Below are 56,857 nucleotides of genomic sequence, written 5' to 3'. Positions count from 1 at the left end.
CACCTGACGGGCCGGCACCCGCAGATCGGGGCGTGAGCCCGCGACATACGCCTTGTGCCAGCCGATGGACCTCGCGCTCTCGGACTTCCCGCCTTCGGATGTCCCGGCTTCGGCGCTTTCGGGCGAAGCAGCTGCCCCGCCGTCCTCGGCCACTGCGGACACCTCGATGCCGTCGACCGGGGCGAGCGCCCCGCCCGTCTGGCTGGAGGCAGGCGTGCGTACGTCCTTGTTGGTCATGAGACCTACTCCCTACGCCGGCATTACCCGGTAACAGGTTCGGCGGTCGACGCAGCGTTTCCCGTCCGGCGATGTTCCACGTGAAACATCGCGGATACGGAGGTCAGCGCCCTCTCAGCCCGGTGCTCCGAGCTCCCGCGTGTGCAAAGGTGCTTCCACGCTAGCGTCACAATGGGCGCGGTGAACAGTGGGCCCCTCTCGTTCTTGCGATGATCGGTCGGTGACCACGACGCAGCAGCCCCCACTTCCGCCGTCCGAACCGCCCCACGGACACGGCCACGACGGCCACGGTCACGGCGGCGGACCTGGACAGGGCCCTCAGGGCCCCGGCAGCGGAGGCGGCGGCGACCGGCCCGGCGGTGGCGGCGACGGACCTGTCGGCGGTGGGCACGGCCACTCGCACAGTCATGGCCCCGCGGCTCCTGTCTCCATGCATCTGCGCAAGATCATCGCGGCAGTGCTGATTCCTTTCGCCGCGGCGGTCGTTGTCGGTCTCGCGGTGCTGTGGCCGGGCGGCGCCCCCGGACACGAGCGCACGGGGGTCGGCTTCGACCGGCAGACCCAGCAGGCCACCGTGACCAAGGTCGACAAGGTCGACTGCAAGTCCGTGAACGCCTCGGGCGGGACTCCGACCGGCGACACCTCGACGGCCGAGGGCTCATCGGCTCAGCAGCAGGACTCGGGCACCTGCAAGAAGGCGACGATCCGGGTCGACTCCGGCAAGGACAAGGGCCGTACCTTCACGGAGATCGTCCAGCCGGACTCCTCACGCCAGTTGGAGCAGGGCCAGGAGGTAATCGTGGCGTACGCGCCCGACGCCCCCAAGGAGCTCCAGTACTCGGTCACCGATGTGAACCGCAAGTTCCCCATGGCGCTGCTCGCCGGTATCTTCGCCCTCGCCGTGGTCGTGGTGGGCAGGATGCGTGGTGTCATGGCGCTGATCGCGCTGGCCGTCAGCTTCCTCATCCTGACCTTCTTCATCCTGCCCGCGATTTTGCAGGGGTCGAATCCGCTGATCGTGGCCGTGGTCGGGGCCAGCGCCATCATGCTGATCGCGCTCTACATGTGCCACGGCCTCTCGGCCAGGACGTCGGTCGCCGTACTGGGCACGCTGCTGTCGCTGGTGCTGATCGGGCTGCTCGGCTCACTGTTCATCGACTGGGCCGCACTGACCGGCAACACCGATGACAACACCGGTCTGATCCACGGTCTCTACCCGTCCATCGACATGAGCGGTCTGCTGCTCGCGGGTGTCATCATCGGGTCGCTCGGAGTGCTCGACGACGTCACGGTGACGCAGACATCGGCGGTCTGGGAGCTGCACGAGGCCAACCCGACGATGGGCTGGCGAGGCCTGTACCGCGCGGGCATCCGTATCGGCCGCGACCACATCGCGTCCGTCGTCAACACGCTCGTCCTCGCCTACGCCGGCGCGGCGCTGCCTCTGCTGCTGCTCTTCTCCATCGCGCAGAGCAGCGTGGGGACGGTCGCCAACAGCGAACTGGTGGCCGCGGAGATCGTCCGCACCCTCGTCGGCTCGATCGGACTGGTCGCCTCGGTTCCGGTCACCACAGCCCTCGCGGCGCTGGTGGTCTCGGCCGACCGGCAGGGCGGCGCCACCCCGGCCCAGCAGCCGCAGCCACAGCCACAACAGCCCCAACCGCAGGCCCAGTCCGGCTCGAAGGCACCGCTCCGGGGCGGAAGCGGCCGCCGCCGCAAGCACTGACGCGCAGCGGACAGCGGACAGCAGGCAGCAGGCAGCAGGCAGCAGGCAGCAGGCAGCAGGCAGCAGGGAACGACGCCCCGGGGGACGGGGAACGGGGAAGCGTCACCTCACGTCGGCTGCCGCCGCGTCACCCCGTGCTCTGTTCCTCCGCCAGGATGCGGTCCAGGGCCTCGTCCAGATGCGTGTCGAAATCGGCGAGGGAGCGCTCCTGACCCAGCGGGACCAGCCGGTCCGTACGGTCGAGGAACGCCAGCAGCGGCGCCGTACCGCAGCGGAACAGGGCCTGGTCGACGCCCACCTGAAGACGGATCAGCACATCGCCGAAACTCTCGGAGGAGTCCGAGGGAGTGATGTGCACGTCTCCGTCCCCGCACGGCCGGCCCACCCCGTCGATCAGCAGCTCCCGGCCGAAGGCCCAGGTCACCGGAGCGTCGCCGGGCAGGTGGAAGGTCAGACGCACGGCATAGGGATCACAGGTCTCGTAACGCAGCTCCACCGGAATGCGGAAGGAGAGCTCCTCCGAGACGACGAAGCTCATCATGACCTCTGCCTGTACTACCGACTCGCGCATCGCCTACCCCGTCGTTTGCCGTCCATGGCCGGGAATCGTCCACCTAAACACTTCTGGCATCTTGCTGAACGTGTACACCAGATCACAAGGAGTGAGTTTTCAGATGCTGATAGAGACCGCAAGTGTCCCCATCAGCGTGTCGATCTCGCTCTGCAGCCGCCGCGCCGCCGGCAGCAGCCGTTCGGCCTGGTGGGACGGCATGGAGAGGGCCACCGTGGCGGCCGTACTGCCCAGGGTGAGAGGGATCGCGGCGCAGACCGTGCCCAGCGCGTACTCCTGACGTTCGATCACCGGCTGCATGCGTCCGGTCGATTCGAGACGGCGAATCAAGGTCTGATCGTCACGCACCGTGTACGGCGTCACCGATCGCACGGGGTAGCGGTCGAGGTGGTCCTTGCGCCCCTCCGCGTCGAGCTGGGACAGCAGACACTGGCCGATCGCGTGCGCGTGCCCCGTCTCCCGGAAGTCCGCCCACTCCTCGACCGCGGGATTGCCCGGGGTGTCGGCGACGCACTCGACCTCGATCTCCCCGCCGCGGTAGACCGCGTAGTAGACGGGGGCACCGATCGAATCACGCCAGCTTCCCAGGGCATCGGCGATCGTGCTGCGACGTTTCTGCTGGGCTCCGCTGCGGCTCAGCCGCTCGGCCGCCTCGCCGAGGAAGAACAGCCCCTTCTCACGGTGCAGATATCCCTCGTGCACCAGGGTGCGCAGCAGGTGGTACGCCGTGGGGAGAGCGAGCCCGGCCTCACGGGCCAGTTGTTTCGCGGGCGCTCCGTGCTCGTGACGCGCGACGGACTCCAGAAGACGCATCGCACGCTGCACCGAACCGATGAGGGTCGTGGGATGCGGCTCGGAGGCCGGAACCTTCGGTCCTGCGGGTGCGGTGCCAGCCGTGGCCAAAGGTCACTCCCGAAACGCGAGGGGGCCGCCCGTGCGAGGGTGACACGGGAGGGTTCGGAACGCCGCTCCCGAGGATCAACCCCGCGGCGAGTTCCGGACTTTAACCGTCTGCCACCGATCGCTGACGACATGCCTCGAAAACTTCCCCCGCCCGAGGGAACCGTCGGTTTCCCTCGGCGGTGCGGGCCTGCCGGACGGTGAGGTCCGGCGGATCACCTGTCCCCCGGGCCGCCCGCCTACCAGTCGCTCCTCGACGTGGAGCCCGACATGAACTTCCGTACGACGTAGATGAGTCCGCCGACCAGTGCCACGAAGAGCAGCAGCTTGAAGAGCAGGCCGATCACGAAACCGACGACGCTCGCTATCAGGCCGCCGAACACGACCAGAGCGATGACCGGCACCGCGATCCACTTAACCCACCACGGCATCCCCGCGAAGATCTCTCGCATCGCCCTTGTTCCTTGTCTCTCTGCCCGTTTCCGAGTGCTGTCCCTGATCGCTCCCGCCCTGTCGGCGGGCCACGAATGTCCTGTCTCGATGCTAGGCGCGGCAGGGGTGCCGGCGGGGGCCTGGCACCCCTTGTCTGCCCCTGACCGTTCCCCTAGGGAACCCTGAGGCGGACGTCAGCTCTCCGGTGGAGAGAAGACCACGACGACCCGCAGATCCTCGCTGATGTGGTGGAACTTGTGGGCCACCCCCGCGGGTACGTACACGACGCTGCCGCGTGCCACCTGGGTCGTCTCCATGCCGACCGTGATCGCGGCACGGCCGCTGACGACGAGGTACACCTCGTCCTGGTGGTGGGGCTGCTGCGGGTCCTGCGCTCCCGCGTCCAGCGCGTACAGGCCGACCGACATGTTCTTCTCGCGCAGGAACTGGAGGTACGCGCCGTCGTTGGCGGCGCGCTCCGCCTCCAGTTCGTCCAGCCGGAATGCCTTCATCGCCTTGTCCGCCCCTGCCCCGCTGCTCGTGTCCGATCTCTTCTGTCACGATCAGACACATGAAGAATTTCGTAGTCAAGACGATCGCCAACGCGGGCGCCCTGGCGGTGGCGGTGTGGCTGCTCGACAAGATCACCCTGAGCGGTGACAGCAAGGGCAAGGAGATCGGCACGCTGCTGCTTGTCGCGCTGCTGTTCGGGCTGGTGAACTTCCTGGTCAAGCCGGTCGTGAAGGTCCTCACCTTCCCGCTGTTCATTCTCACGCTCGGTCTGATCACGCTGGTGGTCAACGCTCTGATGCTGCTGCTCACCTCGTGGCTGGCGGACAAGCTGGACCTGAGCTTCCACGTCGACGGTTTCTGGACCGCCGTCCTGGGCGGCCTGATCATCTCGATCGTCTCCTGGGCCCTGAACGTCGTCCTTCCCGACGAGGACTGAGCGACCCCGATGCCCTATCGCGTGTGCTTCGTATGCACCGGCAACATATGCCGCTCCCCGATGGCCGAATCCGTCTTCCGCGCGCGGGTGGCCGAGGCGGGGCTCGACGGTCTGGTCGAGGTGGACAGCGCGGGTACCGACGGCTGGCACGAGGGTGACGGCGCCGACCCGCGCACCGTCTCCGTGCTGGAGACGAACGGCTACGGCAGCGGCCATGCGGCCCGCCGGTTCCGGCCCGACTGGTTCTCCCGGCTCGACCTGGTGATAGCCCTCGACTCCGGCCACCTCAGAGCCCTGCGCCGCCTCGCACCGACCCCGGCCGACGCCGAGAAGGTCCGGCTGCTGCGCTCGTACGACGTCACCGCCGGCGCCGATCTCGACGTACCTGATCCCTATTACGGGGGGATGGACGGTTTCGAGGAGTGTCTTGAGATGGTGGAGGCGGCGAGCACCGGACTGCTCGCCGCTGTACGCGAGCAAGTGGAGGAACAGGCGGCATGACGAATTCTTTCGAGGAAGCGGGTTCCGAGGGAGTGGGTGACGGCACGCGTGCCGTGCGAGCGGGGCTGCCCGAGCCGGTCAAGCACGAGCCGACCCTCCCCGGCCCGGTCTTCGCCGCGCACTTCCATCTGCCGGGCGATCCCACGGGCCCCTACACCTACGGGCGCGACGAGAATCCGACCTGGACCCATCTGGAGCGCGCCATCGGCGAGCTGGAGGCTCCGGGGCAGGACGGCGTCGAGACGCTCGTCTTCGCCTCCGGCATGGCCGCCATCTCGGCCGTCCTCTTCTCCCAGCTGAGCGCCGGCGACACGGTCGTGCTGCCCGACGACGGCTACCAGGTCCTGCCGCTCGTACGCGGCCAGCTGGAGGCGTACGGCATCGAGGTGCGTACGGCGCCGACCGGCGGCGACGCCCAGCTCGACGTCCTCGACGGGGCGAAGCTGCTGTGGATCGAGACGCCGTCGAACCCGGGGCTCGACGTGTGCGACGTGCGGCGGCTCGTTGAGGCGGCCCATGCGCGCGGCGCTCTCGTCGCGGTCGACAACACCCTGGCGACGCCGCTCGGGCAGCGGCCGCTGGAGCTGGGCGCGGACTTCTCCGTGGCCAGCGGCACCAAGCAGCTCACCGGGCACGGAGACGTCCTCCTGGGGTACGTCGCGGGCGTCGACGCCTCGGCGATGACCTCCGTACGGCGCTGGCGCAAGATCGTCGGGGCCATCCCGGGGCCCATGGAGGCCTGGCTCGCGCACCGCTCGCTCGCCACGCTGCAGATGCGGGTGGACCGGCAGAACGCGAGTGCCCAGGTGATCGCCGAGACACTGCGGGACTGGCCCGAGGAACTCGGAGTCCGTTATCCCGGGCTGCCCGGCGACCCGTCGCACAAGATCGCCTCGCAGCAGATGAGGCGCTTCGGGTGCGTGGTGTCGTTCACCCTGCCCACGCGCGCGCGTGCCGACCGTTTTCTCGACGCGCTGCGGCTCGTGGACGACGCGACGAGCTTCGGCGGGGTGCGGTCGACCGCCGAGCGGCGCGGGCGCTGGGGCGGCGACGCGGTCCCGGAGGGCTTCATCCGTTTCTCGGTCGGCGCCGAGGATCCGGAGGATCTGGTGGCCGATGTCCGGCGGGCGCTCGACGAGTCCGCGGAGTGAGTGCTTGCTGAGTGACCGGCCAGTAGCCGCGCTACGCACAACGGACGGTCCGAGCCTCCCCCCTCGTGGCTCGGACCGCCCCGGTTCTCTGCGCTAAGAACCGCGCGAACAAGGCTAGTTGACTCTGTGTCAGTGTCCAATCACGGTAGCGACAGGGGGCTATCGACTTATTTATAGTTGGGGGCTTCCGGCACGCTGGAGATCGAAGGGAAGCCATGGATCTGGCCTTGCTGCGGACCTTTGTGACCGTGCACCGGGCCGGCTCCTTCACCCGTGCCGCCGCCCTGCTCGGCCTCTCTCAGCCGGCCGTCACCTCACAGATCCGCACACTCGAACGGCAGCTGGGACGCCCCCTGTTCCTGCGCCAGGCCCGCGGGGTGACCCCCACCACCATCGGGGACGAACTCGCCCACAAGGCCGCTCCTCATCTCGACGCCCTCGTGGAGATCACCGAGACCGGCCTCGACGCGGACTCCTCCCTGCGCACCCTCCATCTCGCCGGGCCACCGGAGTTCACCGCCGAGCGCGCGCTGCCCGCGCTCACCGAGCTGATCGGCGACGACGGCCACGGCTTCGCGCTGCGGGCCTCCTTCGGGAACGCGGAGGAAACGCTGGAAGGACTCGCCGCCGGGCATCACGATCTGGCCATCAGCGCGGCACGCCCCCGGGGCCCCCTGCTCACCGCGACTCCGCTCTGCGACGAGGAACACGTACTGGTCGCCGCCCCGCGCTGGGTCGCCCGTATCGACTCCGACAAGTTACGGGTTCAGGGCGCGCCCGCGCTGGAGAACCTGCCCGTGGTCGAGGTGCACGAGTCACTGCCGTTCATCGCCCGCTACTGGGCTTCCGTGTTCGACTCCCTGCCCGCCGCGTCGGGCACGGTCATCGTCCCCGACCTGCGGGCCGTACTCGCCTGCGCCACCACCGGCGCGGGACTCGCGGTCCTGCCGCGCTATCTGTGCGGACCGGCGCTGGAGCGGGGCGACGTGGTGGCGCTGAGCGAGCCGACGGTCGCACCCCTTCGTACATACTTCCTGGTGGTGCGGACCGGCACCCTGGCCATGCCGCATATCGCGCGGGCCCACGAGTGGCTGATGCGCGCCGCTTCCGGCTGGTCGTGACGCAGAAGACTCGCCTGGTCCGGACGGCGATGTTTCACGTGGAACCAACCGGGCCACATTCCTCCCATGACCGACCGACCCGTGGTCAAGCGCACCGCCCGGGCCGTCCTGCTGGACGGCAACGACTTGATCTTGATCAAGCGGACCAAACCCGGCGTCGATCCCTACTGGCTGACGCCCGGTGGCGGAGTAGAGCCCGAGGACACGACCGTCGTCGACGCCCTCCACCGTGAAGTGCACGAGGAACTCGGCGCCAAGATCACCGATGTCGTCCCGTGCTTCGTCGACACTGTCGAGCACATCGGCGAGGACAGCAGTTCGACCGGGGTGAAGGTTCAGCACTTCTTCGTCTGCCACCTGGAATCCATGGATCCCTCGCTCCGCCATGGCCCCGAGATCGAAGAACCCTGCGGCGACTACGAGATCGTGCGGATCCCCTTCACTCGCGTGGGCATCGCCTCCGTCCACCTCGTACCGCTGTCGCTGCGGCACTATCTCGACGGGAACATCGAGGGCGTACGGGCGATGCAGGCACCCGACCTGGGCTGACGCCCCGCTGGTTGCCCGGCTCGTTGCCTCGCTGACGCGAGCCGGGGGGCGGGACCTGGGTCGGGGCCGGTCGGTGTCAGTCGGTGTCAGTCGCGTGCCGCGACCAGGTCCTCCACCGCGTCGTGACGGATACGTGCCGACGGGATACCGATGTCCCGAAGCGCGTCCACGCCGTTGCGGATCATGCCGGGCGGACCCGAGAGGTAGGCGTCGTACTCGTCCCACGGACCGTATTCGCGGATCACGTCGGGCAGTTGGAGATGTGCCTGCTGATCGACTATGGGACGCACCGAGAGCCATGAGTGGCTCTGCTGGAGCCGGAGCATGGTGTCGATGTCGTAGAGGTCGTGATCGGTGCGGGCCCCGTAGAACACCTCGACCGGGCGCCTCTGCCCATGCTCGGCGACGTCCTCGACCAGCGCCTTGATCGGCGCGATGCCGGTGCCGCCGCCCAGGCAGAGCAGTCCGCTGTCGGTGGTGTGGTCGACGGTCATCGAGCCCGCGGGCGGACCGAGCCTGACGATGTCGCCGGGGCGGGCCCGGTGCACCAGCGCGCTGGAGACCCAGCCCGCCGGAACCGCCTTCACGTGGAACGACATCAGCCCGTCCGAGCGGGGCGCGGAGGCGAACGAGTAGTGCCGCCAGACGCGCGGCCACCACGGGGTCTCCAGGCTCGCGTACTGGCCCGCGAGGAAGGGGTACGGCTGATCGGGGCGGACCGTGACGACGGCGACGTCCGGGGTCCTCAGATCGTGCGAGATCACCTCGGCGTACCACCAGGCCGGCGCGCGCAGTTCGTCCGCCGCCGCGGCGTCGATCATGACCTGTGAGATCGTCGTGTACGCCCTGACCCAGGCCGCCTCGGTCTCCCCGTCCCAGACCGACCCGGCGAACCGGCTGAGCGCGCCGAGGAGACATTCCCCGACGGCCGGGTAGTGCTCGGGGCGTGTGCCGTACTTGCGGTGGCCGCGGCCGAGGTTCTGCAGGTACGAGACCAGGATCTCGGTGTTGTCGATGTGTTCGGCCGCTGTCAGCAGGGCCTTGAGCAGCCGGTCCCGCTGGGTGTCCATCGCGGCCGGGAACAGTGGGCGCAGGTCGGGATGGCGGACGAAGAGCAGCGCGTAGAAGTACGAGGTGACCTTGTCGGCGACGGGCGCGACCTCGGCCATGGTGCGGCGGATGAGGACGGCGTCGGGGGAGGCGGGCCTCGCGGGGGCGGGGGCGGCGGCGGGCACGGGCGCGGGGACCGAGTCCGGCGCGGGCGCGGAAGCCGCTGTGGGGGCCGAGACCGGCGTGGGGGCGGCTGCCGCGGGAGCTGCGAAGTGGGAGGGCCGTCGGCCGGGGACGGCGTGTTCGTGGGCCGGGCGCTCGTGCTCCGGGCGCTCGCGGACCGCGTGCTCGTGGCCAGGGTGCTCGTGGCCCGGCTTCGGTACGGGGGGAGGCCCGTTGTGCGTCACAGCGCGGGGTGTCGCCTCCCGGGACGCCGCCGGGGGCACGGACGAGACACCACGGGCGGGGCCTGCACTCCCGCCGGAGACACCTGCACGGCCAGAGCCAGAGCCTGGGCCGGGTCGGTCGGCGTCGGCCCGGCCGACGTCCGGTCGGTCGGCGTCGGCCCGGTCGGCGCGATCCGTGTCCGGGCCGGGATCCGCACTCGGGGGTATTCGCCGCGGTGCCGCGCCGCCCTCTCCCCCCGCGGACCTGCGGACGGGCCGCAACGCGGCCAGGCGCCGCCCCTCGGTCGCCCCCTGCTCGCCGCCCGCGGGCGGCTCCGGTGGCGTGTGCGGTGTGAACCAGCCGCCTCCGCCGCCACCCCCTGAAGTGCCGTTGTCGGCCGACGTGGTGGTCGGAGCGTCCATGCTGTGCCTCGCCTCGAACATCTTTCGGTCGGTCTGCGCACCTCCTCCATCGGAAGATGCCTGCTTTCCCCCCGCAGACTGCTTGCTTCGCCCCGTTCCGTCCTGTCGGCCAATGCCCCCATATTGGACCGCGCCACCGCACGCCGGGGACAAGTGAGCCGAGAATGTGACATTGGCCGCACTACAGCCATGTCAGCATGCCACCCATTACCACCAGCCCGGTCACGTAACCGGAAATGCGATTCTTCGATCTTTCTGTCCCGTTAGGCTGCATTGCCCTGTGATCGCCCCGACGGGTGTGCGGACACCACGTCGGACACGAACCGGAGTCGACCATACCGGCCGCGGTCCGACGCACAAGTCCCCGATTCCTTACGTCAGGAATTGCGTGGTGGACGTCTCATCAATTCTTCCAATTGCCAGGCGGGGCAAGCCAATTCACAGGGTGTACGCCGAGGCTAGTACGCGCGGTTACTCCCGCTGTCAGATGTCTCAGCCGCTCGCGCCCGGCACGGTGTTTCACGTGAAACTAAGCCGTCCCGCGCGCCGGGCCAATCTCGTCGTCCATGTAGCCGCGTCCGCGTGCTGGCTCGGGCTCACACTCGGGCTGCTCGCCCTGGGAATCACCGCTACCAGCACCGGGTCAGCGGTGACCGTGGAAGCGTCCGTCCGCGCCATGAAGACCTTCGCCGACTGGCTTCTGCTCCCCCTCGCGTTCCTCAGCCTCCTCACCGGCTTGGTGCTGTCCCTGGGCACGCCGTGGGGGCTGGCAAGGCACCGGTGGGTCTACACCAAGTTCTGGCTGACTCTGGCCACCACCACGGCCACCGTTTTCGCCCTGCGCCCCGGGGTCGACACCGCGGTCGCAGCCATGTCGGACGGCGGCCCGCTGCCCGACCCCGGTGACGTCCTGTTCGGACCGGTCGTCTCGCTGTCCGCGTATCTCTTCATGACGGCGATCTCGGTCCTCAAGCCCTGGGGGCTGACCCGGCGCGGGCAAAGGATCCGTACGGCCGCCCGCAAACCGGTGGACGGGAAAGCCACCCGTCGGACAGCCTGACCTGCGTGCCGACTCCTTCCCTCGCCGCTCTGCCCATGCGCCGTCTGACGCCCCGCGATCTCTCCGCCTGCGCCGACCTCTCCGAGAACCGGGGCTGGCCCCGCGAGGAACACAAGTGGGGTCTGCTGCTCACGGCCGGGACGGGTTACGGCATCGACGACCCCGGCGGAGGCCTTGTCGCCGCCTGCGTCGTGACCGCCTACGGGCCCCGGGAGCAGCCGGATCTGGCAGCCATCGGCATGGTGCTGGTCGCCGAGCGGTACGCCCGTCAGGGCATCGGACGCCACCTCATGCGCCATGTCGTGGCCGACCTGGGGACCATCCCGGTGACCCTGCACGCCACGCCGTACGGACGCCCTCTGTACGAGGAACTGGGCTTCAAGACCATCGGGCGCGCTGAGATGGTCCGTGGCCGCCTCAGCCCGCGGAGCCCGGAGCCCGAGGTGGCCACGCGCGCGGCCACGGCCGAGGACCTTGTCACGATCCTCCGCCTCGACGAGAAGGTCTTCGGCGCGGACCGGACACACATGATCACGCGGCTGCCCGCCTTCTCCGACCAACTGCGCGTCGCGGAGGAGGACGGCCGGATCATCGGCTACGCGGCCGCCTGGCCCAACATGGACACCCAGGTCGTGGGCCCGCTGATCGCCCGGAACACCGAGACGGCGAAGGCGCTCATCGCCTCCCTGGCCTCGCGTACCGACCTTCCCCTGCGCACGGACATCGACGTACGCCATGAGGAACTGCTGGCATGGGTCAAGGAGCGCGGTCTCGCCTCCGTGAGTTTCAACGCGGTCATGACGTACGGCATCGGGGAGTTGCCCGGCGACTGGACACGGCGGTTCGCTCCGCTCACCGTGGCCGCGGGCTAAACCCGGCGACACGGCCTGAAACGAGCAACCGCCCGCTCAGGGATGAGCGGGCGGTTCGCCGGTACAGCGCGCTCCGGGCGCCTGCCCTTCTAGGCGAGGGTCTGCACCGCGGCCGTGGCGAACCCGTGGTCCTGCTCCGGTGCACCGCCACCGACTCCGATCGCGCCGATCAGGCGGCCGTCACGGTGGACCGGCACACCGCCGGCGATGAACAGGAGCGGACGGTCGAGCGCGGTCGGCAGGGTGTGGAAGAGCCCTCCGGGCTGGACGGCCTCGACGAGATCCGCGGTGGGAGTGCCGAGCTGCAGTGCCGTGTAGGCCTTGCGGGTGCTGGTCTCGCCCGAGATCAGCACCGCTCGGTCGTCGCGCCGGAAGGCGAGCAGGTGGCCGCCCGCGTCGAGGACCGTGACGCTGACCTTGACGTCCGCGGCTTCCGCGGCACGACGGGCGGCCGTGACGAGCGCCTCGGCGTCCTGGATGGTCAGCGGGGTGACGGTGGTGGTGCTCATGAGGGTCTCTCCTTGCGAGGTGGTGCGGTGTGGGGGATGGCGGCCGACTCCTAGTTGTGGATGACGGCCCGCGCTCAGTTGTGGACGACAGCCTGCTGCTGCACGGAGAGGGCCTGTTCCGCCTTCACAGCGGCCGGCTCCACGGAATCGGCCGAGCCTGAACGGCGCTCCAGCGCGGCCGACAGGACAGCGAGCAGCAGGGCGGCGGCGGCCAGGACGGCGCCCACCCAGTTGGGGGCGGTGTAGCCCATGCCGGCCGCGATCACGACGCCGCCGAGCCAGGCCGAGAGGGCGTTGCCGAGGTTGAAGGCACCGATGTTCACGGCGGAGGCGAGAGTGGGAGCGCCGTGCGCCTGGTCGAGCACCCGCTTCTGCAGCGGCGGAACGGTGGCGAACCCGAGGGCCCCGATCAGCGTGATGGTCACGGCCGCCGCGATCTTGTTGTGCGCGGTGAGGGTGAACAGGGCGAGTACGACCGCGAGGGCGCCCAGTGACACGTACAGCATCGGCATCAGGGCGCGGTCGGCGAACCTGCCGCCGATGAGGTTGCCGCCGACCATGCCGAGGCCGAAGAGGACGAGCAGCCAGGTGACGGAGCCGTCGGCGTAACCGGTGACGTTGGTCATCATCGGTGCGATGTAGGTGATCGCCGCGAAGACTCCGCCGAAGCCGAGCACGGTCATCGCCATGGCGAGCAGGACCTGGACGTTCTTGAAGGCGGCCAGTTCGTGACGCAGGTGCACGCCTTCCGGCTTGGGCATGTCGGGTACCAGCTTGGCGATGCCGGCCAGGCCGAGGACGCCCAGCGCGGCGACGACCGTGAAGGTCACGCGCCAGCCTGCGGACTGTCCGATGAGGGTGCCCAGCGGTACGCCGACGACGTTGGCGACGGTCAGGCCGGTGAACATCATGGCGATGGCGCCGGCCTTCTTGTCCGGCGCGACCAGGTCGGCTGCGACGACCGAACCGATGCCGAAGAAGGCACCGTGCGCGAGCGAGGCGATCACGCGTCCGATCAGCATGACGGTGAAGGTGGGGGCGACCGCGGAGATCAGGTTGCCGACGATGAAGAGTCCCATCAGCAGCATCAGCATCCGCTTGCGGGAGATCTTGGTGCCGAGCACGGTCATGAGGGGCGCGCCGAACATGACTCCGAGCGCGTAGCCGGTCACGAGGAAACCCGCGGTGGGGATGGAGACACCGAAGTCGCCGGCGACCTCGGGCAGCAAGCCCATGATCACGAACTCGGTGGTTCCGATTCCGAAGGCCCCGATCGCGAGGGCCAGAAGCGCGAGAGGCATGGGGACGACCTTCCAGGAAGATTGCAGGAGCACTTTACGTGCGTTCACAATAGTTGCAGACGCGGGTTAAGTGCAAGCGCAGGATATTGCGGCCGTGCCCTATCCTGGTGTCAGCCACTCCGGGACGGAGGAAATGCCATGACAGCGACGGACCCCGCGCTCACCGCTCTCGCTCAGGGCTGGTGCGCCCTCTCTCTGCTGCACGGGAGGATCGAGGCGCACATCGAACGAGCCCTGCAGACGCGGCACGGTCTGAGCGTGCGCGAGTACTCGCTTCTCGACGTCCTCAGCCGCCAGCACGACGGCGACGGCGGCCATCTGCAGATGAAGCAGGTCGCCGACGCGGTCGTCCTCAGCCAGAGCGCCACCACACGACTGGTGACCCGACTGGAGGACCGAGGCCTGCTCTCGCGCTACCTGTGCCCGACCGACCGCCGTGGCATCTACACGAACGTGAGCGATGCGGGGCTCAAGCTCCTGGAGGAGGCTCGGCCCACCAACGACGTCGCCCTGCGGGAGGCGCTGGACGAGGCGGCCAGGAGCCCTGAGCTGGCCCCGCTGGTTCGCGTGGTGGAGTCGGCCAGCCTGCCCGCGCCCGCGTAGGCAGGTCCACGAGTGGAAGCGGCTGTGCCGTTCTCGTTCCGCACAGCTGCCTAGGCTGACGCCATGGGAGATCTTGAGATACGCCCCGCGGTCGCCGATGACATCCCCGCGATCGTCGCGATGCTCGCCGACGACCCGCTGGGCTCGCAGCGTGAGTCGCCGGACGACCTCACGCCGTACCTGGCCGCACTGGAACGCCTCAGCAAGGATCCGAACCAGCACGTGGTCGTCGCTGTGCGGGAGAGCCGGGTCGTCGGCACGCTCCAGCTGACGATCGTTCCCGGGCTGTCCCGCAAGGGAGCGACGCGCTCGATCATCGAAGCCGTACGCGTGCACGCCGACGAGCGGGGCAGCGGTCTGGGCACCCGTTTCATCGAGTGGGCCGTGGATCTCTCCCGAAGCGAGGGCTGCCAGTTGGTACAGCTGACATCGGACGCCACGCGGACGGATGCACACCGGTTCTACGAGCGCCTGGGCTTCACCGCGTCACACGTCGGGTTCAAGCTGCAGCTCTGAGACCCGTCCCGGTGACATCGGGTCAGAGGTCATGACATTGCACGGTGTGCCGAGGGGTGTCGTGTTTCACGTGAAACACGACACCCCTCGGCACAGCACTCCACGCGGTGGGTCCGGTAAGGCGGCTACTTGATCCCCCGCCACCCCTCGGGGTCCATTCCACCCGGGATCGGAGCGCCTTCACCGTACGGCTGACGGGTGAACACGAACGAGCCGAGGTCCAGGTGGGTCACCGACCCGCCAGGCCCCTCTACGGCCCGTAGAAGCTCACCGGCGTAGTAGCCGTCGAGCCCGGTCCAGGTCCCGTCGCCCTCGGCACGGAAACGCGAGCGCCGGCCATTGCCGGCCAGGGGCCCGAGCGTCACACCCCCGTCGGACGTGAGGCGCAGCGCGAAAGCATGCGTTCCCCAATACCAGGGCCCGGCCAACTCAAGTACGGTCCGGTCGACTTCGGGCAGCGGCCGCCACGGCTCGGGAATCCGGGGCTCGGCCTCCGCGACGATCCTCACGAGGTCGGCGGCGACCGTCGCCACCGGTGGACCCGAGGTGCAGTTCGCGAGAACGACGGCGGCGATATCGTCCTCGACGCTGATCATGAGCCCGGCGAGAAAGCCCGGGAGGGAACCGCCGTGCCCCACCAGGGTCCGGCCGTTCCGATGCTGAACCTGCATACCGAGCCCGTACGCGGCACCGGCCGCCACCTCCTCCGGTTCGGCGGGCGCGGCGGGCGTCCGCATCTCCCGTACGGACTCCGCACTCAGCACCCGGTCGTCGCCCCGTGCGAGGAAGACGGCGAAGCGCGCCAGGTCGCCGCTGGTCGACCAGAGCTGACCGGCCGGTGCCATCAGTCCAAGGTCCTCGACCGGCTCGGGAAGCATGACGTCCGCCCAGGGGTGCACGGCCCAGCCACCCGCATGAGGCGCTTGCGGCTGTCCGGTCGTCCGGTGCAGTTTCAGCGGTTCGAGCACCTCGCCGCGCAGGACCTCCTCCCAGGGAGCGCCCCGCAGTTCCTCGATCAATGCGCCCAGCAGCGTGTAGCCGGGGTTCGAGTAGTGGAACCGCCGGCCGACCGGATGCCGGTGCGGCTGCTCGCCCAGGACGTCGGCGAGTTCGGGACGCAGCGATCCGGGGGTGCGCTCCCACCAGGGCCCGGGCGACTCCGCCGCCAACCCGGCTGTGTGTGCGAGGAGTTCGGCGATCGTCGCCTCTCCCGCGCCGGTTCCCGGGAGATGCTTCTCCAGCGGATCACCGAGGTCGAGCAGGCCTTCGTCCCGCAGCCGCAGGACCAGGACGGCCGTGAAGGTCTTGGTGATGGACCCGATGCGGTACTGCACGTTCTCGTCGGGTCCGTGCCCGTCCACCGAGGTACGGGACCCGTGCCAGACCGCGTGCCCGCCCCGCACCACCGCCGCGACCAACGACGGCGCACGCCCCTGCGCTTGAGCGGTGGCGATTCTGTGCAGCAGGGCCCGGCGGGTGGCAGGCAGGAGTTCTTCGGCGGAAGTCGTCGTCATGGCCCCAGTCCATCTGCCCCGACGTCCCACGTCGAGCGCATTCGGCCCCGACCTGGTTTCTCCTGAGGAGAGATCAGGTCTGTGCCATGTCCACGAAGCGGGAGTAGTGGCCCTGGAAAGCGACCGTGATGGTGGCCGTCGGGCCGTTACGGTGCTTGCCCACGATGATGTCCGCCTCGCCCGCGCGCGGTGACTCCTTCTCGTACGCGTCCTCGCGGTGCAACAGGATCACCATGTCCGCGTCCTGCTCGATGGAACCGGATTCACGGAGGTCGGAGACCATCGGCTTCTTGTCCGTGCGCTGCTCGGGACCACGGTTCAGCTGGGACAGCGCGATGACGGGCAGTTCCAGCTCCTTGGCCAGCAGCTTCAGGTTTCGCGACATGTCCGAGACTTCCTGCTGCCTGCTCTCGGAACGCCCCTTGCCGCCCGACTGCATCAGCTGCAGGTAGTCGATGATGACGAGCTTCAGGTCGGCACGCTGTTTGAGGCGGCGGCACTTGGCCCGGATCTCCATCATCGACAGGTTCGGGGAGTCGTCGATGTAGAGGGGAGCGGCCGAGACGTCCGGCATCCGGCGGGCGAGCCGGGTCCAGTCCTCGTCGGTCATAGTGCCGGAGCGCATGTGGTGCAGGGCCACGCGCGCCTCGGCGGACAGCAGACGCATGGCGATCTCGTTGCGGCCCATTTCGAGCGAGAAGATCACGCTCGGCATGTTGTGCTTGATGGAGCAGGCTCGGGCGAAGTCCAGCGCCAGCGTCGACTTACCCATCGCGGGACGGGCCGCGATGATGATCATCTGACCGGGGTGCAGACCGTTTGTCAGCTGGTCGAGGTCGGTGAAGCCGGTCGGCACACCGGTCATCTCCCCCGAGCGCGAACCGATCGCCTCGATCTCGTCGAGCGCGCCCTCCATGATGTCGCCGAGCGGCAGATAGTCCTCGGTCGTGCGCTGCTCGGTGACCGCGTAGATCTCGGCCTGGGCGCTGTTGACGATCTCGTCCACGTCGCCGTCGGCCGCGTAACCCATCTGCGTGATGCGCGTACCGGCCTCGACCAGGCGGCGCAGGACCGCCCGCTCGTGGACGATCTCCGCGTAGTACTCGGCGTTGGCCGCCGTCGGGACCGTCTGGACCAGTGTGTGCAGATACGAGGCGCCGCCGACCTTGGTGATCTCGCCGCGCTTGGTGAGTTCGGCGGCGACCGTGATCGGGTCGGCCGGCTCGCCCTTGGCGTAGAGGTCGAGAATCGCGCCGTAGACGGTCTCGTGCGCCGGCCGGTAGAAGTCGTGGCCCTTGAGCACCTCGACCACGTCGGCGATGGCATCCTTCGAGAGCAGCATGCCGCCGAGGACGGACTGCTCCGCGTCCAGGTCCTGTGGTGGCACCCGTTCGAAGGACGATCCCCCGCCGTCCCAGCCACCGCTGTCCGAACCGCGGTCGTGCTGGTCCTCCCGGCTCCGGCCGCCACCGTCGCGGCGCTGTCGGGAGGCGGGCAGACGGTCACTGGGACCGCTGTCGGCCCACGGGTCGTCCAAGGGCTCGGAAATACTCACCGGGCCACCTCCTCCCGTCCGCCGAGCGGACCTCGCCATGCCCTTTATTCCTACGGCACGACACTGACAAATGAGACGCCCAACTCCGGTTCTGACGCGTCGGTTTTGCGAGGTTTCCGAGGACGGAGGAGGGAGAGGGTGCCGCACCACGGTAGGCCCGCGGGCACCGTCAGCCAATCTGGTTATCCACAGGCCATGTGGACGACGGCCCCGATGCTGTGGAGAACTCCGCAAAACCTGTGCACGACCCGGTGGACAGCCCTGTGAACAAGCCCTCAGCCTGTTTTCCACACCGGCTCTGACCTGCACATACCCCGTCCACCGGCTGTGCAGAAGAAAAACTTTCCGACTCGGGCCAAGATCGATGCGAATGGCGCGCGGTGGTACGTCGCACGAGTTTGCCAGTAAGGGGCACAGGATAGTTGCATCTCTTACCTGTGGAAGATTAGATTGATGTGCATGACACAGGCTCCAGCGGCCCCCAAGGCCACCCGGCGACGGCACGACCGAGAGATCGTCGCGCTGGCCGTTCCGGCCTTCGGCGCGCTCATCGCCGAGCCTCTTTTCCTCATGGCCGACACCGCCATCGTCGGCCATCTCGGCACCGCCCAACTCGCCGGCCTCGGAGTCGCGTCAGCTCTCCTCACCACGGCCGTGAGCATCTTCGTCTTCCTCGCATACGCCACCACGGCCGCCGTCGCCCGACGCGTCGGGGCGGGCGACCTTCAGGCCGCCATCCGCCAGGGGATGGACGGTATCTGGCTCGCCCTGCTGCTCGGCATCGCTGTCATCGCCGTCTTCCTGCCCACCGCACCCGCGCTGGTGGAACTCTTCGGGACCTCGGACACCGCCGCGCCCTACGCCATCACGTATCTGCGCATCTCGGCGCTCGGCATCCCCGCGATGCTCATTGTCCTTGCCGCCACCGGCGTACTGCGGGGTCTGCAGAACACCAGGACACCGCTCTATGTCGCCATCGCCGGCTTCGTCGCCAACGCGGTCCTGAACGCGGGCCTCGTCTACGGCGCGGACCTCGGCATCGCCGGCTCCGCCTGGGGAACCGTCATCGCCCAGTTCGGAATGGCCGCCGCCTACCTCTTCGTGGTCGTCCGCGGCGCCCGTAAACACGGCGCCTCCCTGCGACCCGACGCTGCCGGGATACGCGCCTGCGCCCAAGCCGGTGCACCCCTGCTCGTCCGCACCCTCTCCCTGCGAGCGGTGCTGATGATCGCCACCGCTGTCGCCGCGCGCCTAGGGGACGCCGACATCGCGGCCCACCAGATCATCCTGTCCCTGTGGAGCCTGCTCGCCTTCGCGCTCGACGCCATCGCCATCGCGGGGCAAGCCATCATCGGGCGTTACCTCGGCGCGGGCGACACCCAAGGAGCCCGTGAAGCCTGTCGACGCATGGTGGAGTGGGGTGTCGCCGTCGGAGTCGTGCTCGGCGGCCTGGTGATCGCCTGCCGCCCCCTGTTCCTTCCGCTGTTCACCAGCGACTCGGCCGTCCACGACATCGCGCTGCCCGCACTGCTCATGGTGGCGCTCTCCCAGCCGATCTGCGGCATCGTCTATGTCCTGGACGGCGTACTGATGGGCGCGGGTGACGGCCCGTACCTGGCGCGGGCCATGGTGCTCGTCCTGGCGGTCTTCGCTCCGGTGGCGCTGCTCATTCCCACCCTCGGTGGCGGTCTCACCGCCGTCTGGGCGGCGATGACCCTCATGATGACCGTCCGCATGCTGACCCTGTGGCTGCGCACCCGCTCGGGCCGCTGGATCGTCACGGGCGCTACGCGCTGACTGTTTCACGTGAAACACGGCCCTGTTGTTTCACGTGAAACCGGGACACTTCCGTTTCACGTGAAACAAGACATTGATCAACTTGGAGCAAGATCGACCTGGAGCATCAAGACAGAACAGCAAGAAGGGCCGCACCCACGCGGGGTGCGGCCCTTCTTTCAGCTCTGCTGAGCGCAGCGGTCAGGCTGCGACAACCTCGATGTTGACCTTGGCGGCCACCTCGGGGTGCAGACGCACGGACGTCTCGTGAGCGCCCAGCGTCTTGATCGGCGAGCCCAGCTCGATGCGGCGCTTGTCGACCTCGGGGCCACCGGAAGCCTTGATCGCCGAAGCGACGTCGGCCGGGGTGACGGAGCCGAAGAGACGGCCGGCGTCGCCGGAGCGGACGGCCAGGCGGACCTTGACGCCCTCAAGGCGCGCCTTGATCTCGTTGGCCTGCTCGATCGTCGCGATCTCGTGGATCTTGCGAGCACGACGGATCTGCTCGACGTCCTTCTCGCCGCCCTTGGTCCAGCGGATGGCAAAGCTCCGCGGGATCAGGTAGTTGCGAGCGTAGCCGTCCTTGACGTCGACGACGTCGCCCGCGGCACCGAGGCCGGAGACCTCGTGGGTGAGGATGATCTTCATGTTTCGGTCACCCTTCCCTTATCGCGCGGTGGAGGTGTAGGGCAGCAGCGCCATCTCACGGCTGTTCTTCACGGCCGTGGCGACGTCACGCTGGTGCTGAGTGCAGTTGCCGGTCACGCGGCGGGCACGGATCTTGCCGCGGTCGGAAATGAACTTCCGCAGCATGTTCGTGTCCTTGTAGTCCACGTACGTGACCTTGTCCTTGCAGAATGCGCAGACCTTCTTCTTAGGCTTGCGCACAGGCGGCTTCGCCATGTGTGTCTCTCCTGTTTGATCAAGAAGTGTGGGTACGGCCCACCCTCTTCGGCCCTGGGCCTAGAAGGGGGGCTCGTCCGAGTAGCCGCCACCGGAACCGCCGGAGCCGCCGGAGTTTCCACCCCAGCCACCGCCGCCGCCACCGCTGCCGCCGGCCTGGTTGCCGCCGCCCGCAGGAGCGCTGGTCGCCCAGGGGTCGTCGGCGGGAGCACCGCCGCCGCCCTGCTGCTGACCGCCGCCGGAGCCTCCGCCCCAGCTGCCGCCCTGCTGGCCGCCGCCACCGCCGCCGCCGCTGTAACCGCCCTGGCCACCTCGGCCGGTGGTCTTGGTGACCTTGGCCGTGGCGGTCTTCAGGCTGGCGCCGACTTCCTCGACGTCCAGCTCGTAGACCGTGCGCTTGACGCCCTCACGGTCCTCGTAGGACCGCTGCTTCAGCCGGCCCTGCACGATGACGCGCATGCCTCGCTGGAGCGACTCCGCGACGTTCTCCGCCGCCTGACGCCAGACCGAGCAGGTCAGGAACAGGCTTTCGCCGTCCTTCCACTCGTTGGTCTGACGGTCGAAGGTGCGGGGAGTGGACGCGACACGGAACTTCGCGACCGCCGCACCGGACGGGGTGAAGCGCAGCTCGGGGTCGTCGACAAGATTGCCGACGACCGTGATGACGGTCTCGCCTGCCATGGGGGAACCTCTCGGCGGGTTTGCTGCTGGCTGCTTGGTGCTGCTACTCGATGCCCGAGTTCAGCTGAGCTGGAAAGCTCAGTGGGTCTCGGGACGGAGGACCTTGGTCCGGAGGACCGACTCGTTCAGGTTCATCTGGCGGTCGAGCTCCTTGACGACCGCAGGCTCGGCCTGCAGGTCGATGACCGAGTAGATGCCCTCGGGCTTCTTCTTGATCTCGTACGCGAGACGACGACGGCCCCACGTGTCGACCTTCTCGACCTTTCCGTTCGCCTCACGGACGACGGAGAGGAAGTTCTCGATCAGCGGCGAGACAGCACGCTCTTCGAGATCGGGGTCGAGGATGACCATGACTTCGTAGTGACGCATGTGTAACCCACCTCCTTTGGACTCAGCGGCCACGGTCGTTCCGTGGCAGGAGGGTTGTGATGCGTTCGCAACGGTATCGGCAGCCACTGACAATCGGACCGCCGATCAGTGAACTGAGCGAGGGACCGTGCCGTGGCCTGGGCAGACACCGGTGCAGACGCTACAGACTACCCGCTCACCGGCTTCCGGTTGAAATCCGGGCCCGGTGACCCTCAGTCTGTACTCATCGGGTGTGTATGGCGCTACGATGCGCCACCTTCCGCAGGAGGTGCCAGATGGCACAGACATTGCGACCCAACACCGCCGGTTCTCTCTTCGCCACCGACCACAAGCCGCATCCGCTCCAGGACACGCTGCTCGCCGTGACGCTGGTCCTCGGATTGACGGCCTTCGTCTCCGCGATGTTCCACAGCCTCCATCTGCTCAGTTCGTGGGCGGGGCTGATCGGCATCATCACCGGCGCGTACGGACAGTTCGTCTCCGAGACCACCAGGGAACGGTTCGGACTGATCCTCGGTCTGGGTGCCTCCGCCGTCGGCTTCCTCCTCGGCATGGCGCACGGCGGCCTCTTCGGCGGCGTCATCGGCTGACGACGCCCCCCATCACGTCTCAAGGGGCCCCGGCCGCGCACCGGCCGGGGCCCGGGACGCATACGGCCAGACGGGGCGCTCGCAGGGCGCAGTAGGCTTCGGCGCGAGAGCCGGAGCCCCTGTACCCATGGGGACACACCAGCCGAGGAGCGCCCCACAATGAGCCTGACCCTGAGGACCATCAGCCGCGAGCAGCATCTGGCGTACATCCAGAGCCTGCCCGCGGCCAGCCACATGCAGGTCCCCGCCTGGGCAGATGTCAAGGCGGAGTGGCGCTCCGAGAGCCTCGGATGGTTCGACGACAGGTCCGGCGAGATCGTCGGTGCGGGCCTGGTGCTGTACCGCCAGCTGCCCAAGATCAAGCGGTATCTCGCCTATCTGCCCGAGGGCCCGGTCATCAACTGGTTCGCGCCGAATCTGACCGAGTGGCTGGATCCGATGCTCGCGCACCTCAAGCAGCAGGGTGCCTTCTCCGTGAAGATGGGCCCGCCGGTGATCATCCGGCGCTGGGAGGCCACCTCGATCAAGAGGGGCATCCAGGACCCGGACGTGAAGCGCCTGCGCGACATCGAGGCCGACTTCATCGAACCGCGCGCCTTCGAGGTCGCCGACAAGCTCCGGCGCATGGGCTGGCAGCAGGGCGAGGACGGCGGGGCGGGCTTCGGCGACGTACAGCCCCGCTACGTCTACCAGGTGCCGCTGGCCAACCGGTCGCTTGAGGACGTCCACAAGGGCTTCAACCAGCTCTGGCGGCGCAACATCAAGAAGGCTGAGAAGGCCGGCGTCGAGGTCGTCCAGGGCGGCTACCAGGACCTGGAGGAGTGGCAGCGCCTCTACGAGATCACGGCGCTGCGCGATCACTTCCGGCCCCGGCCGCTCGCGTACTTCCAGCGGATGTGGACGGCCCTCAACACCGAGGACCCCAACCGCATGCGGCTGTACTTCGCGCGGCACGAGGGTGTGAACCTGTCCGCCGCGACGATGCTGGTCGTCGGCGGGCACGTCTGGTACTCCTACGGCGCCTCCGACAACATCGGGCGGGAGTTCCGGCCCTCGAACGCCATGCAGTGGCGGATGCTCCGCGACTCCTACGCGCTCGGCGCGACCGTCTACGACCTGCGCGGCATCTCCGACTCGCTGGACGAGACCGATCACCTTTTCGGCCTCATCCAGTTCAAGGTGGGTACTGGCGGACAGGCCGCCGAATACATCGGGGAGTGGGACTTCCCGCTCAACAAACTGCTCCACAAGGCGCTCGACATCTACATGTCGCGCCGCTGACGCACCAGAATTCGTCTTCGTACCACCGACATACGCTGCTACACCGCTGCCACGAGAAAGGTTCCAGGTCCGGCCATGGCGCTCACGCTCTACGTCGACACCGCACGCTGGCGGGCGCACCACAAGCACGTGTCCGAGCAGTTCCCGGGACTCGTCCCCGTCTGCAAGGGCAACGGCTACGGCTTCGGCCATGAGCGGCTCGCCGACGAGGCCACCCGCCTGGGCTCGGACGTCCTGGCCGTCGGCACGACCTACGAGGCGGCGCGGATCAAGGACTGGTTCGGCGGCGACCTTCTGGTGCTGACGCCGTTCAGGCGGGGCGAGGAGCCCGTACCGCTTCCCGACCGTGTCATCCGGTCCGTCTCGTCCGTCGACGGCGTCTACGGCCTCGTGGGCGCCCGTGTCGTCATCGAGGTCATGTCCTCCATGAAGCGGCACGGGGTGAGCGAGCGGGATCTGCCGCAGCTGCACGCCGCCATAGAGAACGTGCGCCTGGAGGGCTTCGCCATCCACCTGCCCCTGGACCGTACCGACGGCTCGGACGCCGTCGAGGAGGTCATCGGCTGGATGGACCGGCTGCGCGCGGCGCGGCTGCCGCTGCACACGATGTTCGTCAGCCATCTCAAGGCCGACGAGCTGGCCCGGCTGCAGCAGCAGTTCCCGCAGACCCGCTTCCGGGCCCGTATCGGCACGCGGCTGTGGCTGGGGGACCACGACGCGACCGAGTACCGCGGAGCCGTCCTGGACGTCTCGGCCGTCGCCAAGGGCGACCGTTTCGGCTACCGGCAGCAGAAGGTCGCCTCGGACGGCTGGCTGGTCGTCGTGGCGGGCGGTACGTCGCACGGGGTGGGTCTGGAGGCCCCCAAGGCCCTGCACGGCGTCATGCCGCGCGCCAAGGGCGTCGCCCGGGCCGGCCTCGCCACGGTCAACCGGAACCTCTCTCCGTTCGTCTGGGGCGGCAAGCAGCGCTGGTTCGCGGAGCCCCCGCACATGCAGGTCTCGATCCTCTTCGTGCCCTCGGACGCTCCCGAGCCGAAGGTCGGCGAGGAACTGGTGGCCCATCTTCGGCACACCACCACGCAGTTCGACCGCGTCGTGGAGCGCTGACCGCGGGGCGCCCCGCGCCGCGCCCCCACACGGGCGAAAGGCCGTACACGGACTCCGTGTACGGCCTTTCGTGTGTCTGCCCCGCTCCTGTTCGCTCAGAGCGAACCCGGATCTCTCCCGCCCTTGCCCTCGCCTGCGCCCCATTCCACGTACGGGCCGTCGAAGTGGGCCGCGTGCCGGGGCGGATGGGCCGCGGGGCCCAGGACGAAGACGTCCTGGGCGCCGTCCAGCACACCGCCCGACGGATCGTCGTCCCCGGAGCGGCGCACCACGTCCCGCTCGGGCATGAGGATGTCGCGCACGATCACGGCGCACAGGTAGAGCGTGCCGAGGAGGTGGACGGCGATGGCCAGCTGGTAGCCCTCCTGGGGCAGTCCCTTGTGGGCGTCGCCGCTGGTCGTGTAGGCGAGGTACATCCAGATCCCGAGGAAGTACGCGACCTCGCACGCCTGCCAGATCAGGAAGTCCCGCCACTTCGGGCGGGCCAGCACGGCGAGGGGAACCAGCCACAGTACGTACTGCGGCGAATAGACCTTGTTGGTGAGGATGAAGGCCGCGACGATCAGGAACGCCAGCTGGGCGAAGCGGGGCCGGCGCGGAGCGCCCAGCGTGAGCGCCGCGACGCCCGCGCAGGACAGCAGCATCAGTACAGAAGCCCACGTGTTGACGGTGTCGGTGTCGAGCGCCGTGTCGCTGCGCTGGGAGAGGATCAGCCAGAAGGAGCCGAAGTCGACTCCGCGTTCCTGGCTGAACGTGTAGAACTTCGACCAGCCCTCGGGCGCCAGGAGCATGACCGGAAGGTTCACGGCCAGCCAGGCACCCGCGGCGCCGAGCAGGCCGGTGCCGAACGCACGCCATCTGCCCGCCCGCCAGCACAGCACGAGCAGCGGCCCCAGCAGCAGCACGGGATAGAGCTTGGCGGCCGTGGCGAGCCCCAGGAGGACCCCGAAGGCGAGCGGACGGCTCCGGGACCACATCAGCATCGCCGCGGCCGTCAGAGCGACAGCCAGGAGGTCCCAGTTGATGGTGGCGGTCAGCGCGAAGGCGGGCGCCAGAGCGACCAGCAGGCCGTCCCAGGGCCGCCGCCGGTGGGTGCGGGTCACGCAGACGGCGATGACGGCCGTGCAGGCCATCAGCATCCCCGCGTTGACCATCCAGTAGACCTGCTCCTGGTCCTGGATGCTTCCGCTGCCCGGCGTGAGCCAGGAGGCGACCTCCATGAACACGCCGGTCAGGACCGGGTATTCGAGGTACTCCATGTCGCCTTCGAGCTTGTCGAAGTACGGCACGAGCCCGTCGGCGAAGCCACGCCCCTGGTAGAGGTGCGGAATGTCCGAATAGCAGGCGTGCGTGTACTGGGAACTGGCCCCGAAGAACCAGGCACCGTCGTAGCAGGGCAGTTTCTGCACCATGCCGAGGGCGAACATGCCGATCGCGACGAGTGCGACGACCCGTACGGGAGTCCACCAGGACGTCCCCGTCAGCGCGCGCCGCCCGAGGGGACCGCCGAACAGTTCACTGCCGGTCGCCGCGACCGGGTCCTCCTTGGTCGGCGGCACCAGATCTGGCTCGTGCACGCTCGCGCGCGTCGTTTCTGCACTGGGCATGCCGCACATCCTGCCGTACGTGTCTGGGAATACGCCGAGGGCGGGCGGGTTCGGGCCCGGCAGGCGCCCGCCGGGGCGCCTGACCTCGTAGAACGCGCGTGGTCAACACAGCACGAGTGGTCGGCAACGCACGAGTGGCCGGTAAAACGCGAGTGGCCGCCGACCGGAGCCGGCGACCACGTCGCGTCGAGGGAACTTCTACCCGCTAGCCCGAGGACCCCTGGAACAGGCCCCCGTTGCCATTGCCTCTGCTGTTCCCGCCGTCCTCTTCCTCGGACTCCGAGGTCGAGGGACTCGCGCCGCCGTCCGTGCCGCCGGTGTCGGTCTCGCCGGTGCTGGCTCCACCGTCGTCCTCGCAGCCGAAGCCGAAGGCGCCACAGGACTCACTCGTGGTGGGACTCGGGGAGGGCTCGCTCCTGGTCGGCGTGGGCTCCGGCTCCTCGGTCTCTTCCTCCTCCTCCGTCTCGGTGGGCGTCGGAGTCGGGGTCGGAACCACGACGTCGTTGACGACCTCACCGATGGGCTCGGGCGTCGGGAACTGCTCGACCTTCGTGCCCTTGAGCGCCTGCTCCATGTAGTCGTGCCAGATCTCGGCCGGGAACGAGGCGCCGTGGATCTTGTCCTGGCCACCCGTTCCGTACATCTCCAGGAACTCGCGCTTCTTGTTCGACTCGTCGTCGTCCATGCGGTACATGGAGATCGCGGTCGAGAGCTGCGGGGTGTAGCCGACGAACCAGGCGGACTTGTTGCCGTCGGTCGTACCGGTCTTGCCCGCCACCGGCCGGTTGCTCAGCTTCGCCGCGGTACCGGTGCCCTCGTCGACGACGGTCTTGAGGACGTCGGTGACGTTATCGGCGACCTGCTCCGTGAAGGCCTGCTTCGCCTTGGCCGAGTTCTCGTGCGTGAAGACCGTTCCGTCCTTGTCGGTGATCTCGTCGACCGAGTACGGCTCGTTCTGCTTGCCGCTCGCCGCGAAGGTGGCGTACGCGCCGGCCATGCGGATCGCGCTCGGGTCGGAGGTACCGATGGAGAAGGACGGGAAGTTGGCGCTGGCCAGGCTGCCTTCCTTGATGCCGGCGTCCACGGCGGACTCCCGCACCTTGTCCAGGCCGACGTTCATGCCCAGCTGGACGTAGGCGGAGTTCGAGGAGACCCTCATCGCCTCACGCAGGTCGATCTGGAAGGTGGGCGGGTTGTACGACTCGTCGCCGTCGTTCCGCTGCAGCCATTCCTTCTCGTCCTTGTCCTTCCAGACCGTCCCGTCGTAGTCCTCGATCTTCAGCTTGTTCTTGCCGCTGTAGAGGCTCTTGGGGGAGACCTGGATGCGCTCGTCCTGGGCCTGGGTCGGCTCCAGGTCGGGATCCCGCACGCCCCACTTCATGGCCGCCGCGAGGACGAACGGCTTGAAGGTCGAACCGACCTGGGCGCCCGTCTGGTCGGCGTTGTTGGTGAAGTGCTCGGTCGCGTCCACACCGCCGTAGATCGCCTTGATGGCGCCCGTCTCCGGGTCCACGGAAGCCCCGCCGAACTGGACGTGCTTGTCCGTCTTCGGCCGTTCCTTCTCCTTGATGTTCTCCTTGCGGACCTTCTTCACCGCGGCTTCGAGCTGAGTGACCTTCTTCTTGTCGAAGGTCGTGTGGATCTCGTAGCCGCCGTCACGCAGCTGCTTCTCGGTGATCCCGGTCTTCTCGCTGTTGTTGACGATGTACGCCTTGGCGAGGTCGACCAGGTAACCGACCTGACCGCCCAGCTGGGCGTTGGACCGCGGGCTCTGCAGCGTGGGGAAGTCGGGGTACTTGTTCCGTACCGACTCCTCCAGGTGCCCGTCCTTGACCATCTCGCCGAGGATCCAGCGCCAGCGGGTCTCGGCCCGCTCGCGGTTGGCCGCGGGGGTGGCGGACGGGTCGATCGACTCCGCGCCCGCCGGGTCGTAGTACGTGGCGCCCTTGAGCACCGACGCCAGGAAGGCGCACTGGCTCGGGTTGAGGTCCTCGGCGTCCTTGTCGAAGTACGTACGCGCGGCGGCCTGGATCCCGTAGGCGCCGCGGCCGTAGTAGGCCGAGTTCAGATAGCCGGCCATGATGTCTTCTTTGTCGACATTGGCGCCGACCTTGATGGAGACGAAGAGCTCCTTGAACTTACGGGAGATCGTCTGCGACTGGTCCTCCAGCATCGCGTTCTTCACGTACTGCTGGGTGATCGTGGAGCCGCCCTGGGTCTGACCGCCCTTGGCCATGTTGAACAGCGCCCGGCCGATACCCATGGGGTCGACGCCACGGTCGTTCTCGAACGTCTTGTTCTCGGCCGAGATGACGGCGTAGCGCATCTCCTTGGGAATCCGGGAGTAGTCGATGATCTGCCGGTTCGTCTCACCACCGGTGGCGACCATCTGCGTGCCGTCGGCCCAGTAGTAGACGTTGTTCTGCGCCTCCGCCGTCTTGGCGACGTCCGGCAGGCCCACCAGCGCGTACGCGACTCCCGCGACCGCCATCATGCTGCCGAAGAAGCCGATGAACAGTCCCGTCACGAGCTTCCAGGACGGCACCCAACGTGCCGCCCCGTACTTGCCCGCGCGCGGGTAGTCGATGATCCGCTTCTTCGGCGGTACGGACCCTCGCCCGCGCCCACGGCCTCCCTGCGCCGCGCCGTCGGCCGCTCTGCGTCGACCGGCGCCGCTGCTGTTTCTCTGTGACGCCCTCCGGGCCTCGGCACGACTGCCGTACGGGCGTTCCTCACCCCCCGAGTCGTATGAATCGGAAGGAGACTCGGTTGCGCCTCGCGGTGCCGCACGGCGGCTGGAGGACGAGCCGGTCTGGCCGCGTCGGGCCGCGGCACGTCCGCCACCCTGCGGCTGCGGCGATTTGCGACGGTGCTCGCTCATCGAACGATTACTCCTCGGGCAGGCGCACCTGAGCGCACCTGGAAACGGCAGCTGGTTTCCGGTCCCCCCGAAGTACGGATGCGGTCGTTTTTACATTCATCCGTACTGCACCGAGGACAAGGACGTCCCCAGGCGTCACTCGGTTCCCGGTGGTTTGCATGGCGGACAGACTACGCACCGTCAAAACCTGCCTAGCACCGAAGTTCACCCCAAATCAGGCAACTTGCTTCCTACTAATCGGTGATGTGACGCCGTTCACCGTGCCCCCTCTTGTCGCAGGGAGAGGACCGATCTATCGTGTCGATGTATCGAGTCGATACATCAGCTCGGCATAAAGACCGTCACGGCACGGCCGCGGCAGAGAGGAGGCGACGATGAGCCGGCGTTCCGGAATCCTTGAGTTCGCCGTCCTCGGCCTTCTCCGCGAGTCACCGATGCACGGCTATGAGCTGCGCAAACGTCTCAACACGTCACTGGGTGTGTTCCGTGCGTTCAGCTACGGGACGCTCTACCCCTGCCTCAAGACGCTGGTCACCAACGGCTGGTTGATCGAGGAGCCGGGGAACACCTCCGAGGACGCCCTCGCGGCGCCCCTCGCGGGACGCCGCGCCAAGATCGTCTACCGGTTGACGGCGGAAGGTAAGGAACACTTCGAGGACCTCCTCTCGCAGACGGGTCCCGACGCGTACGAGGACGAACATTTCGCCGCTCGTTTCGCCTTCTTCGGCCAGACGTCACGGGATGTACGGATGCGGGTCCTCGAAGGCCGCCGCAGCCGTCTCGAAGAGCGCCTGGAGAAGATGCGTGCCTCGCTGGCGCGCACCCGGGAGCGACTCGACGACTACACGCTTGAGCTCCAGCGCCACGGAATGGAGTCCGTGGAGCGCGAAGTGCGCTGGCTGAACGAGCTCATCGAGAGCGAGCGGGCGGGACGGGACCATCGGCGTCCCGGACCTGACGGCTCAGCTCAGCAGGACAACACATCTGGGGAGTCGGGCGGCCTGCCCCGGCCCGGGGGCACCCCCGGGCCGGATCCGTCCGATGACACTGCCACGTGAAGTCCTCTCAGGGCTTCACCGAGTACACACAGGGAGCAACCGGAATGGGTTCGGTTCGCGTAGCCATCGTCGGCGTGGGCAACTGCGCCGCCTCGCTGGTTCAGGGCGTCGAGTATTACAAGGACGCCGACCCGGCGTCCAAGGTGCCGGGCCTGATGCACGTCCAGTTCGGCGAATACCACGTGGGTGACGTCGAGTTCGTCGCCGCCTTCGACGTCGACGCGAAGAAGGTCGGCCTCGACCTCTCGGACGCCATCGGCGCCAGCGAGAACAACACCATCAAGATCTGCGACGTCCCGAACAAGGGCATCACGGTTCAGCGCGGCCACACCCACGACGGGCTCGGCAAGTACTACCGCGAGACCATCGAGGAGTCGGACGAGGCCCCGGTCGACGTCGTCCAGGTCCTCAAGGACAAGCAGGTGGACGTCCTCATCTGCTACCTGCCTGTCGGTTCCGAGGACGCGGCGAAGTTCTACGCCCAGTGCGCCATCGACGCCAAGGTCGCGTTCGTCAACGCTCTGCCGGTCTTCATCGCCGGCACCAAGGAGTGGGCGGACAAGTTCACCGAGGCGGGCGTCCCGATCGTCGGCGACGACATCAAGTCGCAGGTCGGCGCGACCATCACGCACCGCGTGATGGCGAAGCTGTTCGAGGACCGCGGTGTCCGTCTTGAGCGCACCATGCAGCTCAACGTCGGCGGCAACATGGACTTCAAGAACATGCTGGAGCGCGACCGCCTGGAGTCCAAGAAGATCTCGAAGACGCAGGCCGTCACCTCGCAGATCCCCGACCGTGACATGGGCGCGAAGAACGTCCACATCGGTCCCTCGGACTACGTGGCCTGGCTCGACGACCGCAAGTGGGCGTACGTCCGCCTTGAGGGCCGCGCCTTCGGTGACGTCCCGCTGAACCTGGAGTACAAGCTGGAGGTCTGGGACTCCCCGAACTCCGCGGGTGTCATCATCGACGCCCTGCGCGCCGCGAAGATCGCAAAGGACCGCGGCATCGGCGGTCCGATCCTCTCCGCGTCGAGCTACTTCATGAAGTCCCCGCCGGTCCAGTACTTCGACGACGAGGCCTACGCGAACGTCGAGAAGTTCATCAAGGGCGAGGTCGAGCGCTGAAGGCTCGTCCCACGCACGGCTGTTGAGGGTCCCCGGGGCATCGCTCCGGGGACCCTCGCCCTGTGCGAGGCTGTAACCCATGGCTGTCGTGAGTGACCTGCGCGTACTCCTGCGCTTCAGGAACTTCCGGCGTCTGCTCGCCGTCCGGCTGCTGTCGCAGGGCGCCGACGGTGTCTATCAGGTCGCGCTCGCCACCTACGTCGTCTTCTCACCGGAGAAACAGACCTCGGCCGCCGCGATCGCCTCCGCGATGGCGGTCCTGCTCCTCCCGTACTCCCTCGTCGGCCCCTTCGCAGGCGTCCTCCTGGACCGCTGGAGACGCCGCCAGGTCTTTCTGTACGGCAACCTCCTACGGGCGCTCCTGGCGGCCCTGACGGCCGTTCTGATGCTCAGCGGTGTACCGGACTGGCTCTTCTACGCCTCCGCGCTGTGTGTGACCGCCGTCAACCGGTTCGTGCTCGCGGGTCTTTCCGCCGCCCTGCCCCGCGTGGTCGACTCCGAGCGCCTGGTGATGGCCAACTCGCTGTCGCCCACAGCCGGAACCCTCGCCGCGACCCTCGGCGGCGGCCTCGCCTTCGTCGTACGCCTCGTCGGCTCCGACTCCGACGCGGTGGTCGTCCTCGTGGGAGCGGCCCTGTACGTGTGCTCCGCGCTCGCCTCGCTGCGACTGGCCCCGGATCTGCTGGGCCCCGAACGGCAGTCAGTGCGGCCACGGCTGAGGACGGCCGTACTCGGCACGGCGCGCGGCCTGGCGTCGGGCGTACGTCACCTGGCCGAGCCCGCGCGCCGCGAGGCCGCCTGGGCGCTGGCCGCGATGACCCTGATGCGGTTCTGCTACGGCGCGCTGACGGTCATGGTGCTGATGCTCTGCCGGTACGCATGGTCGTCCGGCCCCGATGACGACGGGCTCGCCCTGCTCGGCCTGGCCGTGGGAATCTCCGGAGCGGGCTTCTTCGCCGCGGCCGTGCTGACTCCGGCGGGCGCGAACCGGCTCGGACCCGGCGGCTGGATCATCGCCTGCGCGGCTGCCGCCGCGGTCCTGGAACCGGCGCTGGGCCTGTCGTTCGCCGAAGTCCCCCTCCTGATCGCGGCCTTCGTCCTGGGCCTGACCACCCAGGGCGCGAAGATCGCCACCGACACCGTCGTCCAGTCGTCCGTCGACGACGGCTTCCGTGGCCGGATCTTCGCCGTTTACGACGTCCTGTTCAACGTCGCCTTCGTCGGCGCCGCGGGAGTGGCCGCCCTGATGCTGCCCCCTGACGGCCGATCCGTGCCGCTTGTGGTCACGGTGGCCGTTATCTACGGGGCGGTTGCTGCGGCTATGGCCCGCTTTGAGCGCCAGTAAGTGTCACATCAAGGACACAGAGACACTCCGGGCTACGGAGTTGTCAGTGGGGCCCGGTAGCTTACGTGCGTCTTATTTCGCGCCAAGCGCTCCACGTTCGAGGGGGACCCCCAAGTGACCACGCCGCCGCCGCAGGGCCAGAATCCGTTCGCTCAGGGCCAGCCGGCCGAGGGAAATCCCTACGGGCAGCAGCCGCCCCAGGGCAACCCCTACGGACAGCAGCCCCCGCAGGGCTACCCGCAGCACCCGAACGCTCCCTACGCCCCGGTCGCGCCCGAGCCGCCGAAGCGCAACCTCAAGAAGTACCTGCGTTTCGCCATCCCGGTCGTCGTCCTCATAGTCGCCGTGGGCGGCTGGATCGCGAGCCGTGACGATGCGTCGAGCGCCAAGGTCGGCGACTGCATGAGCATCGGCAACCCGAACAGCACCACCGACCCGGAGCTTGAGGTCGTGGACTGCGGCAACTCCAAGGCCGCGTACAAGGTCGAGCAGAAGAAGAGCGACAACTCGGGCTGCGACCGCACCAAGTACGCCGAGTACACCGAGACCGGCGGCAGCAGTGACTTCACCCTCTGCCTGTCGGAGTACTCCGCAAAGAAGTAAGGGCTCTACAGAGAAGTAAGAGCCCGGATACGCCGAGGGCCGTTGTTTCACGTGAAACAACGGCCCTCGGCGTATCCGGGCTATCTCCTCCGGGGTCATGTTTCACGTGAAACATGACCCCGGCCGATCACGCTCGCGCGATCTCAGCCCTGCTCCGCCCACCACTCCTTGAGCGCCGACACCGCGGCGTCGTACTCCATCGGCCCGTTCTCCAGACGCAGTTCCAACAGGAACTTGTAGGCCTGACCGATGGCCGGACCCGGTCCGATGTCCAGGACCTTCATGATCTGGTTGCCGTCGAGGTCGGGACGGATCGCGTCCAGCTCCTCCTGCTCCTGGAGCTGGGCGACGCGCTCCTCCAGACCGTCGTAGGCGCGGGACAGGGCGGTGGCCTTGCGCTTGTTCCGTGTCGTGCAGTCGGAGCGGGTCAGCTTGTGGAGCCGGCCGAGGAGCGGTCCCGCGTCACGGACATAGCGGCGGACAGCCGAGTCGGTCCACTCCCCGGTGCCGTAGCCGTGGAAGCGCAGGTGCAGCTCGACCAGGCGCGAGACGTCCTTCACCAGCTCGTTGGAGTACTTGAGCGCGGTCATCCGCTTCTTGGTCATCTTCGCGCCCACCACCTCGTGGTGGTGGAAGGAGACCCGCCCGTCCTCCTCGAAGCGACGCGTCCGCGGCTTGCCGATGTCATGCAGCAGCGCCGCCAGGCGCAGGGTGAGGTCCGGACCGTTCTCCTCCAGCGCCATCGCCTGCTCCAGGACGATCAGCGAGTGGTCGTAGACGTCCTTGTGCCGGTGGTGCTCGTCCCGCTCCAGACGCAACGCGGGCAGTTCGGGCAGCACACGGTCGGCGAGCCCCGTGTCGACGAGCAGCGACAGCCCCTTGCGCGGGTGTGCGGAGAGGATCAGCTTGTTCAATTCCTCACGCACACGCTCGGCCGAGACGATCTCGATGCGGTCGGCCATGGCCTTCATCGCCGCGACGACCTCCGGTGCCACCTCGAAGTCGAGCTGCGCCCCGAAACGCGCCGCCCGCATCATCCGCAGCGGATCGTCGGAGAAGGACGACTCGGGGGTACCCGGAGTCCGCAGGACCCGGGCGGCGAGATCGTCGAGTCCCCCGTGCGGGTCGATGAACTTCTTCTCGGGAAGGGCAACGGCCATCGCGTTGACCGTGAAGTCACGGCGGACCAGGTCTTCCTCGATGGAGTCTCCGTAGGACACCTCGGGCTTGCGCGAGGACCGGTCGTACGCCTCGGAGCGGTAGGTCGTCACCTCGATCTCGAAGCTCTGGACGACATCGCCGACCCGCGCGTCCTTCTGCGCCCCCACCGTGCCGAAGGCGATGCCGACCTCCCACAGCGAGTCGGCCCAGGGACGCATGATCTTCAGTACGTCCTCGGGGCGGGCATCGGTCGTGAAGTCCAGGTCGTTGCCGAGCCTGCCGAGCAGGGCGTCCCGGACCGAGCCGCCGACGAGGGCGAGAGAGAACCCGGCCTCCTGAAAACGGCGGGCCAGCTCATCGGCGACGGGGGACACCCGCAGCAGCTCGCTCACCGCGCGGCTCTGCACCTGACTCAGTGCACTGGGACTGTCTTCGTTGGCGTTCGACACAACAGAAAAGGTTACGTGGCCCCGGTGCCCGAGGGCGCCTTCATTAAAAGTGCACAGGTCCCTCGCCTCGTTCACGGTGGGGACACTGCCCTAGATACGGCCACATAGAGGGACAGCCGGGTCTCTTCTTCCGATCTTGTGGAGCGGACCGCGGCACTTACCCTCGGCGCGCATCGTTACCATGCGTGGACGCACATTCCGACGACCACTGACGACGACGAGGGACGGGCGAGCGCGTGGCCGAGGCGGCAGACTTCCAGGGGACCAGTCCCTCACCTGCCCGCCGGTGGCTTCGGCGCACCGGAGCACTGCTCGCCGGGGCGCCTCTGCTGGCCGGCGTCCTACAGCTGCCCACTTCTTCGTCCTCTTATGCCGCAGAGCCCAGCGCAGCGGCCGAGGCCACCGGCTCCCGCACGGTCGGCGTCTCGCTGGACACGCTGAGCCCCAGTGTCCCCTCCGACGGTGACACGCTCACCGTCTCCGGCAGGATCGTCAACAACGGCAAGCAGGCGGTCACCGCCGCGCACGTCGGACTGCGGGTGGGCCCCACGCTGAACGGCCGCTCGGCCATCGACGACGCCGCCAAGAGCAACCCCTACGCGGGCTCGGAGGTCGGCGGCAAGTACGTGGCGAAGTTCGCGAGACTGGCCCCGGGCGTCCCGCAGACATTCAGCATCTCCGTCCCCGTCGACAAGCTGGACCTCGGCTCTGACGGCGTCTACCAGCTCGGTGTCACGCTCACCGGCCGGACCACCGCCGCGGCGTACGACCAGATTCTCGGTATCGAGCGGACCTTCCTCCCGTGGCAGCCGGAGGCGGCGGACACGAAGGCCAGGACCACCTACCTCTGGCCGCTGATCTCGACCTCCCACATGACGGCCGAGACGGGTTCGAACGAGCAGCAGACCCCCGTCTTCGCGGACGACGAGACCTTGGCCGCCGAGCTCTCCCCCGGTGGCCGTCTGGAACAGCTCCTCAGCCGCGGCGAGGACCTCGACATCACCTGGGTCATCGACCCGGACCTGCTCGCCTCCGTGGACGCCATGACCCGCAGCTACCGGGTCCAGGTGGACGGCTCCAGCGGGACGACCACGGCCGGCACGCACCAGGCGGTGGCCAAGCAGTGGCTCAGCAAGCTGGAGAAGGCTGTCGAGGGCGAGGAGGTCGTCGCGCTCCCCTTCGCCGACCCGGATCTGGCGTCCCTGGCCCACCACGGCACGAAGGTGACCGGATCCCTGAGCCATCTCAAGGACGCCACCACCGCGGCCGCGATCACCGTGGAGTCGGTCCTTCATGTGACCCCCAGCACGGAGTACGCCTGGCCCGTGAGCGGAGCGATCGACCCGTCGATCGTCAAGGTCGCGACCTCGGCCGGCGCCGACACGGTGCTCTCACGCAGCGACAGCCTCCAGGAGACCGGCGCCCTCCCGTACACGCCCTCGGCGGCCCGGCCGATCGGCGGCGGCACCACGGCGGTCGTCGCGGACGCCCGTCTGTCGACGGCCTTCCAGGGCGACATGACGGTGGCCGGGAACTCCACGCTCGCCGTGCAGCGGTTCCTCGCGCAGAGCCTGATGCTCACCCGCCAGGCGCCGGACAAGCAGCGCAGCGTCGTGGTCGCCCCGCAGCGCATGCCGACCGCCAGTCAGGCCCAGACGATGGCGCAGGCTCTGACGGCGCTCCAGGGCGGTAACTGGTCGGAGTCCGCCGAGCTGTCCGCGGCCACCAAGGCGAAGCCGGACGCGGGCGCCACCACCCGGGTGCCGTCGGCGTCCGCTTACCCCCGCTCGCTGACCAAGCAGGAGCTGTCGCAGGAGGCTTTCGCGCGGATCGAGGAGACACAGAGGAAGCTCGACAGCTTCCAGGTGATCCTCTCCGACAAGTCCCGGGTGGTCACTCCCTTCGGGAGGGCGATGGACCGGTCGATGTCCACCTCCTGGCGCGGCCGGGCCGACGAGGCGACGGCGTACCGCGACGGCGTGCTGAGCTACCTCAGAAGCCTCACCGAGGGCGTCGGGCTGATCGACAAGTCCGAGGCCAAGCTCTCGGGCCGCAGCGCCACGATCCCGGTCACCGTCCAGAACAACCTCGTCCAGGGCGTCGACCACCTGGTGCTGCGTCTCACCTCCACACAGCCGAGCCGCCTCAGCATCGGCGACGGTGACTTCCAGGAGCAGCGGGTCGCGGTCGCGGGCGGGCACAGCCAGTCGGTGAAGTTCACCACCAACGCCCACGCGAACGGCCGGGCCGGGGTGATCGCCCAGCTGTACACCGAGGACGGCCAGGCGTACGGACCTGCGGTCACCTTCGATGTGAAGGTCACCGAGATCACGGCCACGGTGATGCTGGTCATCGCCGGCGGCGTCCTGCTGCTCGTGCTCGCCGGGTTCCGGATGTACACGCAGCGCAAGCGGGAGGCCGCCCGCCAGGCCGCGCTGGGGGCGGGCGCCCCCGCCACCGATACGGAGAGCAGCGCAGCGGAGAACGCCGACGCGGAGAGCGCCGACGAGGCGGAGGGCGGCCGCGACCGGGCGTCCACGACCGAGTCGAGCGCGCCCGACCCGGAGCACCCGAGTGACCCTTCACCGGACACCGCACCGGAAATCACCGACCCGTCCGGCACGGGTGAGAGAGTGGACCGTTGAGCGATGTCGTGGCCGGTGGGCCCGGGGACGATGAGGTGGGGTAACCATGAACGCGCCGTACGACGGTGACCGCGGTCAGGGCGCGGGGGGCTCCGGCCACCCCGACGGCCCGCCGCAGGGCCCGCCGGATCCTGGCGAGGTGCCTCCGCAGCCCGCGGGCGAGGTGTACTTCCAGGACGCCTATGCCCAGGACCCCTACCGGGCCCAGGACCTGTCCGCCCAGGACCCGGTCACCGAGGCTCTCTACGACCGCGCCGCGCATCCTCCGCCGCCGCCCGGCACGTACCAGGCACAGCCACCGCTCTACTCCCAGCCGCCCCAGTCCCCGTACGCCCCCGACCCCCGCGTGTGGGCACAGACCCCGGCGCCCGAGCCGGAAGGCCCCACGCAGTACCTGCCCTACGGGGACGATCCCCGTACGACGCAGTTCGTGGGCGTCGACGACCTGGTGACCCAGGCCGGCGAGGAGCGCCACGAGCCGGACGCGTTCGCCCATCTCTTCCGGGACCAGCAGCAGGGCGGCGTCCAGCCCCCAACCGGGCCGCCCAGCGTTCCCCCGCCCGCGCGGGAGCCCGCTGCGGCCACCATGGCGCCTCCCGCGCCCGCGGCCGCCCCCGCCAAGAAGTCCGGGGGCCGTGCGTCTGGTCTGCTGAAGTCGAGTGCCGTGATGGCGGCCGGCACCATGGTGTCCCGTCTCACCGGCTTCATCCGCTCCGCGCTGATCGTCGCGGCGCTGGGCGTCGGCCTTCTCGGTGACACCTTCCAGGTCGCCTACCAGCTGCCGACGATGATCTACATCCTGACCGTCGGCGGCGGCCTCAACTCCGTCTTCGTACCGCAGCTCGTGCGGGCCATGAAGGACGACGAGGACGGTGGAGAGGCGTACGCCAACCGCCTGCTGACGCTCGTCATCGTGGTGCTCGGCCTGCTCACCGCGCTCGCGGTGCTCGCCGCGCCGCTCCTCGTCCGCGCGCTGTCGACGCGGGTCGCGGGCGATGAGGCGGCCAACGGCGTCGCCGTCACCTTCGCGCGCTACTTCCTGCCCACGATCTTCTTCATGGGCATCCACGTGGTGATGGGCCAGATCCTCAACGCACGCGGGAAGTTCGGCGCGATGATGTGGACCCCGGTCCTCAACAACGTCGTCATCATCGTGACGCTCGGGATGTTCATCTGGGTGTACGGAACCGCGAGCAGCTCCGGCATGACGGCCTCGACCATCCCGCCGGAGGGCGAGCAACTGCTCGGCGTCGGCGTCCTGCTCGGTCTCGTCGTCCAGGCCCTCGCGATGATCCCCTACCTTCGCGAGACCGGCTTCCGGCTGCGGCTGCGCTTCGACTGGAAGGGCCACGGACTCGGCAAGGCGGCGATGCTCGCCAAGTGGACCGTGCTCTTCGTCCTCGCCAACCAGGCGGGCGCGATCGTCGTGACCCAGCTGTCCACCGCGGCGGGCAAGGACTCGCCGGTCGACGGCACCGGCTTCGCCGCCTATGCCAACGCCCAACTCATCTGGGGCCTCCCGCAGGCCATCATCACGGTCTCCCTGATGGCCGCCCTGCTGCCGCGCCTCGCACGCTCGGCCCACGAGGGCGACACCGGCGCCGTCCGGGACGACATCTCCCAGGGGCTGCGCACAACGGCCGTCGCGATCGTGCCGATCTCCTTCGGCTTCGTCGCACTCGGCATCCCGATGTGCACGCTGATGTTCGGCGCCTCCGGGACCAGCGAGGCGACGAACATGGGCTTCATGCTGATGGCCTTCGGCCTCGGCCTGATCCCCTACTCCGTGCAGTACGTCGTGCTGCGCGCCTTCTACGCGTACGAAGACACGCGCACGCCCTTCTACAACACGGTCATCGTGGCCGTCGTCAACGCCAGCGCCTCCGCGCTCTGTTTCCTTCTGCTTCCCCCGCGCTGGGCGGTCGCAGGCATGGCCGCCTCGTACGGGCTCGCCTACGCGATCGGCGTCGGGGTGGCGTGGAGCCGACTGAGCAAGCGGCTGGGCGGCGACCTGGACGGCGGACGCGTCCTGCGCACCTACGCCCGGCTCGCGATCGCCGCGGTACCGGCCGCGCTGCTCAGCGGCGCGGCCTGCTACGGAATCAGCAAGTCGCTGGGACAGGGCGCCGGAGGCTCGCTCCTCGCCCTGGTCGGCGGCGGTGTCGTACTGCTCGGAGTCTTCTTCGTCGCGGCGCGACGGATGCGCATCGAGGAACTGAACGGAATGGTGGGCATGGTCCGCGGGCGCCTTGGGCGCTGAGAGCGGGGTAGGCGCACAACCATCGTCCGCGACCGCGTGTCGTGCAGAGGGACGGACTGTGGGCACAATTGGCTTTGGCGTCGGACAGCGCGCAACGAATGGGGAGGCAGGAGCGACGGTGGCGGAACGGAGCACGGCTGCCGTCGACGTGGCGGACAGCAGCGGCGATGAGCCGCTGACCGCGAAGGCGGACCAGTCCACGGCCGACGGGGTGGCCCAGAACCGGGAGCGGGACACGGACAGCTCGGAGAGCACAGAGGCACAGGGGAGCGGGGGGAACGAGAGCCCCGGCAGGACTTCACCGCCCGAGTTGCACAGTGGGCACAAGCTCGCCAGACGTTATCGCCTGGAGGAGTGCGTCACCCGTCTGGACGGTTTCAGCAGTTGGCGTGCGGTGGACGAGAAACTCCGCCGTGCCGTCGGTGTGCACCTGCTGCCCGCCGACCATCCACGAGCGCGTTCCGTCCTCGCGGCGGCCCGTTCGTCCGCCCTGCTGGGCGACCCCCGGTTCGTCCAGGTCCTGGACGCGGTCGAGGAGAACGACCTCGTCTATGTGGTGCACGAATGGCTGCCCGACGCCACGGAGCTGACGACGCTCCTGGCCGCCGGAACGCTGGAGGTGCACGAGGCGTACCAGATGGTCAGTCAGGTGTCCCAGGCGATGGCCGCCGCACATCGCGAAGGGCTGGCGCATCTGAAGCTGACCCCGGGCGCCGTGCTGCGCACCTCGTCCGGTCAGTGGCGCATCCGGGGCCTCGCCGTGAACGCCGCCCTGCGCGGCATCACTTCCGACACCCCTCAGCGCACCGACACGGAGGCGATCGGCGCTCTCCTGTACGCCACGCTCACCCAGCGCTGGCCGTACGAGGACGACGCGTACGGACTCTCCGGACTGCCCAAGGGCGTCGGGCTCATCCCGCCCGACCAGGTACGCGCAGGCGTGCATCGCGGTCTGTCGGAGCTCGCGATGCGCGCACTCGTCAACGACGGCGCCACCGCGTCCCGTCAGGAACCTCCGTGCACCACACCGGAGGAACTGGTGAAGGCGATCGGCGAGATGCCCCGCATCCGTCCGCCCGAGCCGGCGTTCACCGCGCCGCCCGAATATCAGCGCACGACGTACCAGCAGGGCAACTACGGCCGCCCCGCGCCTCACCCGGGATCCACCCAGGCGATGCCGGCGCCGCTTCCCCCGCTGCAGACGCGCACCGGCAAAGCCCTCAAGTGGGCTGTGTCCGCGCTTCTGATCGCCGCGCTGGGACTGGGCAGCTGGCAGCTCGCCGACGCGCTGATGGATCACGGGAAGTCCGACGAGACGGGCGACACCCAGATCACGGACGGCAACGACAAGAGCGGCGTCGAGACGAAGCCGGCCAAGCCGCTCACCATCCAGAGCGCCGCTGAGTACTTCCCGGACGGCAAGCCCCAGCACGCGAACGACGTGGGCCTGACGTACGACAAGGACAGCTCCACGTACTGGAGGACGTACTCCTACCGGGGCGGTCCCAAGCTGGCGCCCTTCAAGGAGGGCGTCGGGATCGTCTACGACCTCGGATCCGAGAAAGAAGTGTCGGCGGCCTCGATAGGGCTGTACTACGCGGGCGACCACACCACGGCCACGCTGTACGCGGCCAACTCGTTGTCGTCCTCGCAGAATCTGACTTCGATGACGAAGATCGCGGCTGGGACGACCAAGACGACGGACTTGAAGATCTCGGCCAAGAAGGCTGTGAAGACCCGGTACGTTCTGGTCTGGATCACGGCGGTGCCGAACGCGGCCGGCGACCAGTTCAGTGGCGCCGGTTACAAGCAGGCGATCACCGACGTGAAGTTCACCGGCTGAGGAGCAACCGAGGGGGAGGGGGTTCGATGGCGGACGGCGCCTACAGCGAAGTTAGCGATCAGGACCTCCTCACCCGTCATGTCGAAGGTGACCCCGATGCCTTCGGCGAGCTCGTACGGCGGCACCGCGACCGGCTCTGGGCCGTGGCCCTGCGGACGCTGGGCGACCGCGAGGAAGCCGCTGACGCCGTCCAGGACGCTCTCGTCTCCGCCTACCGGGCCGCCCACACCTTCCGCGGCCAGTCGGCCGTCACCACCTGGCTGCACCGGATCACCGTGAACGCCTGCCTGGACCGGGCCCGCAAGACGGCCTCCAGGAAGACCTCCCCCGTGGACGACACGGAACGCCTGGAGCAGCTCCTGGAGCCGCACGAGTCGGCTTCCGCACCGGCTGAGCGCAATGATCTGCACCGTGAGCTGTTGGCGGCTCTGGGTACCCTGCCCGCCGATCAGCGAGCCGCTCTCGTCCTGGTGGACATGCAGGGCTACCCCGTGGCGGAGGCCGCCAGTCTGCTCGACGTGCCGACCGGCACGGTCAAGAGCCGCTGTGCTCGCGGCAGAGCCAGACTTCTCCCCTTGCTCAAACACCTGCGCACGGACAGCGGGAGCGACAGACCGAGCAAGAAGTCGAGCGAGGGAAGGAACCGTACGCAGGGGACATCCGTCCCACCCGCAGCGGGACCACATGACGGACCAAGCGATTCAGCGGCTGTGAAGGGCGGAGGTGGGCGAGCGTGACATCCACGACCGACACGGCCGGGCACCCGGACGTCACGGAGATCTCCGACCTCACCGAGGGTCTGCTTCCCCCGTCCCGTTCAGCCGATGTACGACGTCACCTGGACGACTGCACCCTCTGCGCCGACGTGTACGACTCACTGGAAGAGATTCGCGGCATGCTCGGCACACTGCCGGGCCCACTGCGGATGCCCGACGACGTCGCCGGACGCATCGACGCCGCCCTCGCTGCCGAAGCCCTGCTGAATGCCACAGCGGCCGGTGCCTCCGGTGCGGGCGCCCTGTCGTCGCTGAGTGAGTCCCACCACTCGGTCGACGACGAGCGCGAGGGCAGGACCGGCGCCAGCAGCGGCAGTGGGCATGTTTCACGTGAAACATCGACCGGCGCAGATCGGCCCGCAGGACATTCTCGTGCCGCCACCGGACCGGGTCGCACGAACCGCACTCGTCGCACTCGCCGCAGCACCGTCGTCCTGGGCGCCATGTTCACGGCTGCCGCACTGGGCCTCGGGGGCCTGCTGATCCAGGCGATGGGGGGCGACGGCACGGACAACGACCCGCCCTCGGCATCTCCACAGCAGAGCGACTCCACGAACACGTTCGCCGGGGAGAAGCTGGAGAGCCAGGTCGCGGATCTCCTGGCCAAGGCGGAAGAGGAGAAGGGCACCGGCCCTCGAAGCTCCCGCCCCCAGGGCACCGCGTCCACCGATGGGCCGAAGGTCTTCAACACACCCTCGGTGCCCAGCTGCGTCATGCAGGGGATCGGTCGCGATGCGATTCCGCTCGCCTCCATGGAAGGCGCCTACGAGGGCACGGACGCGTATCTCGTGGTGCTGCCCGCCGCCACCGACCTGACACAGGTCACGGCATACGTCGTCGACTCCGCCTGTATGAACAAGCCGTCGGCCTCTGGCAAGGTCCTGCTGGAGCACACCTACCCGCGCAGCTGAGCCTGCGCCGCACCGCCGCGGACCGACCTCGGCCCACTTCGCCCCGGCCCCGGCCTCCCCCGCGGTGACTCGTCTTCGTGTGCCCGGACACAGTGGGAATGCGCGCCCCTTAGGATCCGTTGGATGGGGTGAGAGTTCCGAGAGAAGCTCCCCCGGTCGTACGTAGCAGTCCCCAGAGACGAGGAATCAAGCCGTGACCGACGTCCGTAACGTGATCATCATCGGCTCCGGCCCCGCCGGCTACACGGCGGCGCTCTATACCGCGCGCGCCTCACTGAAGCCGCTGGTCTTCGAGGGCGCCGTCACCGCGGGTGGTGCCCTCATGAACACGACCGAGGTGGAGAACTTCCCCGGCTTCCAGGACGGAATCATGGGCCCCGAGCTCATGGACAACATGCGGGCGCAGGCCGAGCGCTTCGGTGCCGAGCTGATCCCGGACGACATCGTCTCGGTCGACCTCAGCGGTGAGATCAAGACCGTCACGGACACCGCGGGCACCGTCCACCGCGCGAGGGCCGTCATCGTGACCACCGGTTCGCAGCACCGCAAGCTGGGTCTGCCGAAGGAGGACGCCCTCTCCGGACGCGGCGTCTCCTGGTGCGCGACCTGTGACGGCTTCTTCTTCAAGGACCAGGACATCGCCGTGATCGGCGGCGGCGACACCGCAATGGAGGAGGCAACCTTCCTCTCCCGGTTCGCCAAGTCCGTGACCATCGTCCACCGGCGCGAGACGCTGCGCGCTTCCAAGGCGATGCAGGAGCGTGCCTTCGCCGACCCGAAGATCAAGTTCGTCTGGGACAGCGAGGTGGCCGAGATCCAGGGCGACCAGAAGCTCGCAGGCCTGAAGCTGCGCAACCTCAAGACCGGCGAGACGTCCGAGCTGCCTGTCACCGGCCTGTTCATCGCGATCGGCCACGACCCGCGCACGGAGCTCTTCAAGGGTCAGCTCGACCTGGACGAGGAGGGCTACCTGGAGGTCCAGGCGCCCTCGACCCGCACGAACCTGACGGGTGTCTTCGGCGCCGGCGACGTCGTCGACCACACCTACCGTCAGGCGATCACCGCGGCCGGCACCGGCTGCTCCGCAGCTCTCGACGCCGAGCGATTCCTCGCCGCCCTTGCGGACGGCGAGCCTGCGGAGCCCGAGAAGACCACTGTCTGACCCCCCATCCGCCCCACCGCACCAACCAGTTAAGGAGCCCGCCGTGGCCGGCACCCTGAAGCACGTGACAGACGACTCTTTCGAGCAGGACGTACTGAAGAGCGAGAAGCCCGTACTGGTGGACTTCTGGGCCGCTTGGTGCGGTCCGTGCCGCCAGATCGCGCCGTCCCTTGAGGCGATCGCCGCCGAGTACGGCGACAAGATCGAGATCGTCAAGCTCAACATCGACGAGAACCCGGGTACGGCCGCCAAGTACGGCGTCATGTCCATCCCAACCCTGAACGTCTACCAGGGCGGCGAAGTAGCCAAGACCATCGTGGGTGCGAAGCCGAAGGCCGCGATCGTGCGGGACCTTGAGGACTTCATCTCCGAGTAATGCCGAGTAATACGGCAAGCCGTCGCTCGTGAGCGACGATGTTTCACGTGAAACATGAATGGGCCGACCCCGACGGGTCGGCCCATTTCGTATGCCCCGTACGGCCCCCTCTACAGCGGGCGCAGGGCTGGTTCCTTCTGTACGGCCCCCAGCAACCGGTCGAGCGCCAACTCCACGTCTTCCTTCCAGGAGAGCGTCGTCCGTAGCTCCAGACGCAGCCGCGGGTACGTCGGGTGCGGCCGGACGGTCTTGAAGCCCACAGCCAGCAGGTGGTCGGCGGGAAGGACACAGGCTGGCTCCTTCCACCGGGCGTCCCCAAAGGCCTCGATGGCTTTGAAGCCTCGCCGCAGCAAATCCTTGGCAACCGTCTGGACCATCACACGCCCGAGCCCCTGCCCTTGAAACTCCGGCAGGATAAAGGCCGTCATCAACTGGATCGCGTCGGGCGAGACCGGGCTCGTGGGGAATGCCGTGGAGCGCGGTACATAGGCGGGCGGTGCGTACATCACGAAGCCCACCGGAGCGTCGTCCACGTAGACGACCCGGCCGCAGGATCCCCACTCAAGCAGAACGGCGGAGATCCACGCCTCCTTTTCCAGGTCGGGAGTGCCTGCCTTTACCGCGGCCTGGCCGCTGACTGGGTCCAACTCCCAGAAGACACACGCGCGACAGCGCTTGGGAAGGTCCTGAAGGTTGTCCAGCGTGAGCGGTACGAGCCGGCGCCCCATGTAGGCAGTTCCTCGCTTCCCTCGCCCGCGGCATCGCGGGCGGCTGTCAGAGCGCTCCGTTCCCTGAGCAGGCTGCCGACGAACCCTCCGACTGCACCCAGCCCCAGACCCGCGCTCACCAGTCCTGTGCGGCTCACCGTTCGCATGACCTCCGCCTCCCCACAGAAGGTACTGCCAGGTGAATGCGCCATACCCGAACGCATCGTATCGACGATGCGATTCCATCGATACCGACAGAAAGCAAAGAGCGAGCCGTGTTCCGGCACACACCGGACACGGCCCGCTCCACTGGCCGGTCTGTCGCAGCCGACCGGCCGATCAAATACTCAGGACTCCGTGTCCTCGGAGTCGTCGTCCAGGAGGCTCTTCTGCAGTACCGGCCCCTCACCAGGAGCGAGTGAGCCGAGAATGCGCTCCAGGTCCTCCACGGAGGCGAACTCGACGGTGATCTTGCCCTTCTTCTGGCCGAGGTCGACCTTCACCCGGGTTTCGAAACGATCCGAGAGACGACCCGCGAGATCGTTCAGCGCCGGGGAGAGCAGAGAACCGGCCCTTGGTCCCTTGGAACGCGGAGCCGACTGCGGCCGCGAACCCATGAGGGTGACGATCTCCTCGACGGCCCGCACCGAGAGTCCCTCGGCCACGATCCGATGAGCCAGTCGGTCCTGTTCCTCCGAGTCGGCAACGGAGAGCAGAGCCCTGGCGTGTCCTGCGGAGAGAACCCCGGCGGCCACACGGCGCTGGACCGACGGCGAGAGCTTCAGCAGCCGCAGGGTGTTGGAGACCTGAGGGCGTGACCGTCCGATGCGGTCGGCCAGCTGGTCGTGCGTGCAGTTGAAGTCCTGGAGCAGCTGGTCGTAGGCGGCAGCCTCTTCCAGCGGGTTCAGCTGCGCCCGGTGGAGGTTCTCCAGCAGTGCGTCCAGGAGGAGCTTCTCGTCGTCCGTGGCACGCACGATCGCCGGGATGGCCTCAAGCCCCGCCTCACGGCAGGCCCTCCAGCGCCGCTCGCCCATGATGAGCTCGTAGCGCGTCGGCCCTGCCTGCCGTACGACGACCGGCTGAAGAAGCCCGACCTCCTTGATGGAGGTGACGAGTTCGGCGAGAGCGTCGTCGTCGAACACGTCTCGCGGCTGACGCGGGTTCGGCGTGATGAAGTCGAGGGGCAGCTCAGCGAAGTACGCACCCACAGGTGCCGCCGGAGCCTCCCCGAATACGCTCACCGACGGCTCTTCCGGCTCAGGGGAAACCTGGGCCGGCGGAAGTGAGGCGACCTTGGCCGCCGCCACCCCGCGCTCGGCGGTCAGCACCGGTACGGCTCCCGGCGAGGTGGACGCTCCGCCCATCGCCGGCGGTACTGCTTTCTCCCCTGTCGGGGCAGCAGGGATCAGTGCGCCGAGACCACGGCCCAACCCCCTCCGTCGCTCGCTCACTGGATCCCCTCCACCATGCTCTGTTCATTGTGTGCGCCCATGTGGGCGTGTTGCGCGTCGTAGGCCACGCCCGCTCCGCGCAATGCGATCTCGCGCGCCGCCTCAAGATAGGAGAGGGCACCGCTCGATCCCGGGTCGTAGGTCAGCACCGTCTGCCCATAGCTGGGGGCTTCGGAGATACGGACCGAGCGCGGAATGCTCGTGCGCAGTACCTCTTCGCCGAAGTGGCTGCGCACCTCGTCAGCAACCTGGGACGCAAGACGGGTCCTGCCGTCGTACATGGTGAGCAGGATCGTCGACACGTGCAGGTTGGGATTGAGGTGTCCCCGGACGAGGTCGACGTTGCGCAGCAGCTGGCCCAGACCCTCCAGTGCGTAGTACTCGCACTGGATCGGGATGAGGACCTCTGCGCCCGCGACGAGCGCGTTGACCGTCAGCAGTCCCAGGGAGGGCGGGCAGTCGATGAGGATGTAGTCGAGCGGCTGCTCGTACGCCAGGATCGCTCGTTCCAGCCGACTCTCACGTGCCACCAGGGACACCAGCTCGATCTCCGCACCGGCGAGATCGATCGTGGCAGGTGCGCAGAAGAGGCCTTCGACGTCTGGGACCGGCTGAACAACCTCGGAGAGTGGCCTGCTGTCGATCAGCACGTCGTAGATGGACGGAACCTCGGCGTGATGGTCGATGCCCAGCGCGGTGGACGCATTGCCCTGGGGATCCAGGTCGATCACCAGGACGCGGCCGCCGTGCAGCGCGAGAGAGGCAGCAAGGTTGACCGTGGTCGTGGTCTTTCCGACCCCGCCCTTCTGGTTGGCGACCACCATGACGCGGGTCTGCTCGGGCCGTGGCAGGCCCTCGCCGGCTCGACCTAGAGCCTCCACAGCAAGTTGGGCAGCACGACCGATGGGAGTGTCGTCCATCGGGGGCGGTGTTTCACGTGAAACATCGTCCCCGATCGACTCGGTTCGGGGACCGGGGACCGGATCGGTCATCGGTCCCGCGATGTTGGCGTCGGACCGCAAGGATTCACTCTCCTCGACTTCAGGCTCGCAATGAACAGAGCCTCCCATGCCATCGGGGTCGTGAACCAGCGAGGCCCGTGCTTCTGTGGAGAAATCCACCTCTGTGGACAACTCCGTGCCCTCTTCGAGGGACGCGCTTCGGACAGGAGAGGCTCTTTTCCCGAAGGATCCCAAGGATCCCAGCGGGTTACGGTCGCGGGGTTCGGCTGCGGCGCGACCGCGACCGATGATGCCGTGCAGCAATGAGCGACGTTTCACGTGAAACACGATGCACAGCGCGCGGGGCCGCCATCGTGCGACACTCCGGCATGCATAGGTTTGGCAGCTTGTGTGGAGTACGTCTCGTCGTCAGGACGGATCAGTCACCAGGTCTCCGCCCCGACGACGTACTCCCAGCGTCCGGCGTCCAGGCCGGACCGGGATCAGCGGCGCCTGCGGGTCCTCCCCGTCCGTGCCGCCTTCGCCCGTTTGGCCGCGAACCGCACACCGCCTGGGCTCTCTCCGACCTCCACTCGCACCACCGTGGCCAGGGGCTCCACAACGCCCTCGCCGACGTGCAGCACCGAGGTGTCGACGGCTCCGAGCTTACTCAGGGCGGCTCCGGCGTTCTTGACCTCTTCCTCCGCGGTGTCGCCCTTGAGGAGCAACATCTCTCCGTACGGACGCAGGAGCGGGACTCCCCAGGCCGCGAGGCGGTCCAGAGGGGCCACCGCCCGGGCCGTCACCACATGGACCGGAGGCAGCTTGCCGAGGACCTCCTCGGCGCGTCCACGGACGACGGTGACATGGTCGAGCCCGAGCAGCTCGACGACCTCGTTGAGAAAGTTCGTGCGCCGCAGCAGCGGCTCAAGCAGTGTGATCTTGAGGTCCGTGCGGACCAGGGCCAGGGGGATGCCGGGCAGGCCGGCCCCGGACCCGACGTCGCACACGGTCACGCCCTCCGGAACCACTTCCGAGAGCACGGCACAGTTCAACAGATGCCGTTCCCACAGACGAGGCACTTCACGAGGACCGATCAGACCGCGCTGAACTCCCACGTCGGCCAACAACTCCGCGAACCGAACCGCGTCCGCGAAGCGATCACCGAATACCGCCCGAGCCTGCTCGGGCGCAGGGGGGAGCTCCGCTGCCTCCGTCACGGGGAACCGTCCTTCCGTACCGCTTGAGCGCATGACGCGCTGACTACAAGGACTATCAGGAACTATCGACACACGCCGGGCTGACAAAATTCGGCCCCGCCTGCGAACACAGACGGGGCCGGGAGTGCGACGTGCTTGATCAGGCAGGGAGCACGACAACGAAGCGCTGCGGCTCTTCGCCCTCGGATTCGCTGCGCAGGCCGGCCGCCTTGACGGCGTCGTGCACCACCTTGCGCTCGAAGGGCGTCATCGGGTCCATCTTGACCGGCTCTCCGGAGCTCCGGACCTCGGCCGCCGTCTTCGCGCCCAGCTCGGAGAGCTCCTCACGCTTCTTCGCGCGATAGCCCGCGATGTCCAGCATCAGCCGGCTGCGGTCGCCGGTCTCCCGGTGCACGGCCAGGCGTGTGAGCTCCTGGAGTGCCTCCAGCACCTCGCCGTCACGGCCGACCAGCTTCTGCAGGTCGCGGCTGTTGGAATCACTGATGATCGAGACAGCCGCACGATCGGCCTCGACATCCATGTCGATGTCGCCGTCGAGGTCGGCGATGTCCAGCAGACCCTCAAGGTAGTCGGCCGCGATCTCGCCCTCCTGCTCCAGGCGGGTCAGGGTGTCGCCACCCTCAGGGGCAGCGGAGGTGGTGCCTTCCGTCACGGGATGGACTCCTTCTTGCTTACTTCTTGGACGGGGACTTGGGCCGCTGCGGACCCTTGCGCTGTCCGGACTGGGCCTTGCTGCGGGTGCCACCGGACGCGGCCTTACCGCCGGACGCGGGCTTGCCACCCGCGGGCTTGGAGCCGGGCTTGGCGTCCTGCGGTTCGTCGGACTTGCTGAGGGAGGTCTTCGGCTCGGACTCGCCCGCGGCCTTGGCAGCGCCCTGGACCGGGCCCGACTGCCGCTGGGACTTGCTCTGCCGCTTGGGCTGCTGGCGCTTGGGAGCCGCGCCTGCCACCGGGGTGCCGTCCTCGGTCTCGACCAGGGTCGAGGCCTCGCTCTTCACCACGTTGCCGTCGGCCTGAGCCGCCAGACCTGCCTTGGTCAGACCGTTGATGAACTTGCGCTCGAACTCGTTGCGGTCACGGCCCTTGGCGACGATGGCCTTGACGATGGCCTTCTGTCCGCGGCCACGGGTCTTGCCGTGCTGAGTGATGTGCTTCGTCAGGCGCTCCAGGTAAGAGGCCTGGGCCTTGGAACCCGGCGTCGGGTTGTTGCGGATGACGTACATCTGCTGGCCCATGGTCCACACGTTGGTGGTCAGCCAGTAGACGAGGACACCGACGGGGAAGTTGATACCGAAGACGGCGAACATGACCGGGAAGACGTACATCAGCATCTTCTGCTGCTGCATGAAGGGCGTCTTCACCGTGGTGTCGACGTTCTTCGTCATCAGCTGACGCTGCGTGTAGAACTGCGAGAACGACATCAGGACGATCATGATCGCCGTGACGACGCGCACGTCGGTGATCGTGGAGCCCAGTTCCTGGACCTTGGCGCTGCTGTCCGTGAACTTCGAGGCCAGCGGGGCACCGAAGATGTGGGCCTTCTGCGCGCTCTCCAGCAGCCGGTTGTTGATCACGCCGATGGTGTCGTTCGACGCGATGCTGTTCAGCACGTGGTACAGGGCGAAGAAGAACGGCGACTGCGCCAGGATGGGAAGGCACGAGGAGAGTGGGTTGGTACCCGTCTCCTTGTACAGCTTCATCATCTCTTCGGACTGGCGCTGCTTGTCGTTCTTGTAGCGCTCCTGGATCTTCTTCATCTCGGGCTGCAGCGTCTGCATCGCCCGGGTGGCCTTGATCTGCTTCACGAAGAGCGGGATCAGGCAGATACGGATCAGGATCACCAGGGACACGATGGACAAGCCCCAGGCCCAGCCCGTGTCGGGGCCGAAGATGGCGCCGTACACCGAGTGGAACTGGACGATGACCCAGGAAACGGGTGTCGTGATGAAGCTGAAAATACTGGCAATCGTGTCCACTTATCAGGCTCCTTGAGCATGGGACGGGGTCTCGGCGGCCGGGCTTGAGGGATGGTTGGACATACCGTGCCCCTCGGTGGCCGGTTCGGCGGCGGAGTTCCCGCCCTTGCGTGCACGCCAGGCGTTGCGCGGCATCTCGTGCCACCGCGGACGCTTGCGCGGCGGGACATGGTCCACACCGCCCAGCGACCACGGATTGCACCGCAGGATGCGCCAGGCGGTGAGTGCCGTTCCCTTGATCGCACCGTGCCGGTCGATGGCTTGGTACCCGTAGTGGGAACACGACGGGTAGTACTTGCACACCGGCCCGAGCAACGGGCTGATGGTCCACTGGTACATCTTGATGAGAGCCAGCAGCGGGTACTTCATCGCGCGCCCCCTCCCAGCAGCCGCTCCAGGGCGGCATCCAGGTCTCGGGCCAGCTGTGCATGGTCGGCGTCGCCCGCACCGGGCAGCGCTCGTACGACTACCAGGCTACCGGGGGTCAGCCGAGCCACTCGCGTACGCATCAGATGGCGAAGCCGACGCTTCACCTCGTTGCGTACGACGGCTCCGCCCACGGCTTTGCTGACAACGAAACCCGCACGCGTCGGGGGAGTGCTCTCCCCAGGCACGTGCGGGTCTGTTGCACCGCTACGAAGGTGGACGACGAGGAGCGGGCGTCCGGCCCGGCGTCCTCGGCGTACCGCGGTCGCGAAGTCCTCGCGCCGCCTCAGCCGATGCTCGGTAGGCAGCACGTCATGACCTGTTTAGGTAATCAGGCGGACAGGCTGCTGCGACCCTTGCCACGGCGGTTCGCGAGAATCGCGCGGCCGGCACGGGTACGCATCCGCAGGCGGAAGCCGTGGGTCTTGGCGCGACGGCGGTTGTTCGGCTGGAAGGTGCGCTTGCTCACTCGGGGGCTCCAGAAAGAATCGGTGGCGGCGGAGTGCCGTCCTGGCTGTCACCGTGCGCCAACGAGTAGCTCGCATTACGCCCGAGTGCACCGCTTCCCGATCACTCTTCGCGATCTGTGCCCATCGGAGGCAGGCGGCAGCAGCCATCGACAACTCGACCTGGTCACGGTACGCGCGGCTACGCCATCCGGTCAAACCGGCGCCGCTCGGGAGACACTGTCCACAGGCTGGGGACAACAACTTGAACCGCATGGGTCGCCCTGACTACCGTGGCCGGACTCCGGTTCGTTCCCTTCTCTCCGCTCCATCTCATTCGTTCCGGCCGCTCCAGCGGCTTCGTCCACCCCGTTCACCGAGTTACAACCCGACCCGTCCCAGGAATCACACGTTCGTGGGACCCGTGAGAGAGCGTGCCCTGTGGCTGACGTACCTGCCGATCTTGCCGCAGTGTGGCCACGAGTATTGGAGCAACTTCTCGGGGAGGGCCGCGGACAGGGTGTCGAGACGAAGGACGAGCGCTGGATCAAGCGCTGTCAGCCACTGGCGCTGGTGGCGGACACCGCACTGCTCGCCGTCCCGAACGAATTCGCCAAGAGCGTCCTCGAAGGGCGCCTGGCCCCGATCGTCAGCGAGACGCTGACCCGCGAGTGCGGACGGCCGATCCGGATCGCGATCACCGTCGACGACTCCATGGGGGAACCCCCTTCGCAGTCGGCGCCGCCCGTCCAGCAGTCGCAGCAGCGGTACGAGGAGCCCGAGCGCCCGCCCTCGCAGGGCCGCGACGGCTACCGCGGGTACGGTCGGCACCGCGCGGACGACCGTATGGACGACCACCCGCAGGGCCGCTCCGACCAGCAGCCGCCCTCCCACGAGGACCAGCTGCCGACGGCCCGCCCCGCGTACCCCAACTACCAGCGCCCCGAACCGGGTGCCTGGCCGCGGCCCCCGCAGGACGACTACGGCTGGCAGCAGCAGCGGCTCGGCTTCCCCGACCGCGATCCCTACGCGTCCCCTCCGCGGGACTACCGGCAGCAGCCGGGCCGCTCGCCGTACGACCAGCGGTCCGACTACGAGCAGCAGCGGCCCGACTACGACCAGCCCCGCTCGGACTACGACCAGCGTCCGGACCGCCGTGACCGGTCCGAGCCGCCGTCCCCGTCCGGCATGGGCCATGTCCACCGCGGCGGCCCCGTCGGCTCGTCGCTGCCCGCCTCCAGCGGCGCACCGGGCCCACTGGCCGCGCAGCCGGCGCCCGCGACGGGTCCCGGTGAGCCCACCGCGCGCCTCAATCCGAAGTACCTCTTCGACACCTTCGTCATCGGGGCCTCGAACCGTTTCGCGCACGCGGCCGCGGTCGCCGTCGCCGAGGCGCCGGCCAAGGCGTACAACCCGCTGTTCATCTACGGGGAGTCCGGGCTCGGCAAGACGCACCTGCTGCACGCGATCGGGCACTACGCGCGCAGCCTCTACCCGGGCACGCGGGTGCGGTACGTGAGCTCGGAGGAGTTCACCAACGAGTTCATCAACTCCATCCGCGACGGCAAGGGCGACAGCTTCCGCAAGCGGTACCGCGAGATGGACATCCTGCTCGTCGACGACATCCAGTTCCTGGCGGACAAGGAGTCGACGCAGGAGGAGTTCTTCCACACCTTCAACACGCTTCACAACGCGAACAAGCAGATCGTGCTCTCCAGCGACCGGCCGCCCAAGCAGCTGGTGACGCTGGAGGACCGGCTGCGGAACCGCTTCGAGTGGGGTCTGATCACGGATGTCCAGCCGCCCGAGCTGGAGACCCGTATCGCCATCCTCCGTAAGAAGGCGGTGCAGGAGCAGCTCAACGCCCCGCCGGAGGTGCTGGAGTTCATCGCGTCCCGCATCTCGCGCAACATCCGTGAGCTGGAGGGCGCGCTGATCCGGGTGACGGCGTTCGCGTCGCTCAACCGGCAGCCGGTCGACCTCGGTCTCACCGAGATCGTCCTCAAGGATCTGATCCCCGGCGGTGAGGACTCGTCCCCGGAGATCACCGCGCCGGCCATCATGGCGGCCACCGCCGACTACTTCGGCCTCACGGTGGACGACCTGTGCGGCTCCTCGCGCAGCAGGGTCCTGGTGACGGCCCGCCAGATCGCCATGTACCTCTGCCGTGAGCTCACGGACCTCTCCCTGCCGAAGATCGGCGCGCAGTTCGGCGGCCGCGACCACACGACCGTGATGCACGCCGACCGCAAGATCCGCGCGCTGATGGCGGAGCGCCGCTCGATCTACAACCAGGTCACCGAACTCACGAACCGCATCAAGAACGGCTGACACCCACAGCGGTACGTCGCCGAAGGCGCCCCGGGGCTCGCTCCCGAGGGCGCCTTCGCCGTTCCGGCACCCTTTTCAGGGCCTCGGAACCCCTCCAGAACCCCTCCAGAACCCTCCGGGATGCCTCTCGGGGCCCGTCCGGACCCGTTCCGCCGTTACCCGACAGCCATCAGCTGTTCGATTACGCGCCTGGTTACGGGCGCCCTCCACAGATTCGGGGACTTTCTTGTGTCCACACCCTGGGGACTGCGAAGTTGTCCAGATCGTGTCCACAGGCACGGCAGCTGAAAGAGAATCAGCCCAGCTCAGTCGCCTGTGGATCCGTGGACAAAAGATCTCCACAGCCTGTGGACAAAGAAAAGATCCACAGGCTGTGCGGGAAGTTGTCCACCGGCGACCCACAGGCTAGGGGCAGTTGTCCCCAGTGATCGTCAGCTTCTCCACATCGCTGTCCACTGTTCGGCAACACGACGCGCGTTCTCACCGGGTCGAGTGAAAGGCGTCACACGAAGGTGCCGGGTTGGGCTGTGGGGAACGTGGGTAAAGCTGGGGACGGCGCTGGGGAGAAGTACCCCCTGCCTGTGCACGGAGTGTGCAGAACTTTTCGCCGTCCACAGAAGAGGCGTGTTATCCACCGCCTCCACCCACAGGGTCAGTGGACAAAAAACATGCTCTGAGCTGCGAAAACGGGGTTATCCACGGTATCCACAGCCCCTACTACTACTGACAACTAGAGAGAGCCTGAGAACCGTTTCGAAGTCTGGGCTGTGCACAACTCACGCTCGGAGCCTCGACTGCCGCTCGGAACGACTTGACCCCGAGAGGCACCGACTGTCAGTGCGGTGCGTCAGACTGGTCCCCGGCGACCGGCCCATCGGTGGGCTGAGCAACGCCGAGTCAGACGACGAAGACCGAGCAGGGCGAGAGCGCCGGCAACAGACGGAGGCGGCAACGGTGAAGATCCGGGTGGAACGCGACGTACTCGCGGAGGCAGTGGCCTGGGCGGCACGCAGCCTCCCGGCCCGTCCACCGGCGCCTGTGCTCGCCGGCCTCCTTCTGAAGGCCGAGGAGGGCGCACTGAGCCTCTCCAGCTTCGACTACGAGGTCTCGGCACGCGTCTCCGTGGACGCGGAGATCGACGAGGAAGGCACGGTGCTCGTCTCCGGCCGCCTGCTCGCCGACATCTGCCGCGCCCTCCCCAACCGGCCGGTGGAGATTTCCACAGACGGTGTACGGGCGACCGTGGTCTGCGGCTCCTCCCGCTTCACCCTCCACACACTGCCTGTGGAGGAGTACCCGGCGCTGCCGCAGATGCCGTCCGCGACCGGCACCGTCCCCGGTGAGGTCTTCGCCTCGGCCGCCGCCCAGGTGGCCATCGCGGCGGGCCGGGACGACACGCTGCCCGTGCTCACCGGTGTGCGCATCGAGATCGAGGGCGACACGGTCACGCTGGCGTCCACCGACCGCTACCGCTTCGCCGTCCGCGAGTTCCTGTGGAAGCCGGAGAACCCGGAGGCGTCCGCGGTCGCCCTGGTGCCCGCCAAGACGCTCCTGGACACCGCCAAGGCCCTCACGAGCGGCGACAGCGTGATCCTGGCACTGTCCGGCTCCGGAGCCGGTGAGGGCCTGATCGGCTTCGAGGGAGCGGGCCGGCGTACGACCACGCGTCTGCTGGAGGGCGACCTCCCGAAGTACCGCTCGCTGTTCCCGACGGAGTTCAACTCGATCGCCGTCATCGAGACCGCCCCCTTCGTGGAGGCCGTCAAGCGTGTGGCCCTGGTCGCCGAGCGCAACACCCCGGTGCGGCTGAGCTTCGAGCAGGGCGTGCTGATCCTGGAGGCAGGATCCAGCGACGACGCACAGGCTGTGGAGAGGGTCGACGCCCAGCTGGAGGGCGACGACGTCTCGATCGCCTTCAACCCGACGTTCCTGCTCGACGGACTGAGCGCCATCGACTCCCCGGTCGCGCAGCTCTCCTTCACGACGTCCACCAAGCCGGCGCTCCTCAGCGGCAGGCCCGCGCTGGACGCCGAGGCGGACGAGGCCTACAAGTACCTGATCATGCCGGTGCGGCTCAGCGGCTGACGAAGAACCGCAGGTGAGGGCATACGTCTGAGCGGCTATGCCCACAGGTGTGCAGGAGAGTCCGGGTTTAGGCTCGGGCGCAGGTACGAAAGTGCCCTCCTGCCACATCGCTAGTGAAGGAACAACCTGATGGAGCTCGGTCTCGTCGGCCTCGGCAAGATGGGCGGCAACATGCGCGAGCGCATTCGCCGCGCAGGCCACACCGTCATCGGATACGACCGCAACGCGGATCTCGCCGATGTCCACAGCCTTGAGGAGCTTGTGGGCAAGCTCAAGGGTCCGCGGGTGGTGTGGGTGATGGTTCCGGCCGGTGCCGCGACCCAGTCCACCGTCGATGAGCTCGGCGAGCTGCTTGAGCCGGGTGACGTGGTCGTGGACGGCGGCAACTCGCGCTGGACGGACGACGAGAAGCACGCGGAGGAGCTGGCGGCCAAGGG

Annotated in this window: 54 protein-coding genes (1 of these 54 cut by a window edge); 28 read left to right on the top strand and 26 right to left on the bottom strand. The window is 68.2% G+C overall.

The window, feature by feature from the left end:
- A protein-coding gene (thiC, locus tag C6Y14_RS32375) for a phosphomethylpyrimidine synthase ThiC (protein ID WP_107020447.1) crosses the window boundary here: on the bottom strand, positions 1-237 show its beginning. 1,674 nt of this gene lie to the left of the window's left edge; only the first 237 of its 1,911 coding nucleotides appear in the window; the start codon lies at positions 235-237; its stop codon lies beyond the left edge, outside the window.
- A 220-nt stretch (positions 238-457) separates the two neighbouring features.
- Between thiC and C6Y14_RS32370 the strand changes: the two genes are divergently transcribed.
- The gene (locus tag C6Y14_RS32370; RefSeq protein WP_107020446.1) at positions 458-1,963 is read left to right on the top strand and encodes a YibE/F family protein; all 1,506 of its coding nucleotides are present in this window, start codon (positions 458-460) and stop codon (positions 1,961-1,963) included.
- A gap of 127 nt (positions 1,964-2,090) precedes the next feature.
- Here the strand turns inward: C6Y14_RS32370 and C6Y14_RS32365 are convergent, their stop codons facing one another.
- From C6Y14_RS32365 to C6Y14_RS32350, 4 genes are all read right to left on the bottom strand, one after another.
- Positions 2,091-2,534, bottom strand: coding sequence for an SsgA family sporulation/cell division regulator (locus tag C6Y14_RS32365; protein ID WP_107020445.1), 444 nt, complete (start codon positions 2,532-2,534; stop codon positions 2,091-2,093).
- Positions 2,535-2,633: 99 nt separating this feature from the next.
- Positions 2,634-3,437, bottom strand: a complete 804-nt coding sequence (locus C6Y14_RS32360; RefSeq protein WP_263973110.1) for an IclR family transcriptional regulator — start codon at positions 3,435-3,437, stop codon at positions 2,634-2,636.
- A gap of 236 nt (positions 3,438-3,673) precedes the next feature.
- The gene (locus tag C6Y14_RS32355; protein WP_107020444.1) at positions 3,674-3,886 is read right to left on the bottom strand and encodes a DUF5326 family protein; all 213 of its coding nucleotides are present in this window, start codon (positions 3,884-3,886) and stop codon (positions 3,674-3,676) included.
- A gap of 174 nt (positions 3,887-4,060) precedes the next feature.
- Entirely contained in the window at positions 4,061-4,378 is a 318-nt protein-coding gene (locus C6Y14_RS32350; RefSeq protein ID WP_107020443.1) for a cupin domain-containing protein, read from the bottom strand.
- A 59-nt stretch (positions 4,379-4,437) separates the two neighbouring features.
- Here C6Y14_RS32350 and C6Y14_RS32345 point away from each other — a divergent pair, with 59 nt between their 5' ends.
- From C6Y14_RS32345 to C6Y14_RS32325, 5 genes are all read left to right on the top strand, one after another.
- The gene (locus C6Y14_RS32345; protein WP_107020442.1) at positions 4,438-4,815 is read left to right on the top strand and encodes a phage holin family protein; all 378 of its coding nucleotides are present in this window, start codon (positions 4,438-4,440) and stop codon (positions 4,813-4,815) included.
- A 9-nt stretch (positions 4,816-4,824) separates the two neighbouring features.
- On the top strand, positions 4,825-5,316 hold the full coding sequence (locus C6Y14_RS32340) for a low molecular weight protein-tyrosine-phosphatase (RefSeq protein WP_107020441.1): 492 nt from the start codon (positions 4,825-4,827) through the stop codon (positions 5,314-5,316).
- Positions 5,313-6,467, top strand: coding sequence for a cystathionine gamma-lyase (locus tag C6Y14_RS32335; RefSeq protein WP_107020440.1), 1,155 nt, complete (start codon positions 5,313-5,315; stop codon positions 6,465-6,467). The genes C6Y14_RS32340 and C6Y14_RS32335 overlap by 4 nt, the downstream gene beginning before the upstream one ends.
- 215 nt (positions 6,468-6,682) lie before the next feature.
- On the top strand, positions 6,683-7,588 hold the full coding sequence (locus C6Y14_RS32330; RefSeq protein WP_107020439.1) for a LysR family transcriptional regulator: 906 nt from the start codon (positions 6,683-6,685) through the stop codon (positions 7,586-7,588).
- Between the two features lie 66 nt (positions 7,589-7,654).
- Positions 7,655-8,137 carry an NUDIX domain-containing protein gene (locus C6Y14_RS32325; protein ID WP_107020438.1) on the top strand — a complete coding sequence of 161 codons (483 nt, stop codon included), beginning with the start codon at positions 7,655-7,657 and terminating at the stop codon, positions 8,135-8,137.
- Positions 8,138-8,223: 86 nt separating this feature from the next.
- On the opposite strand, the gene C6Y14_RS32320 is transcribed toward C6Y14_RS32325, so the two are convergent.
- Positions 8,224-10,017 (bottom strand): globin domain-containing protein, encoded by a 1,794-nt coding sequence (locus tag C6Y14_RS32320; RefSeq protein WP_107020437.1) that lies wholly within the window; start codon positions 10,015-10,017, stop codon positions 8,224-8,226.
- A gap of 466 nt (positions 10,018-10,483) precedes the next feature.
- Between C6Y14_RS32320 and C6Y14_RS32315 the strand changes: the two genes are divergently transcribed.
- Positions 10,484-11,056 (top strand): DUF2269 family protein, encoded by a 573-nt coding sequence (locus C6Y14_RS32315; protein ID WP_199854942.1) that lies wholly within the window; start codon positions 10,484-10,486, stop codon positions 11,054-11,056.
- A gap of 5 nt (positions 11,057-11,061) precedes the next feature.
- A complete protein-coding gene (locus tag C6Y14_RS32310) occupies positions 11,062-11,928 on the top strand; it encodes a GNAT family N-acetyltransferase (RefSeq protein ID WP_107020435.1) in 867 nt (288 codons plus the stop codon).
- Between the two features lie 89 nt (positions 11,929-12,017).
- Here the strand turns inward: C6Y14_RS32310 and C6Y14_RS32305 are convergent, their stop codons facing one another.
- Positions 12,018-12,437 carry a GlcG/HbpS family heme-binding protein gene (locus C6Y14_RS32305; protein ID WP_107020434.1) on the bottom strand — a complete coding sequence of 140 codons (420 nt, stop codon included), beginning with the start codon at positions 12,435-12,437 and terminating at the stop codon, positions 12,018-12,020.
- Between the two features lie 74 nt (positions 12,438-12,511).
- A complete protein-coding gene (locus tag C6Y14_RS32300; RefSeq protein ID WP_107020433.1) occupies positions 12,512-13,738 on the bottom strand; it encodes an MFS transporter in 1,227 nt (408 codons plus the stop codon).
- A gap of 138 nt (positions 13,739-13,876) precedes the next feature.
- Between C6Y14_RS32300 and C6Y14_RS32295 the strand changes: the two genes are divergently transcribed.
- Positions 13,877-14,341 (top strand): MarR family winged helix-turn-helix transcriptional regulator, encoded by a 465-nt coding sequence (locus tag C6Y14_RS32295; RefSeq protein WP_107020432.1) that lies wholly within the window; start codon positions 13,877-13,879, stop codon positions 14,339-14,341.
- A 63-nt stretch (positions 14,342-14,404) separates the two neighbouring features.
- On the top strand, positions 14,405-14,857 hold the full coding sequence (locus tag C6Y14_RS32290) for a GNAT family N-acetyltransferase (protein WP_107020431.1): 453 nt from the start codon (positions 14,405-14,407) through the stop codon (positions 14,855-14,857).
- A 125-nt stretch (positions 14,858-14,982) separates the two neighbouring features.
- Here C6Y14_RS32290 and C6Y14_RS32285 read toward each other — a convergent pair whose 3' ends face one another.
- Positions 14,983-16,371 (bottom strand): serine hydrolase domain-containing protein, encoded by a 1,389-nt coding sequence (locus C6Y14_RS32285; protein ID WP_107020430.1) that lies wholly within the window; start codon positions 16,369-16,371, stop codon positions 14,983-14,985.
- A 73-nt stretch (positions 16,372-16,444) separates the two neighbouring features.
- Positions 16,445-17,926 (bottom strand): replicative DNA helicase, encoded by a 1,482-nt coding sequence (gene dnaB, locus C6Y14_RS32280; RefSeq protein WP_107020429.1) that lies wholly within the window; start codon positions 17,924-17,926, stop codon positions 16,445-16,447.
- Positions 17,927-18,385: 459 nt separating this feature from the next.
- Between dnaB and C6Y14_RS32275 the strand changes: the two genes are divergently transcribed.
- Positions 18,386-19,723, top strand: coding sequence for an MATE family efflux transporter (locus tag C6Y14_RS32275; RefSeq protein WP_107020597.1), 1,338 nt, complete (start codon positions 18,386-18,388; stop codon positions 19,721-19,723).
- Between the two features lie 180 nt (positions 19,724-19,903).
- Here the strand turns inward: C6Y14_RS32275 and rplI are convergent, their stop codons facing one another.
- From rplI to rpsF, 4 genes are all read right to left on the bottom strand, one after another.
- Positions 19,904-20,350: a 50S ribosomal protein L9 gene (gene rplI, locus C6Y14_RS32270; RefSeq protein WP_107020428.1), complete on the bottom strand. Its 447-nt coding sequence runs from the start codon at positions 20,348-20,350 to the stop codon at positions 19,904-19,906.
- A gap of 18 nt (positions 20,351-20,368) precedes the next feature.
- On the bottom strand, positions 20,369-20,605 hold the full coding sequence (gene rpsR, locus C6Y14_RS32265) for a 30S ribosomal protein S18 (RefSeq protein ID WP_003949403.1): 237 nt from the start codon (positions 20,603-20,605) through the stop codon (positions 20,369-20,371).
- A gap of 60 nt (positions 20,606-20,665) precedes the next feature.
- On the bottom strand, positions 20,666-21,286 hold the full coding sequence (locus C6Y14_RS32260) for a single-stranded DNA-binding protein (protein ID WP_107020427.1): 621 nt from the start codon (positions 21,284-21,286) through the stop codon (positions 20,666-20,668).
- A 78-nt stretch (positions 21,287-21,364) separates the two neighbouring features.
- Positions 21,365-21,655 carry a 30S ribosomal protein S6 gene (rpsF, locus tag C6Y14_RS32255; RefSeq protein ID WP_028804085.1) on the bottom strand — a complete coding sequence of 97 codons (291 nt, stop codon included), beginning with the start codon at positions 21,653-21,655 and terminating at the stop codon, positions 21,365-21,367.
- A 275-nt stretch (positions 21,656-21,930) separates the two neighbouring features.
- On the opposite strand from rpsF, the gene C6Y14_RS32250 reads away from it, so the two are divergent.
- The 3 genes from C6Y14_RS32250 to C6Y14_RS32240 all read left to right on the top strand — a co-directional run bounded on the left by C6Y14_RS32250 (position 21,931) and on the right by C6Y14_RS32240 (position 24,633).
- A complete protein-coding gene (locus C6Y14_RS32250) occupies positions 21,931-22,245 on the top strand; it encodes a hypothetical protein (RefSeq protein ID WP_107020426.1) in 315 nt (104 codons plus the stop codon).
- Between the two features lie 159 nt (positions 22,246-22,404).
- Complete coding sequence (locus C6Y14_RS32245; protein ID WP_107020425.1) at positions 22,405-23,526, top strand: lipid II:glycine glycyltransferase FemX; 1,122 nt, start codon at positions 22,405-22,407, stop codon at positions 23,524-23,526.
- A 75-nt stretch (positions 23,527-23,601) separates the two neighbouring features.
- Entirely contained in the window at positions 23,602-24,633 is a 1,032-nt protein-coding gene (locus C6Y14_RS32240) for an alanine racemase (RefSeq protein WP_107020424.1), read from the top strand.
- Between the two features lie 95 nt (positions 24,634-24,728).
- Here C6Y14_RS32240 and C6Y14_RS32235 read toward each other — a convergent pair whose 3' ends face one another.
- Together C6Y14_RS32235 and C6Y14_RS32230 are read right to left on the bottom strand one after the other, a co-directional pair.
- Positions 24,729-26,249 (bottom strand): glycosyltransferase family 87 protein, encoded by a 1,521-nt coding sequence (locus C6Y14_RS32235; protein ID WP_107020423.1) that lies wholly within the window; start codon positions 26,247-26,249, stop codon positions 24,729-24,731.
- Positions 26,250-26,445: 196 nt separating this feature from the next.
- Entirely contained in the window at positions 26,446-29,121 is a 2,676-nt protein-coding gene (locus tag C6Y14_RS32230; RefSeq protein WP_107020422.1) for a transglycosylase domain-containing protein, read from the bottom strand.
- Between the two features lie 374 nt (positions 29,122-29,495).
- On the opposite strand from C6Y14_RS32230, the gene C6Y14_RS32225 reads away from it, so the two are divergent.
- The 4 genes from C6Y14_RS32225 (at position 29,496) to C6Y14_RS32210 (ending at position 33,254) form a co-directional block, all read left to right on the top strand.
- The gene (locus tag C6Y14_RS32225; protein WP_107020421.1) at positions 29,496-30,179 is read left to right on the top strand and encodes a PadR family transcriptional regulator; all 684 of its coding nucleotides are present in this window, start codon (positions 29,496-29,498) and stop codon (positions 30,177-30,179) included.
- Positions 30,180-30,223: 44 nt separating this feature from the next.
- Entirely contained in the window at positions 30,224-31,306 is a 1,083-nt protein-coding gene (locus C6Y14_RS32220; protein WP_107020420.1) for an inositol-3-phosphate synthase, read from the top strand.
- 79 nt (positions 31,307-31,385) lie between these two features.
- Positions 31,386-32,651 carry an MFS transporter gene (locus C6Y14_RS32215; RefSeq protein WP_107020419.1) on the top strand — a complete coding sequence of 422 codons (1,266 nt, stop codon included), beginning with the start codon at positions 31,386-31,388 and terminating at the stop codon, positions 32,649-32,651.
- Between the two features lie 114 nt (positions 32,652-32,765).
- Positions 32,766-33,254 carry an LppU/SCO3897 family protein gene (locus C6Y14_RS32210; RefSeq protein WP_107020418.1) on the top strand — a complete coding sequence of 163 codons (489 nt, stop codon included), beginning with the start codon at positions 32,766-32,768 and terminating at the stop codon, positions 33,252-33,254.
- A 143-nt stretch (positions 33,255-33,397) separates the two neighbouring features.
- On the opposite strand, the gene C6Y14_RS32205 is transcribed toward C6Y14_RS32210, so the two are convergent.
- Complete coding sequence (locus tag C6Y14_RS32205) at positions 33,398-34,864, bottom strand: CCA tRNA nucleotidyltransferase (protein WP_107020417.1); 1,467 nt, start codon at positions 34,862-34,864, stop codon at positions 33,398-33,400.
- Positions 34,865-35,100: 236 nt separating this feature from the next.
- Here C6Y14_RS32205 and C6Y14_RS32200 point away from each other — a divergent pair, with 236 nt between their 5' ends.
- The 7 genes from C6Y14_RS32200 to trxA all read left to right on the top strand — a co-directional run bounded on the left by C6Y14_RS32200 (position 35,101) and on the right by trxA (position 44,837).
- Positions 35,101-37,509 (top strand): DUF6049 family protein, encoded by a 2,409-nt coding sequence (locus tag C6Y14_RS32200; RefSeq protein ID WP_107020416.1) that lies wholly within the window; start codon positions 35,101-35,103, stop codon positions 37,507-37,509.
- Positions 37,510-37,555: 46 nt separating this feature from the next.
- Positions 37,556-39,769 carry a murein biosynthesis integral membrane protein MurJ gene (gene murJ, locus C6Y14_RS32195; protein WP_107020415.1) on the top strand — a complete coding sequence of 738 codons (2,214 nt, stop codon included), beginning with the start codon at positions 37,556-37,558 and terminating at the stop codon, positions 39,767-39,769.
- Positions 39,770-39,887: 118 nt separating this feature from the next.
- On the top strand, positions 39,888-41,612 hold the full coding sequence (locus C6Y14_RS32190; protein ID WP_107020414.1) for a protein kinase family protein: 1,725 nt from the start codon (positions 39,888-39,890) through the stop codon (positions 41,610-41,612).
- Positions 41,613-41,638: 26 nt separating this feature from the next.
- Positions 41,639-42,349: an RNA polymerase sigma factor SigM gene (gene sigM / locus C6Y14_RS32185; RefSeq protein ID WP_107020413.1), complete on the top strand. Its 711-nt coding sequence runs from the start codon at positions 41,639-41,641 to the stop codon at positions 42,347-42,349.
- The gene (locus C6Y14_RS32180; protein ID WP_107020412.1) at positions 42,346-43,299 is read left to right on the top strand and encodes an anti-sigma factor; all 954 of its coding nucleotides are present in this window, start codon (positions 42,346-42,348) and stop codon (positions 43,297-43,299) included. Before sigM ends, C6Y14_RS32180 begins: the two co-directional genes overlap by 4 nt.
- Positions 43,300-43,492: 193 nt before the next feature.
- Entirely contained in the window at positions 43,493-44,461 is a 969-nt protein-coding gene (trxB, locus tag C6Y14_RS32175; RefSeq protein ID WP_107020411.1) for a thioredoxin-disulfide reductase, read from the top strand.
- A 43-nt stretch (positions 44,462-44,504) separates the two neighbouring features.
- Positions 44,505-44,837, top strand: a complete 333-nt coding sequence (gene trxA, locus C6Y14_RS32170) for a thioredoxin (protein WP_107020410.1) — start codon at positions 44,505-44,507, stop codon at positions 44,835-44,837.
- 110 nt (positions 44,838-44,947) lie between these two features.
- Here the strand turns inward: trxA and C6Y14_RS32165 are convergent, their stop codons facing one another.
- The 9 genes from C6Y14_RS32165 to rpmH all read right to left on the bottom strand — a co-directional run bounded on the left by C6Y14_RS32165 (position 44,948) and on the right by rpmH (position 52,027).
- Positions 44,948-45,565, bottom strand: coding sequence for a GNAT family N-acetyltransferase (locus C6Y14_RS32165; RefSeq protein WP_107020409.1), 618 nt, complete (start codon positions 45,563-45,565; stop codon positions 44,948-44,950).
- Between the two features lie 326 nt (positions 45,566-45,891).
- Positions 45,892-46,995, bottom strand: a complete 1,104-nt coding sequence (locus C6Y14_RS32160) for a ParB/RepB/Spo0J family partition protein (RefSeq protein ID WP_107020408.1) — start codon at positions 46,993-46,995, stop codon at positions 45,892-45,894.
- Positions 46,992-48,065, bottom strand: a complete 1,074-nt coding sequence (locus C6Y14_RS32155; RefSeq protein WP_107020407.1) for an AAA family ATPase — start codon at positions 48,063-48,065, stop codon at positions 46,992-46,994. The genes C6Y14_RS32160 and C6Y14_RS32155 overlap by 4 nt, the downstream gene beginning before the upstream one ends.
- Positions 48,066-48,439: 374 nt before the next feature.
- Positions 48,440-49,156, bottom strand: a complete 717-nt coding sequence (rsmG, locus tag C6Y14_RS32150) for a 16S rRNA (guanine(527)-N(7))-methyltransferase RsmG (protein ID WP_107020406.1) — start codon at positions 49,154-49,156, stop codon at positions 48,440-48,442.
- A 139-nt stretch (positions 49,157-49,295) separates the two neighbouring features.
- Complete coding sequence (locus tag C6Y14_RS32145) at positions 49,296-49,808, bottom strand: Jag family protein (protein WP_107020405.1); 513 nt, start codon at positions 49,806-49,808, stop codon at positions 49,296-49,298.
- A 19-nt stretch (positions 49,809-49,827) separates the two neighbouring features.
- Positions 49,828-51,132 (bottom strand): membrane protein insertase YidC, encoded by a 1,305-nt coding sequence (yidC, locus tag C6Y14_RS32140; protein WP_107020404.1) that lies wholly within the window; start codon positions 51,130-51,132, stop codon positions 49,828-49,830.
- Positions 51,133-51,135: 3 nt separating this feature from the next.
- On the bottom strand, positions 51,136-51,501 hold the full coding sequence (gene yidD, locus C6Y14_RS32135) for a membrane protein insertion efficiency factor YidD (protein ID WP_107020403.1): 366 nt from the start codon (positions 51,499-51,501) through the stop codon (positions 51,136-51,138).
- A complete protein-coding gene (gene rnpA / locus C6Y14_RS32130) occupies positions 51,498-51,869 on the bottom strand; it encodes a ribonuclease P protein component (protein ID WP_107020402.1) in 372 nt (123 codons plus the stop codon). Before rnpA ends, yidD begins: the two co-directional genes overlap by 4 nt.
- A 20-nt stretch (positions 51,870-51,889) precedes the next feature.
- The gene (gene rpmH, locus C6Y14_RS32125) at positions 51,890-52,027 is read right to left on the bottom strand and encodes a 50S ribosomal protein L34 (RefSeq protein ID WP_003967884.1); all 138 of its coding nucleotides are present in this window, start codon (positions 52,025-52,027) and stop codon (positions 51,890-51,892) included.
- A 418-nt stretch (positions 52,028-52,445) separates the two neighbouring features.
- Here rpmH and dnaA point away from each other — a divergent pair, with 418 nt between their 5' ends.
- The 3 genes from dnaA to C6Y14_RS32105 all read left to right on the top strand — a co-directional run.
- On the top strand, positions 52,446-54,335 hold the full coding sequence (gene dnaA / locus C6Y14_RS32120; protein WP_107020401.1) for a chromosomal replication initiator protein DnaA: 1,890 nt from the start codon (positions 52,446-52,448) through the stop codon (positions 54,333-54,335).
- 954 nt (positions 54,336-55,289) lie between these two features.
- The gene (dnaN, locus tag C6Y14_RS32110) at positions 55,290-56,420 is read left to right on the top strand and encodes a DNA polymerase III subunit beta (protein ID WP_107020400.1); all 1,131 of its coding nucleotides are present in this window, start codon (positions 55,290-55,292) and stop codon (positions 56,418-56,420) included.
- A gap of 129 nt (positions 56,421-56,549) precedes the next feature.
- A partial coding sequence (locus C6Y14_RS32105; protein WP_225891383.1) for an NAD(P)-binding domain-containing protein occupies positions 56,550-56,857 on the top strand: 308 nt, incomplete at its 3' end.

Origin of the sequence: Streptomyces dioscori (assembly GCF_003024195.1) — a bacterium.
GTDB lineage: Bacteria > Actinomycetota > Actinomycetes > Streptomycetales > Streptomycetaceae > Streptomyces > Streptomyces dioscori.
This window is presented reverse-complemented; position numbering and strand designations above follow the sequence as displayed.

Excerpts from the sequence above, each read along its gene's own strand:
- murJ (WP_107020415.1), top strand. The coding sequence starts at position 37,556 with ATGAACGCGCCGTACGACGGTGACCGCGGTCAGGGCGCGGGGGGCTCC.
- C6Y14_RS32355 (WP_107020444.1), bottom strand. The coding sequence starts at position 3,886 with ATGCGAGAGATCTTCGCGGGGATGCCGTGGTGGGTTAAGTGGATCGCG.
- C6Y14_RS32290 (WP_107020431.1), top strand. The coding sequence starts at position 14,405 with ATGGGAGATCTTGAGATACGCCCCGCGGTCGCCGATGACATCCCCGCG.
- C6Y14_RS32285 (WP_107020430.1), bottom strand. The coding sequence starts at position 16,371 with ATGACGACGACTTCCGCCGAAGAACTCCTGCCTGCCACCCGCCGGGCC.
- C6Y14_RS32300 (WP_107020433.1), bottom strand. The coding sequence starts at position 13,738 with ATGCCTCTCGCGCTTCTGGCCCTCGCGATCGGGGCCTTCGGAATCGGA.
- C6Y14_RS32245 (WP_107020425.1), top strand. The coding sequence starts at position 22,405 with ATGAGCCTGACCCTGAGGACCATCAGCCGCGAGCAGCATCTGGCGTAC.
- C6Y14_RS32350 (WP_107020443.1), bottom strand. The coding sequence starts at position 4,378 with ATGAAGGCATTCCGGCTGGACGAACTGGAGGCGGAGCGCGCCGCCAAC.
- C6Y14_RS32315 (WP_199854942.1), top strand. The coding sequence starts at position 10,484 with ATGTCTCAGCCGCTCGCGCCCGGCACGGTGTTTCACGTGAAACTAAGC.
- C6Y14_RS32320 (WP_107020437.1), bottom strand. The coding sequence starts at position 10,017 with ATGTTCGAGGCGAGGCACAGCATGGACGCTCCGACCACCACGTCGGCC.
- C6Y14_RS32240 (WP_107020424.1), top strand. The coding sequence starts at position 23,602 with ATGGCGCTCACGCTCTACGTCGACACCGCACGCTGGCGGGCGCACCAC.
- C6Y14_RS32340 (WP_107020441.1), top strand. The coding sequence starts at position 4,825 with ATGCCCTATCGCGTGTGCTTCGTATGCACCGGCAACATATGCCGCTCC.
- C6Y14_RS32235 (WP_107020423.1), bottom strand. The coding sequence starts at position 26,249 with ATGTGCGGCATGCCCAGTGCAGAAACGACGCGCGCGAGCGTGCACGAG.
- C6Y14_RS32335 (WP_107020440.1), top strand. The coding sequence starts at position 5,313 with ATGACGAATTCTTTCGAGGAAGCGGGTTCCGAGGGAGTGGGTGACGGC.
- C6Y14_RS32155 (WP_107020407.1), bottom strand. The coding sequence starts at position 48,065 with ATGGGAGGCTCTGTTCATTGCGAGCCTGAAGTCGAGGAGAGTGAATCC.
- C6Y14_RS32325 (WP_107020438.1), top strand. The coding sequence starts at position 7,655 with ATGACCGACCGACCCGTGGTCAAGCGCACCGCCCGGGCCGTCCTGCTG.
- rpsF (WP_028804085.1), bottom strand. The coding sequence starts at position 21,655 with ATGCGTCACTACGAAGTCATGGTCATCCTCGACCCCGATCTCGAAGAG.
- C6Y14_RS32220 (WP_107020420.1), top strand. The coding sequence starts at position 30,224 with ATGGGTTCGGTTCGCGTAGCCATCGTCGGCGTGGGCAACTGCGCCGCC.
- C6Y14_RS32330 (WP_107020439.1), top strand. The coding sequence starts at position 6,683 with ATGGATCTGGCCTTGCTGCGGACCTTTGTGACCGTGCACCGGGCCGGC.
- C6Y14_RS32365 (WP_107020445.1), bottom strand. The coding sequence starts at position 2,534 with ATGCGCGAGTCGGTAGTACAGGCAGAGGTCATGATGAGCTTCGTCGTC.
- C6Y14_RS32295 (WP_107020432.1), top strand. The coding sequence starts at position 13,877 with ATGACAGCGACGGACCCCGCGCTCACCGCTCTCGCTCAGGGCTGGTGC.
- rpsR (WP_003949403.1), bottom strand. The coding sequence starts at position 20,605 with ATGGCGAAGCCGCCTGTGCGCAAGCCTAAGAAGAAGGTCTGCGCATTC.
- C6Y14_RS32215 (WP_107020419.1), top strand. The coding sequence starts at position 31,386 with ATGGCTGTCGTGAGTGACCTGCGCGTACTCCTGCGCTTCAGGAACTTC.
- sigM (WP_107020413.1), top strand. The coding sequence starts at position 41,639 with ATGGCGGACGGCGCCTACAGCGAAGTTAGCGATCAGGACCTCCTCACC.
- C6Y14_RS32225 (WP_107020421.1), top strand. The coding sequence starts at position 29,496 with ATGAGCCGGCGTTCCGGAATCCTTGAGTTCGCCGTCCTCGGCCTTCTC.
- yidD (WP_107020403.1), bottom strand. The coding sequence starts at position 51,501 with ATGAAGTACCCGCTGCTGGCTCTCATCAAGATGTACCAGTGGACCATC.
- rplI (WP_107020428.1), bottom strand. The coding sequence starts at position 20,350 with ATGAAGATCATCCTCACCCACGAGGTCTCCGGCCTCGGTGCCGCGGGC.
- C6Y14_RS32250 (WP_107020426.1), top strand. The coding sequence starts at position 21,931 with ATGGCACAGACATTGCGACCCAACACCGCCGGTTCTCTCTTCGCCACC.
- C6Y14_RS32345 (WP_107020442.1), top strand. The coding sequence starts at position 4,438 with ATGAAGAATTTCGTAGTCAAGACGATCGCCAACGCGGGCGCCCTGGCG.
- C6Y14_RS32275 (WP_107020597.1), top strand. The coding sequence starts at position 18,386 with ATGACACAGGCTCCAGCGGCCCCCAAGGCCACCCGGCGACGGCACGAC.
- C6Y14_RS32305 (WP_107020434.1), bottom strand. The coding sequence starts at position 12,437 with ATGAGCACCACCACCGTCACCCCGCTGACCATCCAGGACGCCGAGGCG.
- C6Y14_RS32230 (WP_107020422.1), bottom strand. The coding sequence starts at position 29,121 with ATGAGCGAGCACCGTCGCAAATCGCCGCAGCCGCAGGGTGGCGGACGT.
- C6Y14_RS32260 (WP_107020427.1), bottom strand. The coding sequence starts at position 21,286 with ATGGCAGGCGAGACCGTCATCACGGTCGTCGGCAATCTTGTCGACGAC.
- C6Y14_RS32165 (WP_107020409.1), bottom strand. The coding sequence starts at position 45,565 with ATGGGGCGCCGGCTCGTACCGCTCACGCTGGACAACCTTCAGGACCTT.